The 56,764-nt window shown below is 34.5% G+C and carries 64 protein-coding genes, 6 pseudogenes and 1 riboswitch (2 of these 71 running past the window's edge); of the genes and pseudogenes, 57 read left to right on the forward strand and 13 right to left on the reverse strand.

Features of this window, described 5'->3' with window-relative positions; all coding sequences use genetic code 11:
- Window positions 1–309 carry the final stretch of a copper homeostasis protein CutC gene (locus tag AC1Q8N_RS00900; RefSeq protein WP_098048420.1) on the forward strand. 369 nt of this gene lie to the left of the window's left edge, so the window shows 309 of its 678 coding nt (coding positions 370–678); its start codon lies beyond the left edge, outside the window; it ends in the stop codon at window positions 307–309.
- Between the two features lie 23 nt (window positions 310–332).
- The gene (gene lepB, locus AC1Q8N_RS00905) at window positions 333–884 is read left to right on the forward strand and encodes a signal peptidase I (RefSeq protein WP_048547804.1); all 552 of its coding nucleotides are present in this window, start codon (window positions 333–335) and stop codon (window positions 882–884) included.
- A gap of 48 nt (window positions 885–932) precedes the next feature.
- Here lepB (AC1Q8N_RS00905) and AC1Q8N_RS00910 read toward each other — a convergent pair whose 3' ends face one another.
- Window positions 933–1,316, reverse strand: a complete 384-nt coding sequence (locus AC1Q8N_RS00910) for a hypothetical protein (protein WP_493521001.1) — start codon at window positions 1,314–1,316, stop codon at window positions 933–935.
- Between the two features lie 282 nt (window positions 1,317–1,598).
- Between AC1Q8N_RS00910 and AC1Q8N_RS00915 the strand changes: the two genes are divergently transcribed.
- The 11 genes from AC1Q8N_RS00915 (at window position 1,599) to lepB (AC1Q8N_RS00965) (ending at window position 11,364) form a co-directional block, all read left to right on the forward strand.
- Window positions 1,599–2,351: an IclR family transcriptional regulator gene (locus AC1Q8N_RS00915; RefSeq protein WP_048547800.1), complete on the forward strand. Its 753-nt coding sequence runs from the start codon at window positions 1,599–1,601 to the stop codon at window positions 2,349–2,351.
- A gap of 14 nt (window positions 2,352–2,365) precedes the next feature.
- Window positions 2,366–3,079, forward strand: coding sequence for a 5-oxoprolinase subunit PxpB (pxpB, locus tag AC1Q8N_RS00920; protein WP_098069184.1), 714 nt, complete (start codon window positions 2,366–2,368; stop codon window positions 3,077–3,079).
- Window positions 3,070–4,059 carry a 5-oxoprolinase subunit C family protein gene (locus AC1Q8N_RS00925; protein WP_098080620.1) on the forward strand — a complete coding sequence of 330 codons (990 nt, stop codon included), beginning with the start codon at window positions 3,070–3,072 and terminating at the stop codon, window positions 4,057–4,059. The genes pxpB and AC1Q8N_RS00925 overlap by 10 nt, the downstream gene beginning before the upstream one ends.
- 18 nt (window positions 4,060–4,077) lie before the next feature.
- A complete protein-coding gene (pxpA, locus tag AC1Q8N_RS00930; protein WP_098079358.1) occupies window positions 4,078–4,839 on the forward strand; it encodes a 5-oxoprolinase subunit PxpA in 762 nt (253 codons plus the stop codon).
- A 21-nt stretch (window positions 4,840–4,860) separates the two neighbouring features.
- The gene (locus AC1Q8N_RS00935; RefSeq protein WP_000593393.1) at window positions 4,861–5,556 is read left to right on the forward strand and encodes a DUF969 domain-containing protein; all 696 of its coding nucleotides are present in this window, start codon (window positions 4,861–4,863) and stop codon (window positions 5,554–5,556) included.
- Window position 5,557: 1 nt separating this feature from the next.
- Window positions 5,558–6,520, forward strand: coding sequence for a DUF979 domain-containing protein (locus AC1Q8N_RS00940; RefSeq protein WP_046959846.1), 963 nt, complete (start codon window positions 5,558–5,560; stop codon window positions 6,518–6,520).
- 15 nt (window positions 6,521–6,535) lie between these two features.
- A complete protein-coding gene (gene pcp, locus AC1Q8N_RS00945) occupies window positions 6,536–7,183 on the forward strand; it encodes a pyroglutamyl-peptidase I (protein WP_048547793.1) in 648 nt (215 codons plus the stop codon).
- Window positions 7,184–7,351: 168 nt separating this feature from the next.
- Window positions 7,352–7,546 (forward strand): hypothetical protein, encoded by a 195-nt coding sequence (locus AC1Q8N_RS00950; RefSeq protein WP_048547791.1) that lies wholly within the window; start codon window positions 7,352–7,354, stop codon window positions 7,544–7,546.
- A gap of 80 nt (window positions 7,547–7,626) precedes the next feature.
- The gene (locus AC1Q8N_RS00955) at window positions 7,627–8,364 is read left to right on the forward strand and encodes an NAD-dependent protein deacylase (RefSeq protein ID WP_088110319.1); all 738 of its coding nucleotides are present in this window, start codon (window positions 7,627–7,629) and stop codon (window positions 8,362–8,364) included.
- 242 nt (window positions 8,365–8,606) lie between these two features.
- Window positions 8,607–10,760 (forward strand): peptidoglycan D,D-transpeptidase FtsI family protein, encoded by a 2,154-nt coding sequence (locus AC1Q8N_RS00960; RefSeq protein WP_048547784.1) that lies wholly within the window; start codon window positions 8,607–8,609, stop codon window positions 10,758–10,760.
- 82 nt (window positions 10,761–10,842) lie between these two features.
- Window positions 10,843–11,364 (forward strand): signal peptidase I, encoded by a 522-nt coding sequence (gene lepB, locus AC1Q8N_RS00965; RefSeq protein WP_493521002.1) that lies wholly within the window; start codon window positions 10,843–10,845, stop codon window positions 11,362–11,364.
- 33 nt (window positions 11,365–11,397) lie between these two features.
- On the opposite strand, the gene AC1Q8N_RS00970 is transcribed toward lepB (AC1Q8N_RS00965), so the two are convergent.
- The gene (locus AC1Q8N_RS00970; RefSeq protein ID WP_053078552.1) at window positions 11,398–12,021 is read right to left on the reverse strand and encodes a CmcI family methyltransferase; all 624 of its coding nucleotides are present in this window, start codon (window positions 12,019–12,021) and stop codon (window positions 11,398–11,400) included.
- Between the two features lie 225 nt (window positions 12,022–12,246).
- Between AC1Q8N_RS00970 and AC1Q8N_RS00975 the strand changes: the two genes are divergently transcribed.
- Complete coding sequence (locus AC1Q8N_RS00975; protein ID WP_048547778.1) at window positions 12,247–12,432, forward strand: antitoxin VbhA family protein; 186 nt, start codon at window positions 12,247–12,249, stop codon at window positions 12,430–12,432.
- Between the two features lie 208 nt (window positions 12,433–12,640).
- A complete protein-coding gene (locus tag AC1Q8N_RS00980) occupies window positions 12,641–13,498 on the forward strand; it encodes a PhzF family phenazine biosynthesis protein (protein WP_098079355.1) in 858 nt (285 codons plus the stop codon).
- Between the two features lie 48 nt (window positions 13,499–13,546).
- Here AC1Q8N_RS00980 and AC1Q8N_RS00985 read toward each other — a convergent pair whose 3' ends face one another.
- Window positions 13,547–14,308, reverse strand: coding sequence for a class I SAM-dependent methyltransferase (locus tag AC1Q8N_RS00985; RefSeq protein WP_048547774.1), 762 nt, complete (start codon window positions 14,306–14,308; stop codon window positions 13,547–13,549).
- A 198-nt stretch (window positions 14,309–14,506) separates the two neighbouring features.
- On the opposite strand from AC1Q8N_RS00985, the gene AC1Q8N_RS00990 reads away from it, so the two are divergent.
- Window positions 14,507–14,998: a DUF2716 domain-containing protein gene (locus AC1Q8N_RS00990; protein WP_098643023.1), complete on the forward strand. Its 492-nt coding sequence runs from the start codon at window positions 14,507–14,509 to the stop codon at window positions 14,996–14,998.
- Window positions 14,999–15,061: 63 nt separating this feature from the next.
- Here AC1Q8N_RS00990 and AC1Q8N_RS00995 read toward each other — a convergent pair whose 3' ends face one another.
- From AC1Q8N_RS00995 to AC1Q8N_RS01005, 3 genes are all read right to left on the reverse strand, one after another.
- Window positions 15,062–15,832, reverse strand: coding sequence for a DNA alkylation repair protein (locus AC1Q8N_RS00995; protein WP_098643024.1), 771 nt, complete (start codon window positions 15,830–15,832; stop codon window positions 15,062–15,064).
- A 33-nt stretch (window positions 15,833–15,865) separates the two neighbouring features.
- The gene (locus tag AC1Q8N_RS01000; RefSeq protein ID WP_001026165.1) at window positions 15,866–16,171 is read right to left on the reverse strand and encodes an iron-sulfur cluster biosynthesis family protein; all 306 of its coding nucleotides are present in this window, start codon (window positions 16,169–16,171) and stop codon (window positions 15,866–15,868) included.
- 113 nt (window positions 16,172–16,284) lie between these two features.
- Entirely contained in the window at window positions 16,285–17,751 is a 1,467-nt protein-coding gene (locus tag AC1Q8N_RS01005) for an amino acid permease (RefSeq protein ID WP_001083398.1), read from the reverse strand.
- Window positions 17,752–17,863: 112 nt separating this feature from the next.
- A riboswitch (Lysine riboswitch) is annotated at window positions 17,864–18,056 on the reverse strand.
- A 323-nt stretch (window positions 18,057–18,379) separates the two neighbouring features.
- On the opposite strand from AC1Q8N_RS01005, the gene AC1Q8N_RS01010 reads away from it, so the two are divergent.
- The gene (locus AC1Q8N_RS01010; RefSeq protein WP_098643025.1) at window positions 18,380–18,829 is read left to right on the forward strand and encodes a GNAT family N-acetyltransferase; all 450 of its coding nucleotides are present in this window, start codon (window positions 18,380–18,382) and stop codon (window positions 18,827–18,829) included.
- 39 nt (window positions 18,830–18,868) lie between these two features.
- On the opposite strand, the gene AC1Q8N_RS01015 is transcribed toward AC1Q8N_RS01010, so the two are convergent.
- On the reverse strand, window positions 18,869–19,879 hold the full coding sequence (locus tag AC1Q8N_RS01015; RefSeq protein ID WP_002096492.1) for a sulfite exporter TauE/SafE family protein: 1,011 nt from the start codon (window positions 19,877–19,879) through the stop codon (window positions 18,869–18,871).
- 98 nt (window positions 19,880–19,977) lie between these two features.
- Between AC1Q8N_RS01015 and AC1Q8N_RS01020 the strand changes: the two genes are divergently transcribed.
- The 6 genes from AC1Q8N_RS01020 (at window position 19,978) to AC1Q8N_RS01045 (ending at window position 24,934) form a co-directional block, all read left to right on the forward strand.
- Window positions 19,978–20,775 (forward strand): VOC family protein, encoded by a 798-nt coding sequence (locus AC1Q8N_RS01020; RefSeq protein ID WP_493521003.1) that lies wholly within the window; start codon window positions 19,978–19,980, stop codon window positions 20,773–20,775.
- Between the two features lie 14 nt (window positions 20,776–20,789).
- Window positions 20,790–21,728, forward strand: a complete 939-nt coding sequence (locus tag AC1Q8N_RS01025; RefSeq protein WP_493521137.1) for an aminoglycoside phosphotransferase family protein — start codon at window positions 20,790–20,792, stop codon at window positions 21,726–21,728.
- A 13-nt stretch (window positions 21,729–21,741) separates the two neighbouring features.
- The gene (locus AC1Q8N_RS01030) at window positions 21,742–22,485 is read left to right on the forward strand and encodes a metallophosphoesterase family protein (protein WP_000357638.1); all 744 of its coding nucleotides are present in this window, start codon (window positions 21,742–21,744) and stop codon (window positions 22,483–22,485) included.
- Window positions 22,486–22,618: 133 nt separating this feature from the next.
- Complete coding sequence (locus AC1Q8N_RS01035) at window positions 22,619–23,287, forward strand: hypothetical protein (RefSeq protein ID WP_493521004.1); 669 nt, start codon at window positions 22,619–22,621, stop codon at window positions 23,285–23,287.
- Between the two features lie 43 nt (window positions 23,288–23,330).
- Complete coding sequence (locus AC1Q8N_RS01040; protein ID WP_493521005.1) at window positions 23,331–23,873, forward strand: GrpB family protein; 543 nt, start codon at window positions 23,331–23,333, stop codon at window positions 23,871–23,873.
- A gap of 236 nt (window positions 23,874–24,109) precedes the next feature.
- Entirely contained in the window at window positions 24,110–24,934 is an 825-nt protein-coding gene (locus tag AC1Q8N_RS01045; protein WP_098847287.1) for a DUF2785 domain-containing protein, read from the forward strand.
- A 157-nt stretch (window positions 24,935–25,091) separates the two neighbouring features.
- Here AC1Q8N_RS01045 and AC1Q8N_RS01050 read toward each other — a convergent pair whose 3' ends face one another.
- Complete coding sequence (locus AC1Q8N_RS01050; RefSeq protein ID WP_098847289.1) at window positions 25,092–25,964, reverse strand: hypothetical protein; 873 nt, start codon at window positions 25,962–25,964, stop codon at window positions 25,092–25,094.
- Between the two features lie 244 nt (window positions 25,965–26,208).
- Here AC1Q8N_RS01050 and AC1Q8N_RS01055 point away from each other — a divergent pair, with 244 nt between their 5' ends.
- Window positions 26,209–26,523, forward strand: a complete 315-nt coding sequence (locus AC1Q8N_RS01055; RefSeq protein ID WP_098643030.1) for a DUF3892 domain-containing protein — start codon at window positions 26,209–26,211, stop codon at window positions 26,521–26,523.
- An 86-nt stretch (window positions 26,524–26,609) separates the two neighbouring features.
- On the opposite strand, the gene AC1Q8N_RS01060 is transcribed toward AC1Q8N_RS01055, so the two are convergent.
- Both AC1Q8N_RS01060 and pdxR read right to left on the reverse strand, forming a co-directional pair.
- Window positions 26,610–27,050, reverse strand: a complete 441-nt coding sequence (locus tag AC1Q8N_RS01060) for a YaiI/YqxD family protein (protein WP_000708783.1) — start codon at window positions 27,048–27,050, stop codon at window positions 26,610–26,612.
- A gap of 81 nt (window positions 27,051–27,131) precedes the next feature.
- On the reverse strand, window positions 27,132–28,574 hold the full coding sequence (gene pdxR, locus AC1Q8N_RS01065; protein WP_493521006.1) for a MocR-like pyridoxine biosynthesis transcription factor PdxR: 1,443 nt from the start codon (window positions 28,572–28,574) through the stop codon (window positions 27,132–27,134).
- 124 nt (window positions 28,575–28,698) lie between these two features.
- Here pdxR and AC1Q8N_RS01070 point away from each other — a divergent pair, with 124 nt between their 5' ends.
- The gene (locus AC1Q8N_RS01070; protein WP_098643032.1) at window positions 28,699–29,610 is read left to right on the forward strand and encodes a DMT family transporter; all 912 of its coding nucleotides are present in this window, start codon (window positions 28,699–28,701) and stop codon (window positions 29,608–29,610) included.
- Window positions 29,611–29,628: 18 nt separating this feature from the next.
- Here the strand turns inward: AC1Q8N_RS01070 and AC1Q8N_RS01075 are convergent, their stop codons facing one another.
- Window positions 29,629–30,096: an NUDIX hydrolase gene (locus AC1Q8N_RS01075; RefSeq protein WP_098643033.1), complete on the reverse strand. Its 468-nt coding sequence runs from the start codon at window positions 30,094–30,096 to the stop codon at window positions 29,629–29,631.
- Between the two features lie 91 nt (window positions 30,097–30,187).
- Between AC1Q8N_RS01075 and AC1Q8N_RS01080 the strand changes: the two genes are divergently transcribed.
- The 10 genes from AC1Q8N_RS01080 to AC1Q8N_RS01125 all read left to right on the forward strand — a co-directional run bounded on the left by AC1Q8N_RS01080 (window position 30,188) and on the right by AC1Q8N_RS01125 (window position 38,352).
- On the forward strand, window positions 30,188–30,589 hold the full coding sequence (locus tag AC1Q8N_RS01080) for a DUF3980 domain-containing protein (protein ID WP_098643034.1): 402 nt from the start codon (window positions 30,188–30,190) through the stop codon (window positions 30,587–30,589).
- A 17-nt stretch (window positions 30,590–30,606) separates the two neighbouring features.
- Complete coding sequence (locus AC1Q8N_RS01085) at window positions 30,607–31,077, forward strand: GNAT family N-acetyltransferase (protein WP_493521007.1); 471 nt, start codon at window positions 30,607–30,609, stop codon at window positions 31,075–31,077.
- Between the two features lie 48 nt (window positions 31,078–31,125).
- Entirely contained in the window at window positions 31,126–32,016 is an 891-nt protein-coding gene (locus AC1Q8N_RS01090) for an AraC family transcriptional regulator (RefSeq protein ID WP_098079337.1), read from the forward strand.
- A gap of 24 nt (window positions 32,017–32,040) precedes the next feature.
- Window positions 32,041–32,988, forward strand: a complete 948-nt coding sequence (locus tag AC1Q8N_RS01095; protein ID WP_098847291.1) for a serine hydrolase domain-containing protein — start codon at window positions 32,041–32,043, stop codon at window positions 32,986–32,988.
- A gap of 208 nt (window positions 32,989–33,196) precedes the next feature.
- Entirely contained in the window at window positions 33,197–33,565 is a 369-nt protein-coding gene (locus tag AC1Q8N_RS01100; RefSeq protein WP_098048446.1) for a hypothetical protein, read from the forward strand.
- A gap of 65 nt (window positions 33,566–33,630) precedes the next feature.
- The gene (locus AC1Q8N_RS01105) at window positions 33,631–34,716 is read left to right on the forward strand and encodes an FtsX-like permease family protein (RefSeq protein WP_098079332.1); all 1,086 of its coding nucleotides are present in this window, start codon (window positions 33,631–33,633) and stop codon (window positions 34,714–34,716) included.
- 2 nt (window positions 34,717–34,718) lie between these two features.
- Complete coding sequence (locus tag AC1Q8N_RS01110) at window positions 34,719–35,984, forward strand: ABC transporter permease (RefSeq protein WP_170957017.1); 1,266 nt, start codon at window positions 34,719–34,721, stop codon at window positions 35,982–35,984.
- Entirely contained in the window at window positions 35,984–36,655 is a 672-nt protein-coding gene (locus AC1Q8N_RS01115; RefSeq protein WP_098079327.1) for an ABC transporter ATP-binding protein, read from the forward strand. Before AC1Q8N_RS01110 ends, AC1Q8N_RS01115 begins: the two co-directional genes overlap by 1 nt.
- A 185-nt stretch (window positions 36,656–36,840) precedes the next feature.
- Window positions 36,841–37,866 (forward strand): SDR family oxidoreductase, encoded by a 1,026-nt coding sequence (locus AC1Q8N_RS01120; RefSeq protein ID WP_098079324.1) that lies wholly within the window; start codon window positions 36,841–36,843, stop codon window positions 37,864–37,866.
- A 54-nt stretch (window positions 37,867–37,920) separates the two neighbouring features.
- A complete protein-coding gene (locus AC1Q8N_RS01125) occupies window positions 37,921–38,352 on the forward strand; it encodes an SMI1/KNR4 family protein (protein WP_048547725.1) in 432 nt (143 codons plus the stop codon).
- 63 nt (window positions 38,353–38,415) lie between these two features.
- Here the strand turns inward: AC1Q8N_RS01125 and AC1Q8N_RS01130 are convergent.
- Window positions 38,416–38,517 (reverse strand): annotated as a pseudogene (locus AC1Q8N_RS01130) (DUF4240 domain-containing protein); the annotation flags it as partial.
- A gap of 290 nt (window positions 38,518–38,807) precedes the next feature.
- On the opposite strand from AC1Q8N_RS01130, the gene AC1Q8N_RS01135 reads away from it, so the two are divergent.
- The 6 genes from AC1Q8N_RS01135 to AC1Q8N_RS01160 all read left to right on the forward strand — a co-directional run bounded on the left by AC1Q8N_RS01135 (window position 38,808) and on the right by AC1Q8N_RS01160 (window position 42,478).
- A complete protein-coding gene (locus tag AC1Q8N_RS01135; protein WP_001167593.1) occupies window positions 38,808–39,197 on the forward strand; it encodes a GntR family transcriptional regulator in 390 nt (129 codons plus the stop codon).
- Window positions 39,185–40,045, forward strand: coding sequence for an ABC transporter ATP-binding protein (locus AC1Q8N_RS01140; RefSeq protein WP_048547723.1), 861 nt, complete (start codon window positions 39,185–39,187; stop codon window positions 40,043–40,045). The genes AC1Q8N_RS01135 and AC1Q8N_RS01140 overlap by 13 nt, the downstream gene beginning before the upstream one ends.
- A complete protein-coding gene (locus AC1Q8N_RS01145) occupies window positions 40,045–40,662 on the forward strand; it encodes an ABC-2 transporter permease (protein ID WP_000933342.1) in 618 nt (205 codons plus the stop codon). The genes AC1Q8N_RS01140 and AC1Q8N_RS01145 overlap by 1 nt, the downstream gene beginning before the upstream one ends.
- Before the next feature lie 29 nt (window positions 40,663–40,691).
- On the forward strand, window positions 40,692–40,985 hold the full coding sequence (locus tag AC1Q8N_RS01150) for a YfzA family protein (protein ID WP_048547721.1): 294 nt from the start codon (window positions 40,692–40,694) through the stop codon (window positions 40,983–40,985).
- 359 nt (window positions 40,986–41,344) lie between these two features.
- Window positions 41,345–41,812 carry an NUDIX hydrolase gene (locus AC1Q8N_RS01155; RefSeq protein WP_493521008.1) on the forward strand — a complete coding sequence of 156 codons (468 nt, stop codon included), beginning with the start codon at window positions 41,345–41,347 and terminating at the stop codon, window positions 41,810–41,812.
- A 21-nt stretch (window positions 41,813–41,833) separates the two neighbouring features.
- Window positions 41,834–42,478: a hypothetical protein gene (locus AC1Q8N_RS01160; protein WP_000679153.1), complete on the forward strand. Its 645-nt coding sequence runs from the start codon at window positions 41,834–41,836 to the stop codon at window positions 42,476–42,478.
- A 45-nt stretch (window positions 42,479–42,523) separates the two neighbouring features.
- Here the strand turns inward: AC1Q8N_RS01160 and AC1Q8N_RS01165 are convergent, their stop codons facing one another.
- Window positions 42,524–44,467, reverse strand: a complete 1,944-nt coding sequence (locus AC1Q8N_RS01165) for a GTP-binding protein (RefSeq protein ID WP_493521009.1) — start codon at window positions 44,465–44,467, stop codon at window positions 42,524–42,526.
- 265 nt (window positions 44,468–44,732) lie between these two features.
- On the opposite strand from AC1Q8N_RS01165, the gene AC1Q8N_RS01170 reads away from it, so the two are divergent.
- The 16 genes and pseudogenes from AC1Q8N_RS01170 to AC1Q8N_RS01245 form a co-directional block, all read left to right on the forward strand.
- On the forward strand, window positions 44,733–45,161 hold the full coding sequence (locus AC1Q8N_RS01170; RefSeq protein ID WP_000204172.1) for a MarR family winged helix-turn-helix transcriptional regulator: 429 nt from the start codon (window positions 44,733–44,735) through the stop codon (window positions 45,159–45,161).
- Window positions 45,162–45,179: 18 nt separating this feature from the next.
- On the forward strand, window positions 45,180–45,818 hold the full coding sequence (locus tag AC1Q8N_RS01175; RefSeq protein WP_048547718.1) for a nitroreductase family protein: 639 nt from the start codon (window positions 45,180–45,182) through the stop codon (window positions 45,816–45,818).
- 46 nt (window positions 45,819–45,864) lie between these two features.
- Complete coding sequence (locus AC1Q8N_RS01180) at window positions 45,865–46,158, forward strand: putative quinol monooxygenase (protein ID WP_000583805.1); 294 nt, start codon at window positions 45,865–45,867, stop codon at window positions 46,156–46,158.
- A gap of 212 nt (window positions 46,159–46,370) precedes the next feature.
- Entirely contained in the window at window positions 46,371–46,646 is a 276-nt protein-coding gene (locus AC1Q8N_RS01185) for a TIGR04197 family type VII secretion effector (RefSeq protein WP_017763328.1), read from the forward strand.
- A 58-nt stretch (window positions 46,647–46,704) separates the two neighbouring features.
- Window positions 46,705–47,049, forward strand: a pseudogene (locus tag AC1Q8N_RS01190) (DUF3958 family protein).
- The gene (locus AC1Q8N_RS01195) at window positions 47,046–48,518 is read left to right on the forward strand and encodes a T7SS effector LXG polymorphic toxin (RefSeq protein ID WP_098079311.1); all 1,473 of its coding nucleotides are present in this window, start codon (window positions 47,046–47,048) and stop codon (window positions 48,516–48,518) included. Before AC1Q8N_RS01190 ends, AC1Q8N_RS01195 begins: the two are co-directional and overlap by 4 nt.
- A 5-nt stretch (window positions 48,519–48,523) precedes the next feature.
- Complete coding sequence (locus AC1Q8N_RS01200) at window positions 48,524–49,021, forward strand: SMI1/KNR4 family protein (protein ID WP_000427919.1); 498 nt, start codon at window positions 48,524–48,526, stop codon at window positions 49,019–49,021.
- 582 nt (window positions 49,022–49,603) lie between these two features.
- Window positions 49,604–50,386 carry a recombinase family protein gene (locus AC1Q8N_RS01205; protein WP_048547715.1) on the forward strand — a complete coding sequence of 261 codons (783 nt, stop codon included), beginning with the start codon at window positions 49,604–49,606 and terminating at the stop codon, window positions 50,384–50,386.
- Between the two features lie 158 nt (window positions 50,387–50,544).
- Window positions 50,545–51,790: pseudogene (locus AC1Q8N_RS01210) on the forward strand (IS110 family RNA-guided transposase).
- Between the two features lie 54 nt (window positions 51,791–51,844).
- Window positions 51,845–52,309: pseudogene (locus tag AC1Q8N_RS01215) on the forward strand (CdiA family toxin C-terminal domain-containing protein); the annotation flags it as partial.
- 34 nt (window positions 52,310–52,343) lie between these two features.
- Complete coding sequence (gene cdiI, locus AC1Q8N_RS01220; protein ID WP_001087574.1) at window positions 52,344–52,733, forward strand: ribonuclease toxin immunity protein CdiI; 390 nt, start codon at window positions 52,344–52,346, stop codon at window positions 52,731–52,733.
- A 319-nt stretch (window positions 52,734–53,052) separates the two neighbouring features.
- A pseudogene (locus AC1Q8N_RS01225) lies at window positions 53,053–53,814 on the forward strand (hypothetical protein); the annotation flags it as partial.
- A gap of 28 nt (window positions 53,815–53,842) precedes the next feature.
- Window positions 53,843–55,090 (forward strand): PoNi-like cognate immunity protein, encoded by a 1,248-nt coding sequence (locus AC1Q8N_RS01230; protein WP_098080293.1) that lies wholly within the window; start codon window positions 53,843–53,845, stop codon window positions 55,088–55,090.
- 132 nt (window positions 55,091–55,222) lie between these two features.
- Entirely contained in the window at window positions 55,223–56,065 is an 843-nt protein-coding gene (locus AC1Q8N_RS01235; protein WP_001234187.1) for a hypothetical protein, read from the forward strand.
- Window positions 56,062–56,376: pseudogene (locus tag AC1Q8N_RS01240) on the forward strand (immunity protein Imm33 domain-containing protein); the annotation flags it as partial. The gene AC1Q8N_RS01235 and the pseudogene AC1Q8N_RS01240, both read left to right, overlap by 4 nt.
- Window positions 56,377–56,515: 139 nt before the next feature.
- Window positions 56,516–56,764, forward strand: the 5' portion of a protein-coding gene (locus AC1Q8N_RS01245) for a hypothetical protein (RefSeq protein WP_098049178.1). 216 nt of this gene lie beyond the right edge of the window; the window shows 249 of its 465 coding nt (coding positions 1–249); it begins with the start codon at window positions 56,516–56,518; the stop codon falls past the right edge of the window.

The raw sequence follows: 56,764 nt of genomic DNA on the forward strand, positions 1-56,764 counted from the left end.
GATACAGAAAATCCAGTAGAAGCGATGAGAACTTTAAAGAAGTTTCATAAAGTGACTCACGTTTTAACTTCAGGTGGACAAGGAAATATAGTAGATAATATTCCGGTGCTTGCAGAAATGCAAAAGGTAAGCGATGGCCAAATTCAACTTGTTGCTGGAGCTGGCGTGACGAAAGAAAATATAAAGAAATTACTAGATGAAACTGGAATTTCGCAAGCACATGTCGGTACAGCGGTAAGAGAAGGGAAATCATGTTTTTCTGAAATTGATCTTAATTTAGTACAAGAATTAGTTCAAATTATACAATAAACAGTTAAGAAAGAGGAGAAACGATGAAGGAAAATACGAAGAAAGAATTATTCTCATGGGCTAAAACGATAGGATTTACTCTTTTATTAATTGCTATTATTCGCGGTGTTTTATTTACACCTTCATTAGTACAAGGTGAATCGATGATGCCTACTTTAGAAAATAACGAACGAGTTCTTGTGAATAAGATTGGTTATAGTATAAGTGGATTAGATCGCTTTGATATTATCGTCTTCCACGGAAAAGAAGGATACGATTTAGTAAAACGAGTGATTGGTTTACCAGGCGATACAGTGGAGTATAAAAACGATGTGTTATATGTAAACGGAACAGCGATGGAAGAACCATATTTAAAAGAGTTTAAAGAAAAAGCAGCAGGCCGTGTACTAACTCCAGACTTTACGTTAGAACAAATCACTGGAAAAACGAAAGTGCCAGAAGGCCAAGTGTTTGTTTTAGGAGATAATCGTGAAGTTTCGAAAGACGGTCGAATGTTCGGATTTATTTCAGAAGATGAAATTGTCGGAAAAGGCCAAGCTGTTTTCTGGCCGTTGAAACAAGTAAGAGCGTTATAAAACAAAAAGTATGGAAGAATATTCTTCCATACTTTTTTTGTGCTTTATTTAAATGTTTGGTTTTGCTATAACTTGAACTTTTGAAAGAGAACCATCATTATTCCTGAATTTAATCTTATATTCACCTTCAGGAAGCCAATCGCTCCAATTTATACTAAATTCGTTGATCGCTTGTTCCCCAGGTTTTAAAGTTCCGTCAATCATCCAAGAATCTTTAGCAGTATATAAAGTGTAACTAAAAGGAGAATCGCCTATATTTTTTACAAGAACGCTTAAGTCATCCCCGTGAGAATAGTAAAAGTCAGAAATACTTGATCCGAAAAAATGAATTTCTTCGTTCGCTATTTTATGATGTTGGGCAACTTTAGCGGTTGAATGAGTATCTTCATTTGTCGCAAATGTCACATTATAACCTATACAAAAAGATAACATAATAGCAGGAATTACTAGCAACTTTTTTAAAAGAAACACTCTTTATATGTTGTTTTACATATATCATGATAATTGGAATATGTTGGATATGTAATGGTTTAATGTGAAAATTTACAAAAGAATTGAATTATTGACGTTTTTTAAATTACTGACAAATATATCGAGTCATACGCTTGAAAAAAATATTGATAGAATTGAAAGAATATTTTATAATTTTAAATTATATATTCGTTTCAAAAAACGGAATTTAAGTTTCGAAATTCGGAACAAGAGGGAGATAGAATGAGTATAAATAAAACGGCAGTTAAGACAATGGATATTTTAGAGTTGTTTTATGAGCATGAAGAGCTAAGTTTAACAGAGATGGTTCAGCTTACGAGTATGCCGAAAACATCTGTTTATCGTTTAATTGGCTCGTTAGAAGAAATGGAGTTTTTACAAAAAAACGAGAAGGGGAAATATCGTTTAGGGGTCGTATTTTTACGGTTCGGTCAACTTGTTTCACAAAGATTATCAGTAAGGAATATTGCGATTCCATATATGAAAGAGCTTAGAGATAGTTTAGGACAGGCAGTTAATTTAATTATTCAAGATGGTAATGACGCGATTTATGTGGAAAAGATGGAAGGCGTTCAGCCTGTACGCGTGTATACGGCAGTTGGAAGAAGAGCGCCACTTTATGCGGGTGCATGTCCGAGAATTTTACTATCGTATTTCTCTGAGGAAGAGAAACGGAAATACATAGAGGAAACGGATTTAAAACAGTTTGCAGATGGAACAATTGTGGATAAGGAACAATTGCTAGAAGTGTTGCAAATGGCGAAAAAGGAAGGACATACAATTAGCTACTCGGAGTTAGAAAATCATACAGCGGCTATAGCAGCGCCCATTTTTGCAAGCGATGGAACGGTTGTAGCGGGTATTAGTATTTCGGGATTAGCAATTGAGTACAGCGAAAGTAACATTTCATATTTTATTGCGAAGGTGAAAGAAACAGCACATCGCATTTCGAAAGAACTCGGCTTTTTGGCATAGAAAGAGGGAGTGGGATGAAATTTTCTGCGTTAGGGGATCAAGCAATTATTGTTACATTTGGTGAAGAAATTGGGATGGAGACATACGAAAAAGTGCAGCGATTGTTTCAAGCGTTAAGGCAGCATCCGTTTGCAGGAATGGTTGAGTGTGTGCCATCTTTCACTTCATTAGCTGTCTACTACAATGTATACGAAGTATGGAAGCGAAATGGGAGAAGTGAAGGGCCGTATCATTACGTTTGTCAATATATAAAAGAGCTATGTAATTCATATAAAGAAGAAGTGAATCAAGATGTGAAACATATTTCTATACCTGTTTGCTACGGGGGAGAATATGGACCTGATTTAGAAGAGGTCGCACATTCTAGAGGGTTACAAGCGGAGGATGTTATTCGTATACATAGTGAAACAACATATTTTGTGTATATGTTAGGTTTTACACCAGGGTTCCCGTATTTAGGAGGACTATCAAAAGAACTAGAAACACCTAGAAAAGAAACGCCGCGGTTACAAATACCTCCCGGTTCAGTAGGGATTGGTGGGAATCAAACAGGTATATATCCGCTTGAAACACCAGGAGGATGGAATATTATCGGCCGAACTCCAATCTCCTTATTTAATCCAGAAGAAGAAACACCAACATATATTCAAAGCGGTATGTATTTACGATTTATCCCAATAACGAAGGAAGAGTACGTATCACTTGAGGGGGCTAAAGAATGGATGTAGAAGTTTTACATGCAGGAATGTTTACAACAGTCCAAGATTTAGGGCGAGCTCATTATCAACAATACGGTGTACCAGTTGGCGGGGCCATGGATCAAAGTGCACTTCGGATGATCAATATATTAGTCGGTAATGAAGAGAATGAAGCGGGACTCGAAATGACGATTATGGGACCGAAATTGTTAATAAAGAAAACGACGTTACTCGCAATTGGTGGAGCAAATATGGAGCCGTTACTGAATGGGAAGCGTATTCCGTTATGGCGTCCCATTTTAGCGGAAGAAGGTAGCATGCTTTGTTTTGGGAAAGTGAAAAACGGTTGCAGAGCGTATGTGACTTTTGCAGGTGGTATACATATTGATCATACGATGGGAAGCAAAAGTACTTATATACGTGCTGCGATTGGTGGTATTGAGGGAAGAATGCTGAAAAAAGGAGATTATTTTCAAATTGGTACCCACTCAGAAATAGCGAGTCGTTTCATTCAAGACTTACAAAAGGAGGAGCAAATCAAAACGAAATGGGCAATTAGCAAAAGCGTACTGCCAAAGTATAAGAAGTACCCTAAGCTTCGCGTTATAACTGATTTTGAATATGATCAATTTACAGAAGAAAGTATACAGGCATTTTTTACGAAAGAATATAAAGTATCTAATTACGCTGACCGTATGGGCTATAGAGTTGAAGGAGAAGTTTTAAATAGAGTGGAAGAAAAAGAGATTTTATCGAGTCCGGTTACATTTGGGACCATTCAAGTTCCTAATGGAGGACAGCCGATTATATTAATGGCAGATAGGCAAACGACAGGTGGCTATCCGAGAATGGGAAATATTATTTCAGTAGATTTACCACTTCTTGCTCAGTTAAAACCGGGGGACTATGTATCTTTTGAGAAAATTACACTTGAGGAAGCGGAACAATTGTACATAGAACAAGAAGTAAATATGAATCTATTAAAGAAATTCATCACTTTACGAAGTTGACATTAGGAGGGGAATATCGTGACGACAATCGATTTAAATTGTGATTTAGGAGAAAGTTTTGGAGCTTATAAAATGGGGAATGATGATGGAATTCTTCCGTTCGTTTCCTCTATAAATGTTGCTTGTGGTTTTCATGCGGGTGATCCGACTGTAATGAGGAAAACGGTCGAAAAGGCACTGCAGCATAACGTAGCAATTGGCGCGCATCCTGGTTTTCCTGATTTAATTGGATTTGGAAGAAGAAACATGAATGTTTCAGCAAGTGAAGTATACGATTACGTTTTATATCAAATCGGTGCATTAGACGCTTTTGTGAAAGCAGCTGGCGGGAAGATACATCATGTAAAACCGCACGGTGCTTTATATAATATGGCAGTAACTAATCTAGAAATTACAAATGCAATCGCAAAGGCAATTTCTCATGTGAATCCAACTCTATTACTTTACGGATTAGCAAATAGCGAGGCGTTTATACAGGCTGCGGAAAAATACAATATAACTCTCGTACAAGAAGCTTTTGCAGATCGTACGTATAAGCAAGATGGAACGTTGACAAGTCGTACAGAAGAAAATGCGCTCATAAAAAATGAAGACGAAGCGATAAAGCAAGTGCTTCAAATGGTGAAAGAAGGGTATGTAAACGCGGTGAGCGGAGAGAAAGTAGCAGTTCAAGCACAAACAATTTGTTTACATGGTGATGGAGAGAAAGCAGTCCAATTTGCGGAAAAAATATACAGAACATTCGAACTTAATGGTATTTCTATTTGTGCACCGAAATAAAGAATAGGGGGAAGTGCTGGAATGATTAAATTAATCGGGATATTACTTGTTGCAGTTGGTTTTTTATTTAGATTAAATACACTATTAGTAGTTATGGTTGCAGGTATTGTTACTGGTATGGTTTCAGGGTTAAGCTTTTATGATGTCATTAGCATGTTCGGTAAATTTTTCATAGAAAATAGATATATGTCTATGCCAATAATATTAACTTTACCGGTAATTGGAATTTTAGAGCGTTACGGTTTAAAAGAAAGAGCAGAAGCACTTATAACGAAATCTAAAGGTGCAACAACTGGAAGAGTATTAATGTCATATTTTACGATAAGAGAATCATCAGCAGCACTGGGGCTGAACATTGGTGGTCATGCGCAAACAGTAAGACCGCTCGTTGCACCGATGGCAGAAGGGGCTGCGCAAGGTAAATACGGTAAACTTCCTGAAAAATTAAGAGAGAAGATTAAAGCAAACGCAGCAGCTGCGGAAAATACAGCTTGGTTTTTCGGAGAAGACATTTTTATCGCAACTGGTGCCATTTTATTAATGAAAGGATTCTTCGATTCAGTAGGTATGCATGTCGGTGTATGGGATATGGCACTTTGGGGTATTCCAACTGCAATATCTGCACTTATCGTGAGCTGGATTAGGTTTAGAAGGTTTGATAAATATATAGAGAAAACAATGAAGACAGAAGGAAAAGAAGAGAAGGAGGCAATATAATATGAACATCATAACTATGGATACAATTTATTACGTATTAGGTATAATCGTTGCATTTATCGCTGTTCGTATTGCGTTTGATCGTGAGCATCCAAATCGATTTGGTTCTAGCTTATTTTGGGCATTGTTTGCAGTTACATTTTTATTTGGAAATGTAATTCCTTCGTTTTACGTTGGTTGTATTGTGCTTGCTATGGTCGTGTTAGCTTCATTAAATAAAGTAACAAAATCAGAGGAGAAAGAAGTTCCAGTACAAGAACGTGTGAAACATGCGGAGAAATTAAAAAATAAAATTTTTATGCCTGCACTATTAATTCCTATTTTTACAATTATCGGTACGTTAACGTTAGGGAAGATTAAATGGGGGAATGTATCCCTTGTTGATCCAGATAAAGTCACATTAGTTGCATTAGCACTTGGGGCACTACTTGCATTCATTGCGGCGATGCGTATTACAAAATCGAAAATAACAACGCCTGTGCAAGAAGGAAGCAGACTATTACAAGCTGTCGGTTGGGCTGTTATTTTACCACAAATGTTAGCGGCACTTGGTGGTATTTTTGCAAAATCTGGCGTTGGACAAGTCGTTTCTGATTTAGTCGGACAAGTATTACCGACAGAGTATCCGTTCGTTGCTGTTATGGCATATTGTTTAGGAATGATGCTCTTTACAGTCGTAATGGGAAATGCATTCGCAGCGTTTGCCGTTATTACTGGCGGAATTGGCTTACCTTTAATTGTTCAAATGCACGGTGGAAATCCGGCAATTATGGCAGCGCTTGGTATGTTTGCTGGATATTGCGGAACATTGCTTACTCCAATGGCAGCAAACTTTAATATCGTTCCGGCAATGCTTTTAGAGCTAAAAGATAAAAATGCAGTTATTAAAGCGCAAGTACCAATTGCTCTTTCAATCTTTATCATAAATATGTTTATTATGTACGGCCTTGTATATCGTTTCTAATTAGGAGGGAAAACTATGAAAACAGTATTACTAACAGGATTTGATCCATTCGGCGGAGAAAGCATCAACCCAGCTTGGGAAGTCGCAAAAAGTTTGCACGAAAAAACAATCGGAGAATACAAGATTATTAGTAAACAAGTACCAACTGTATTTCATAAATCAATACAAGTTTTAAAAGAGTATATAGAAGAACTAAACCCTGAAATGATTATATGTATCGGACAAGCTGGGGGCAGACCAGATATTACGATAGAGCGTGTTGCAATTAACGTTGATGATGCAAGAATTGCTGACAATGAAGGAAATCAGCCCGTAGATGTACCGGTTGTAGAAGAAGGATCAGCTGCCTACTGGTCTACACTTCCGATGAAAGCAATTGTAAAAAAGCTACAAGAAGAAGGGATACCAGCTTCCGTTTCACAAACAGCAGGTACATTCGTTTGTAATCATTTATTCTACGGTCTCATGCATGAACTAGAGAAGCGTGATAAGAAAATAAAAGGCGGATTTATTCATATTCCGTTCTTACCAGAACAAGCGAGCAATTATCCAGGCCAACCGAGTATGTCACTTTCTACTATTCGTAAAGGGATAGAACTGGCGGTTGAGGTAACGACGATAGTTGAGGTTGATATTGTAGAAATTGGGGGTACGACGCATTAAGTAAGATTCTGAGGTAGTACCGAAGTGCGTATGTAGTTGTTATTTTTGTTTGGAAGAAGGATATATCGTTCACTTGATAATGATAGGGTACATTGCATATTTTAAATTCGCCCATTCTCATGTATAATTATTGTAAAAATTGGGATTTTGGAAATTGAGGTGGATATCTTGAAAAGTTTTGGTATGTTAGTATTCTCTACTGTGCTTTCAGCGGGGCTATTATATTATAATGCTCAATCCTTTTATAATAGGTTTACTTCTGGAAATACATATTATTGGGTAAACGGTATCCTAGCAGTTATCTTCCTTGTATTTCTGTACAATAATGCAAAAGATATCATCAAGAAAAACTATATAAAATAAGGAAGTTTAAAGAGTTCTTTATACAAAGACAACACCTCTTGTAAACAACTGGTATAATAAGTATAGGAAAATACATAGAGGTGATTTTTGTGCAACAATTTGAAGAAGTACGTTCAATTTTAGAAAAAGCGAAGAAAATTACAGCGTTAACAGGTGCAGGAGCAAGTACGGAAAGTGGTATCCCAGATTTTCGTTCAGCAAATGGATTATATGCTGATGCGAATGTGGAGATGTATTTATCAAGGGGATATTATAATAGGAGTCCGAAAGAATTTTGGAAGCATTATAAAGAAATCTTTCAAATTAATACGTTTCATCAATATAAACCAAATCGCGGCCATCGCTTTTTAGCTGAATTAGAAGAACAAGGGAAAGACATTACGATTTTAACGCAAAATATTGACGGTTTACATCAACTAGGTGGTAGTAAGCATGTCATTGATTTACATGGAACACTTCAAACAGCACATTGTCCGAAGTGTAAAGCGGGATATGATTTGCAGTATATGATTGATCATGAAGTGCCTCGCTGCGAGAAGTGTAATTTCATTTTAAATCCAGACGTTGTTTTATACGGAGATACATTGCCGCAATATCAAAATGCGATAACACGTTTATATGAAACAGATGTACTTATCGTTATGGGAACGTCGTTAAAAGTACAACCTGTCGCTTCATTCCCACAAATCGCAAAGAAGGAAATAGGGGCAACAACAATTTTAGTAAATGAAGAGTTAACAGGGCAAGAATATAACTTTGATTATGTTTTTCAAAATAAGATTGGTGAATTTGTTGAAGGTGTATCGTCGGTTAAATAAGTTATTATTTTTATGAAAAACTGAGGTGTATAGAGAACACCTCAGTTTTTTGTTTGAATAAAATTCATGTTATGACGAATTAAGGGGAATGGTAATAAATAGGACATAAAATCAAAAAAACTGAAAATTAAATCTTTTATTTCTTTAGTAATTAATATAAAATTCTATATATATCATATAAATAAATTTGATACATAATGGTTCTATGTAGAAATGTTAATAGAATGAAGTGAGGGAGCGAAATGAGACAGAAAAAGGAGCAGAAGAAACAATCGAAAAAGAAAAAGACTCATATTCCTTTTCGATTAAATGTACTATTTTTTATCGTCTTTCTTTTATTTTCAGCTATTATAATTCAATTAGGTAAAGTACAAATCATTGATGGAGAAACGTATAGAAATGAAGTGAACAAAAAGGAAGATGTAACGGTAAGCACTCCTGTTCCTAGAGGGAAAATGTTTGATCGGCAAGGTCAAGTGATTGTAAATAATAAACCACTACGAACCGTTACATATACGAAAATGAAAGGAGTAGATTCGAAAGAAGTTTTACAAGTAGCAAGAAATTTAGCTCAGCTTATTGAAATGTCGCCAGAAGATATAAATAAGTTGACAGAAACAGATAAAAAAGATTTTTGGATGCAGTTAAATGAAAAGCGAGCAGCAGAAAAAGTAACGAAAGAAGATGAGAGTGCATTTAGGAAGCAAGAGATAGAGGGGAAAGAATTAGATAAAAAAGTTGAAGAGTTGCGTCGTGAAAGAATTACGCAAGAAGAATTAAACGAACTTTCAAAAGAAGATTTAGAAGTACTAGCAATTAAAAGTAGGATGAATGCGGGATATAAAATGACGCCGCAAATTGTTAAAAAAGATGTAAGTCAAAATGAATATGCAATTGTAAGTGAAAGATTGGCAAGTTTGCCAGGAGTGGATACGACAGTGGATTGGGAACGTGAATACCCAAATGATAAAATACTTCGTTCCATACTTGGTAGCGTTTCTACTGAAAATGAGGGCTTGCCGAGAGAACAGTTAGATTATTATTTAGTGCGTGATTATAACCGAAATGATCGCATTGGTAAGAGTTACATCGAGAAACAGTACGAAGATGCATTACATGGAACGAAAGAACAGTCTAAAAATATTACGGATAAAGCAGGAAATATTATTCGAACTGAAAAAGTGACCGAAGGAAAAAGCGGAAATAATTTAATGTTAACAGTAGATATGGAGTTACAGAAAAAAGTAGAGGAAAGTCTTGAAAAGAATTTACGAGCATTTCATTCTGCAGAGCCGATGATGGATCGCGCGTTCGTTGTAATGATGAACCCGAAAAACGGCCAAATTTTATCAATGGCAGGAAAGAAAATTGTAAATAAAGATGGCGGAATGCAAATAGAAGACTTCGCTTTAGGAACGATGACAAGTTCTTATGAGTTAGGGTCAACTGTGAAAGGGGCTACGTTATTAGCCGGATATCAAACTGAAGCAATTAAGCCGTATACGCATTTCTTTGATGCACCAATGTATTTTAAAGGAAGTACTAAGCCAAAGAAATCGTGGAAAGATTTTGGTGATATTGATGATTTAAGGGCTTTACAAGTTTCATCAAACGTTTATATGTTTAATACAGCATTAAAAATGGCAGGTATTAATTATGTGCCAAACAATCCGTTAGATATTAAAAAAGAGACATTTAATAAAATGCGCTACTACTTTAGACAGTTTGGCTTAGGTGTACCGACTGGAATTGACTTACCGAATGAATCGATTGGTCAAATGGGTAGAACAGATAACATACCTGGTTTTTTACTTGATTACGCGATTGGACAGTATGATACATATACGCCGCTTCAGCTTGCTCAATATATGTCAACAATTGCAAACGGCGGATACCGAATGAAACCACAAATTGTGCAAGAAGTGAGAGAGCAACCACATAGACCAGAGGATGTTGGAAAAGTTGTTCGGTCTATTGAACCAGTTATTTTAAATCGAGTGGATATGGACACTTCATACATTAATCATGTAAAAGAAGGATTTAGAAGAGTTTTTCAAGAAACTGACGGAACAGGTACGGCAACGTTTAAAGGATTACCGTATAAACCAGCTGGAAAAACAGGAACAGCTGAAACTGTATACGGTGGAGAAAGTGATATTGGAAGAGATGAAAACAATAACCGGAAAAAATGTTATAATTTAACTCTTGCCGGTTATGCACCATATGATGCTGATCCGGAAGTAGCTTTTTCAGTTGTTGTACCTTGGGTGAATGATGACAAATCAGGAATTAATTCCGCGATTGGTAAAGAGATTTTGGATGCGTATTTTGAATTGAAAACGAAAAGAGCGGGTGGAAATCCAGTCCCAGTAGAACAGCCGAACAAGGCCCAGTAAAAATAGTATCACTGCATGGAGACATATTGTGCAGTGATATATTTTTTGAGTTAAAAAGTGTTTAAATAAGGTGGGAATGGATATGAAGCAGGAGATTAAAAGAGGCTGGAGGAAATACATACTCTTCGTGTTTGTTTTGGTAGTATCCTATCATTCTTTTACTTTATGTAAAGTGGAAGGGAAATCGATGCAACCGACTTTAGATGAAGAAGACTACGTATTTGTAAATAAAGCAGCAGTACATTTTTCAAATTTAGAGCACGGAGAAATTGTCATTATAAAGGAAGAGGATGAGTCGAAATATTATGTAAAACGAGTAATAGGACTTCCTGGTGACGTAATTAACATAACGAATGGATCAGTATATGTGAATGATAAAAAGCAAGAAGAACCGTATACAAATAAAGATTTATTCAATAATACGCAAGTGTTTTATAACTTTCAAAAGACGAAAATCCCGCCAAATAAATTATTTGTAATGGGAGATAACCGTGAACTTAGTAGAGATAGTCGAAATGGCTTAGGATATATTGAAGAAGATAATATAATAGGCAAAGTGGAATTTGTATATTATCCTTTTTCAAAAATGAAGATTATAGAATAAGTGGGGTTATACACAACCCCACTTATTAAAGTTTCACTTTATCTTCTTTAAAAAACCTTTTGGATTAAATGAAATGAAAAACTTATGTTTAGATTCATCAATTATGAAGTTGTTGTTTTTAGCTAAAAACTCTTCTACAGCTTCCATTGGGCCGGGGCCCCAATCGGGAGAAACAGGATTTCCATTAATAGATGTATCCTCTACAATAATATAACTACCAGTAGTAACGATAGATTTATAAAGTAAAAGTTCTTTTGATACATGATCTTTACTATGATCAGAATCTAAAATAACTAAAATCACATCATCAGGTTTGCGCATATTTAATATAGTTTGAACGGCATGTACAGAAACAGAAGAAGCTGTTACATACGTAATTCGGTCATGGGATGGACGATTTGGTTGAGGGAATATATCAATAGTAACAACGTGACCCTTTCCAATTAAATCTAATATAGAAGCTAAATACAATGCGCTACCACCATAACAAGTGCCACATTCAATAATTAAATCGGGTTTTAATTCGTAAATAATTTCTTGATACAAAAAAAGATCAGAGGGAAGTTTGAAAATGGGGACCCCGAGCCAGTGTGTATCATGTAACCAAACGTTGCTGTCGTAATAAAGTTTTAGAAATTCATTGCTTATAGTATCGATGTTAATTCTCCTTTCTAAAAAGGATTCTTTCGCTTTACGTAAAGTGCTTACGTATGAAAGTTGTACTATATATTATGTGATAAGGAATTGTAAGGCGAGTGTTTTTACTTAAAAATAAGCTAAATAACTCATGTGTAAAGGGAAGGAAATGGACGTATGTATAAGTACACAATTTGCTTCATTAGAAAAAGAAATGAAAATGATGTGAAGGAGATAACTTAAATTATGGCATTCAAAAGCGAGGATGAACTGAATAAAGCTTTCGAGGCAGCTAAAGCGAGCCTAGAAATAGAAGGTATGACCATTACAAAAGAAATGGAAAAAGTTATAAAAGAAAAGTTAGCCGGAAAGATAACGCACGAGCAACTTATTACATTAGCTGATGCGATTGCGAGAAGCGAACTTACTTAATGATCTAGAAGCTGCCACAAATTTTTGTTAAATAAACGGGAAAAAGAGATGGTAGATCCATCTCTCAGGCTGTAGACAAACTATTTTTGGAGAGTTCAGATGCTAAAAAATAGTTTGTCTCTAGCTTTATGACGAATTTATCCAACAATATATATACGTAGTACGTTTTATGCTACAATTTACTATAAGTGAGGAAGGAAGGTGTCTTATGAAAATATCTGTTTATGTTGCAAGTGCATTTAGCAAGGATCATAAAGGCGGAAATAAAGCAGGAGTGGTATTTATGGAGAATACATTGACCACTACTCAAAAAATGGCAATAGCTAAACAACTGGGCTATGCGGAAACCGCATTTATATCAGAGTCTGAAATTGCTGATTATAAAATTGAGTATTTTACACCAAAAGAGGAAGTTGATTTATGTGGGCATGCCACAATTGGCTCTTTCGCGATACTGATGCATGTAAATAAACTTTTCAAGAATCGCTATACGATTGAAACGAACAGCGGTGTTCTTACTATTACCATAAAAGATGACATCATATTCATGGAGCAAAACGAACCGATATTCTATGATGTTATATCTCCAAATGAGTTTATCGACTGCTTTGACATTAAAGATATAGACAATACATACCCAATTCAAATTGTCTCCACGGGCTTAAAAGATATTTTAATTCCTATAAAAAGCGAAACACAATTACATACAATGCAACCTAATTTTGAAAAAATTAAAGAAATCAGCAAGTATTATAATGTTGTCGGGATGCATCTATATACTTTTAATGACAATCGAATTATATGCAGAAATTTTGCTCCGCTATACGACATTAATGAAGAAGCAGCGACTGGAACTTCAAACGGTGCATTAGCTTGCTACCTGTATGAACACCACTACTTACAAAAAGAAGTCTATGTATTTGAACAAGGTTATTCTTTACACTCGCCTTCCGAAATATTAGTTAAATTAGCAACCGATAGCAACAATAAAATAGAAAAGGTTTATGTTGGCGGCAAAGGCTATTACTGTGAAACGAAGTATTTAAATATAGAAAATATCGACTGAAAATAAAAAAGAGATGGTAGATCCATCTCTTTTTCATATACTCCATGATTAACTGCGAATTGCCTTAATCATAAATCGATGTTGCTTCACATCAAAATAACCTTTTTGTAAGATGATTTCATGTATACGATATAATTCCTCATTGTAACCTTCGACAGTAAAATCAGGAATTTGCCACGGAATCGCTTTTAAATAATAGACGATAGCGCCAATGTCGTAAAAGCGTTGAAAAGGGAACTCTTCTTTTTCTTCTAAAATAGTAAATCCATTTTCCTTTAACTCACAACATGCCGCTTCAAGCGACCAACTTGCAAATTCGCTATTTAGCGGTGTGTTAAACTGTTCATTCAGTTCCGCGCAATCGAGACCACCAACTTGTTGGGTAAAAAATATTCCATTAGGAGAAAGTATTCTTTTTACTTCAGAAGCAGCATATGATTCATGTTGATTTATGATTAAATTAAACTGACCATCTTGAAATGGTAAAGCAGTATCATCTGTTACCTCTATAACTGTAACCCCTAAAGGTTCTAATTTCTTCCGAGCAATCGGCACGTTTGGAGCATAGCCCTCAGTCGCAAAAATAGTTGATGAGAACGGTTGTAACATAGATAAAAACTCTCCGCCGCCAGTGCCCATATCTACCATTGATTCTGCATGCTGCATAAGCTGGAAAGCAGCGCTGCCATACGACCACGATAAAGGTGCGCTCTTCATCCGACCCGTTTCTGAAATGAAAGAAAAATCCCAACCGCTAAAATTTGTATTAGCACTTTCTAATAAAGTTAAAAATAATGGATCACGTTTCATAATTGTATCCTCCTATTTTGTAAGTAAATGATATGATGAAAAAAGAAAAAAAGGAGGACCTCTTATTAAAGGGGAACGTTTTTACGTTTCGTGTTCGAATAGATTCATATACATTCGCTCCTTGTCAGAATGGTTATTTATATATTCGGGATAATCGAGTGTAAATCCTTTGAAGTTAGTAGGGAAGGTAGTTGTTTAATGGAAAACTGGATAGAGTTTACGGACAAAGAGAATAATCAAATTTGGGACAAGATATATAGTGAACTTAAGTTTTCACCAAGTGTTTCTATATTCCCATCATTTAAGGTGCCAAGTCCTTTTGTAACATATGATATTTCTCATTGCTTTGGAGAATCGATAGATATAAATATATATAGCGATCTGGAAGATAAAGCGTTACAAGCTTTTCAAGAAATTACAGGATCAAATGAATATATTATGGCACTGGATTGGCAACATGAGTGTTATTGGGTGAATCCACATTTTGAGTTTGAAAGAAATGAATTTGATGAGTGGATGCTACCTGTATTTCCGAATGGAGATTACTACTTCTTTATTCAGAAAGACTTTAAGTGGGGCTATTTAGGCCATCCTTGGGAGGAGAGTATAACGATATTTGGAAAAGAACTTATAGAAAGCTTTGAACGAAATAAGCCAAAAATGTTTCAAAATATTTTAAGACAAGGGTAATGTTTGAAAGAGAAAACCGCTTATACTTCATTTTTGAAGCATAAGCGGTTTTGTTTAAAATACTTAAAAAGAAAAATCTTTTGGCAAAGTACCACTTTTTATTACCGTTCTTAACCCATGTTTTATAATCCAAGGGTTAACAGGATGCTGTTTATCACGTAACTGCTGCAACCATTGAAAAACGAGTTCTTTATCGTCTTTCGTAATATCGTTAATATGATTGGCTACTGATTTTTGGACATATTTAGAAGGATCATTCATTAATGGTTCAAGAAGCTGTAAATTGTTCTTAAATTCACCTTTCAGAGCTCCCATTTTTTTAGCCCAAGGAAGTCTTGGTCTTGTACCTTCGGAAACTAATCTCCTAATGTGGCTGTTTTCGTCATGAATCCACTGTTGTAATATGTGTAGTGTGTTTTCATGGTATGTTTCAAGAAAAGGCCGAATGGCATATTCAGCAGTATTCCTTTTTGTTATTGCATACATGGCGTTACATGAGGTTTCAAAATCGTTAAGCCCATATTTTTCAACGTATTTTGCAATAGGCATGTACATATATCCGTTTGTAAATGTGCCTACTTCTGTTGTGTTTTCTGGCCCCAATGTTTTCAGTAAAATATGTATTGCTTCATTAAAATCTTTTTGTAATGCAGTATGTAATTCATCTGCTATTACTTCTATACGTTGCTTTAACTCTAATTTTTCAACTTTACATGTTACGGAAGATACGAAGTTTCTTTTCGGAAAATTAGGATCGTGTTTACAAATAGAATCAGCCATTATTTCTGCTAATTCTTCATTAAATAAAAATTTTAACGGAACATATTTACCCATTTTTTCACCTCATTTGTCAGCTGAAAACAATTTTTATTTTTTAATCGACAATCCATAAACTAAAGTCTCACTCGGAGTCGTAATACTAAAACCTGTCGTCTTATAATCAAGTTTCACCGTATCACCAGTGTAGTCTTTCGTGAATGAATCCATTTGTACGATAAACTCGGCATCTTTATATACAACATCATCTGCATCATATGTATCCCAAATTAAATCAACATCAACGAAAATACTACAAGAGTTTGTCATTGTTCCTCTAATGCGAATGATCTTTTTATCTTCACGTTCTAATTTATGTATAGCTGCTTTTGCTTCATCAGTAATACGAATGTTCATGGTATCCCAACCTTTATATATATTTCCTTTATTATTGCAAAAACAGGAGAAATAGGGAAGGGAGAAGCATCGGAATAAAAAACGAGCAAACATATTTGTTTGCTCGTTTCACTTTATTTCAATTCACATTTATCGAGCGGAATCACTTTCGTTTTCTTCGTAAATTTATATCCTAACCATAGTACTAAGAAGAGTGGTAAACCGATGTAAGAAACGAGTACACCGTTCCAATCGATTGATTCACCCATAAATGCGCCGTAGTTTTGACCTAAAATTACGATGACACAAAGTGCAAATGCGAAAATTGGACCGAACGGGAACCATTTTGCTCTATATGGTAAGTCTTTCAAATCTTTTCCTTGTGCGATATATGCTTTACGGAAACGGTAATGACTAATTGCAATTCCGACCCATGCGATAAAGCCAGACATTCCAGATGCGTTTAATAACCAAATGTATACAACACCGTCACCGAATAAAGAGGCAATGAAAGCGATACTACCGACAATTGACGTTACGATTAATGCGTTAACAGGTACACCGCGGCTATCTAATTTACCAAGAAACTTTGGTGCTTTTCCTTGGCGAGCTAAGTCCCAAAGCATACGAGTTGATGCATACATACCAGAGTTACCAGCAGACAATACTGCCGTTAAAATAACAGCGTTCATAACAGAAGCAGCAAAGGCAACGCCCGCTTTTTCAAAAATAAGTGTAAATGGACTTACTGTTACATCGCTTGCAGCAAGGCTTTCAGTCGTATAAGGAATTAATAAACCGATAACGAGAATCGCAAGGATATAGAATAAAAGAATACGCCAAAAGATAGAACGAATTGCTTTTGGAATGTTACGCTCTGGATCAGCAGTTTCACCAGCAGCTACACCTAATAATTCAGTTCCTTGGAATGAGAACCCAGCAGCCATAAATACACCGATAATTGCCATAATGCCGCCATTAAATGGTGCATCTGCAACAGTGAAGTTTTTAAAGCCAACAGATTCGCCGCCCATAATTCCGAAAATCATCATAAAGCCGACAATTAAAAAGATAATAATAGTAACTACTTTAATAAGTGCGAACCAATATTCAGATTCACCAAACCCTTTAACAGATAAATAGTTTAAAAGGAAAATAATAGCTAAACATAATCCACTCCAAATAAGAGAAGGGGTATCTGGGAACCAAAATTTCATAATTAATGTTACAGCAGCGAGTTCAGCAGCAATTGTAATGGCCCAGTTATACCAATAGTTCCATCCAAGTGCAAAGCCAAGGGATGGATCAACAAATTTTGTTGCATACGTGCTAAAAGATCCGGTAACAGGCATGTAAGCCGCGAGTTCAGCTAAGCTTGTCATTAAAAAGTAAACCATAATTCCAATTGCGGCGTATGCGACTAGTGCACCGCCAGGACCAGCTGTATGGATGACACCACCGCTGGCAAGAAATAGTCCGGTACCGATTGTACCACCGAGAGAAATCATCGTAAGGTGACGAGATTTTAATCCGCGTTTTAATTCACCTTGTCCTTGTGTAGTTTGCGTTTTAGAGGTAGATTGATTTGTTGCGCTATTCATGTTCAACACTCCTTTTCTTGTAGGTTAGGAAGGAGCGGGGGAGAAAAATACAAAAAACCGCCAAAGGAATTAGGCGGAACGTTTCACAAATAACCACCCCATCATACCCTTCCGTTAAGATAGCACCCCACGTTTACACGGTAATTTTGTAAACGTGACAGTTCTGTTCCTTTCGGAGACAGCCCCAGCTCATATTTCCAGAGAAGAAATATAAACTTCGGCAACTTTTCCTTTCAAACGGAGTTGGTGACATTCTCTGTGTCTCGTCCGTTTTACTCATAAAAGTCGCAACCTCTACCTCATCGGATTGATGAGGATTTGATATATTGCTAAGATTTTTAATATATGGCAATTGTAATGACTTTCTGAATATATTGCAAGATATTTTGTTAGGAAAAGTCAAAAAATATCGGTTATTGTATAGGAAACGCTTGCAAAACTCCACCCGAACCTACTGTTATGTAACAAAAAACAAATAAAGAAATTGTTATACAAATGTTTCGCAAAAAATATTGAAAAACCCTTTAAAAATAAAAGAAAATTCTGAAAATATAATTCGACATTCATAATAAGGTCATATTTTTTGTTATAATTAAAAAAACGTTTAAGCAAAAAAGGGGAAATTAACATGAAATTAGAAACAGAAAGACTCTATATAGTACCGTGTACAGAAGAGAGTATGCAAGTTGCTAACGAGCAAGGATATAACAGTGGTCCGCATATTGTAGGGCATGTAGAAAATGTAAAACAAAATAAGGTTTTATTACCTTGGGGCGCGTGGTATGTCATTCGCAAAGAAGATGACATCGTTCTAGGTGATATAGGATTTAAAGGGAAACCAAATGAGGAACATACAGTAGAAATTGGTTACGGATTTATTGAGAAATATTGGAATAAAGGGTATGCGACAGAAGCTGTAAGAGAATTAATAAATTGGGCTTTTCAAACAGGAGAAGTAGAAACGATTATTGCGGAGACACTTCTTGAAAATGATAGCTCGATTCGTGTATTAGAGAAATTACATATGAAGAGAATTGACACTACAGAAACGATGATTAATTGGAAAATAGAAATATAAAAAATACCGCTCGAAGTATATCGGGCGGTATTTTTATCGTTATGGTAGCATTTGTTTTTGATCATTCGGATATCCGGCTGTCGATGCGTTAGAACGCTTGGAATGATTGCGAACAGCAATGAAAATAGAAATAATAACGACAAGACCAACTGCCACGTAAGAAAGTGAAATAATAGTTGGATCAACTTTAAATGTAGTAAGCAATGTACGAATGTTTGTAAAGATAATAAGGCCACCAACTAATACGCCAAGTAAATGAGAAGGAACGATGCGTACTAGCCATGCAGCGATTGGTGCCGCAACGATACCACCGAGCATGAGAGAAAATACCCAAACCCAGCTTACTTGTTCCCATCCAAGTGAAATGAAAAATCCAATTGTTGCAGCGAGTGAAACAGGAAATTCGCTCGTATCTACAGATCCGATAACTTTTCTAGCTTCATTTCCTCTTGCCAAAAGTACAGGTGTCGTAATCGGACCCCAGCCACCACCACCAGTTGAATCAACGAATCCAGCGAATAAGCCAAGCGGAACAAGCTGTTTTGCAGACATACGTTTATTTGAAGTAACAATTTGTTTTTGAATGATGAATCGTAATAAAATATAAACCCCTAAAGTAAATAAAAATACGGAAATGTACGGTTTAATTACATCGCCAGGTAAATTGCTTAAAAAACATGCCCCAATAAATGCGCCAATTGCTCCTGGTAATGTAAGCCTGGAAACGGTATATTTATCAACGTTTCCAAATTTGATGTGAGATGCACCAGAAGCGGCGGTTGTAACGACTTCAGCTAAATGAACAGATGCGGAAGCTACAGCTGGTGCGATACCAAACATTAATAATAGTGAGGTAGATGTTACCCCGTACGCCATTCCAAGTGCCCCATCAATCAATTGAGCGAAAAATCCAATAATAGCAAAGACAATTAATTTCTGCATAAATAATCCCCCTGTAATAATAAATGAAAAAGGCACTTTTCCCGTATGAGAAAAGTGCCTTTGGTTTTTCCAATCAGCAATAATTAAATTTGTTTCATTATAATACATATTAATCGTATAAATCAACTGGGTTTTAAAGTTTTTTGAATTGAATGAAAGAAAAATAAAATATACAATAAAAGGATGGAGAGAAAGGGGAGAAAGACATGTTACGATTTGATCATCTCGTACACTCAGTATATGGTACACCGGAGGAAGCGGCAAAACAAATACAGGAGCGTGGATTTCATACTGCAATAGGCGGAGAGCATATTACTTGGGGTACTTGGAATAGTTTATGTTATTTTGATTTATCCTATATAGAATTTTTAGCAGTTCAGCATGAAGAAAAAGCGAAGAAAGCAGACAATCCATTAGTACAAGAAACAGTAGTAAAATTACAAGACGGAGAAGGAATGCTACAAATCGCAATTCGAACAGATGCCATTGAAGACCTAGCAAATAATTTTAGTAAGCACGGTTTACATACGATAGGACCATTTGAAGGAAAACGTATAAGAAAAGATGGCCGTCTTTTAGAGTGGAAAATGTTATTTGTAAAGCAAGAGGAAAACGGACCGAAATTACCTTTCTTCATACAGTGGAATGAAACGGATGAAGAAAGAAGAAACGATTTACGTAACATAGGAACAATCACTGAACATAAAAATAAAGTACAACAAATTGAAACGATTCATTACGCAGTGAAAAATGTTCGAGAAACAGTACGGAAATGGAAAGAAGTAATGGGGCTAACTGCAAGCTCAATCACAAAGAATGAAGAATGGAATGCGGAGTGTCAAAGCGTATCATTTGGTGATGTTCATGTGCAGTTTTGTGAACCAATAGGAGAAGGGTTAGTACTAGAACGTTTGAAGCATCATGGCGAATATCCATTTGCAGCGGAGTTTAAAGGTGAAAATAAACGAGAGCATGAAGTGTTAGGTAGGTTGTACATATATTGATAGAGGTGAATGTTGTGAAGGAAATGCTTAGAGAGATAGAGAGACAACTAGAATGGCCTCGTATTGTAAAGTGTACAGCTATTTCAAAAGGTTTTTCACATGAAGAAAAATATAAAGTTGAATTAAAGAACGAAGAAACTTATTTTGTGAAAGTATGTGATGCTGTTCATTTTGAACGTAAACAAGAAGAATATACGTATATGAAACAATTAGAGTTATTACATATTCCAACGCCCAAGTTAATTCATTTCATAAAACTTGAGGAATTAAATAAATGTGTACAAGTATTTGAATGGGCCCAAGGTGTAAATGGTGAAGAAGGTTTAGGGAAGCTATCGGTGGAAGAACAGTATAATGCAGGAAGAAAAGCAGGGGAAGTATTAAAGAGGATCCACTCAATTAGAAGAGAAAGTGCAAGTAATAAATGGGGAACGGTTCGATGGAATAAATACGAAAGATACGTAGAAGCGTTAGCAAACTATGAAATAGACTTCATTGATTTGAAGCCAGTATTAAGTTTTGTAGGGGAGCATAAACAATTATTGGAAAATCGCCCTATTACCTTTTTACACGATGACTTCCATCCAGCAAATAGTATGATTCATAATAAGGAATTTATCGTTATCGATTTTGGAGGATATGATTTTGGCGACCCAATACACGATTTTTATAACGTAGCGATTTTTACTACAAGAATAAGTAAACCATTTGCGGTTGGACAAGTTCACGGTTATTGCGTGGGAGAACCGTCACTTCATTTTTGGCAACTGTATTCATTATATGCAGCAATGACATTCCCAGCTGATATCGTATGGACAAACCGAAGCACGCCACATTTAGTAGATGATATGAAGGAAAGATTGAACGTAATTTTAGAAGATCATAACAATTTTTCATCCTATATTCCAAAATGGTATCAATCACAACATGAGGATAGAATAAACAATAAGTAATGGAGGGATTCATATGGATAAAATAGCGGTAATTTCAGATATTCACGGTAATATTCCAGCTCTAGAATCTGTGCTGCAAGATATTAAATTAAGAGGAATCGAGCGCATCATTTGTCTTGGAGATTTAGTCGGGAAAGGTCCTCATTCTAGCGAAGTGATTGAAATCATTCGTAAAGAATGTGATGGAGTTGTAATGGGGAACTGGGATGATTTCATTACAAAACCGACTGAATTTGAAGCGTTAAAATGGCATCAAAAACAATTATCGGAAGAACAAAATGACTATTTAAGAAGCTTACCATTTTCAATCGAATTTTTTATGAGTGGCAAATTGATTCGTATGTTCCACGCATCGCCGAGAAGTTTATATGAAAGAATTCAGCCACATGCCTCAAGAGAAGAGCGTATTAGTATGTTCGAAAACAGTGAGTTCACAGAGAATATAGAAGGGGAAAAAAAACCAGATGTCGTTTGCTACGGTGACGTTCACCAAGCATTCGTTCAAAATTTCAGAGGGAAAACGTTATGCAATGCAGGTAGTGTAGGCAATCCACTTGAAATTACACAAGCTTCCTATTTAATATTTGAAGGAACTTACAATGAACAAGAAGCCGCAAGCTTTTCCATTCAACTCGTACGTGTACCATATGATATTGAACTAGCCATCAGACTAGCAGAAGAACTCGATATGCCAGAAATTGAAGAATACAAACAAGAATTACGGACTGCTTTATATCGAGGGTTTAAGGGAAAGTAAGCCAATTATAATATATCTATCGTAACTTCAAATATATTAACGATTCGAAATAGGATATCGCCTTACCGACAAATAATGACATGAATTGTTACCTGTAATTATGTTATGTAAACTAATTGTAGGAGGGAATATCATGAACCGAATACAACGCATGAAAGAAATTGTAGATCATATTTTAAAATTAAACTTAACCCATCCAACAAGAGTTGGAGTAAGTGGTATTACAGCTTCAGGAAAAACAACATTTGCAAACGAAATAGCTGAAGAAATAAAAAAACGAGGATTACCAGTAACACGCGCCAGCATTGATGATTTTCATAACCCGAGAGCGGTTCGCTATGCAAAAGGAAAAGAATCTGCAAGAGGGTATTACGAAGATGCACACGATTATACAGCTTTTAAAGAAAGATTATTAAAGCCTTTAGAGCTTAACGGGAATTTACAGTATGAAACGATTTCTCATAACTTAATAACGGATATGCCTGTACATAATAAGCCACAAGTGGCCAAGCAAAATATGATATTAATAGTAGATGGAACGTTTCTATTGAAAAAAGATGTTGAGCATTTATTTGATTACAAAATCTTTGTAGATACAAATTTTGAGATGGCGAGAAAACGTGGTGCAAAGCGAGAGACTGAGACTTTTGGATGTTATGAAGAAGCAGAGAAAATGTTTTTAAACAGATATCATGCGGCCTGTAAGATGTATATAGATGAGCATAATCCGAAAAGTTGTGCGGATGTTATATTTCGGAATAATAACTTTGATGATCCAGTAGTTGTGTTTAAAGAAATTTAATATTGTTTATACAGCAAACAATTCGTGAAAGGAGATGTTTTGGATGGATAAAAAAGAGAATCCGAACGATTGGCCTGTATGGGCGAATGAGTCAGTAGAGATAGTGAATGCAAATCCTGATTGGCAAGATAAAGGCAGATGTGAAGAGCAGCAACTATATGAACTGCTTGCTCCTCTCGGTATAAGCAAAGTAATACATATAGGAAGTACATCCATACCTGGTTTACCTGCAAAACCTATCATTGATCTAATGGCTGAAATAGACTCATTTGAAAGAGTACTACATATTTCAGCTACATTGGCCATATATAATTGGCATTATGTAAGCCCAGAATTGGATGAAAGACCTTGGAGAAGGTTCTTTGTGAAAGTTAAGAATAATAGGCGTGTAGCTCACCTTCATTTAATGGTTAAAGGAACTGAGCAATGGGAGCATCAACTTTTATTTCGTAACCGCTTACGAGAAAATCCACAATTAGTTTATGAGTATTCAAATCTTAAACAAGATTTAGCTAAAAGATTTAACCAAGATAGAGAAGCCTACACAAAAGCTAAAACAGAATTTATTAAGCAAGTTCTAAAATGATGCAACCTTTGATTGTAACTACGTTTGAATACAAAAGAAAAAACATCCTTTATTTTATAAATTAAACTGACATGAAATGCATGTAAATAAGGTGAGAGACTGCGATGTTCTAAAGTATTTCCTTTTATTTATTAGGATAAATTATATATAATTGAATCAAGTTCATATAAGGATAGGCAATTACAGGGGATAAGGCGAAAATATGTTAATAAAGTAAAAAGGGGACAGAAAATATAATGAATGAAGTACTAGAATTAAAAGAAGAACTACTACAAATTAAAAATAATAATTATGCTGTACCAGAAGACGTAGATGCATATCCATATGCGCAGTGGATGTTAGATTATATCGGTTCACCTGATGCTGAATTACGTGATGATTTAATTTATAGTACGCTTCACACATGGATTACAAATGATGTGTTTAGACAAAAAGAGTTGCGAGGATTAATGTTACAAGCAATTAGTCCTGATTATTTATTTTATAAAATTGGTGAAAAGGGCACAGACTCTGTATTTAAACGTGCATTCTCCGTATTAATTCCGCCACTTATTTTATCTGTTCATGAAAGAGAACCACTGTTATCTGAAGAACAACTATACAGTGTGGCAGAACAAGTGTTGGAATATGTATATTTAGAAGAAGATGTAAGAGGTTACGTAGAAGGAAAAGGTTGGGCACATTCTACAGCACACGCTGCTGATGCACTTGATGCTTTAGCACGTACTATACAAAATCGTGAGTTTTCATATGCGATTCTTGCAGCTGTTCGTCAGAGGGTTCGATTAAGTGATTACGTGTATGTGCACTTTGAAGATGAGAGATTAGTAGCGCCAATTATGTCGTTACGTAACCAAAATATTTTAACTGGAGAAGAGTGGAGCAATTGGCTACATAGCATAGCAACTGTTGAAGATATCCGACATCCGCAGCATGCTATTTTAGTACAAAATATTAGAACTTTCCTAAGAAGTTTTTATTTCAGAGTTTTAGAGGCAGAAGGTAGTACAGCCTTTACAGATGATATATTTGAGACTTTGAAGGGTTTGCGTAGGTATTAAAAAATCACTAGATGCCATTATAAATGAGTACGTAAGAAAAGAATAAGATTAAAAAACCGATTATACATGTAGGCTCTCTACAAAAATAATCGGTTTTTTAGTTGAATTGAAATTTTAGACTTAACTATACATGTGCTTGTATGTAATAAGAAATGTATTAAATATGTAATTGTGGATGTTCTTCATATAAACTATTCACATACTGTTTTAAATTCTTCATGAACAATAAAACATCTTGACTAGCCATTTTAGCATGTTGAAGATGAAATATATTTCTTTTCCCAATTTCAAATTCATCTGATGTTAAAGTAATAGGTATATTTTTAAAGATATGCCATGGGAAATATAAGTGTACAAAAGTTTCTCTAAAATATATACCTGATTCACAAATTAATACTCCATCAGATCCTTTCCCCATATTCCCAAGGATAGATGTATCTAAAAAAGCGATGATTTGTTCTTCTTTTGGAACGATAAATCGTGCCTCAATTGCTTTTAACTTTTTGTCTGAAATATGAGTGTCTACAAATAATCCGTTATCAGGTTCTAATAATTCATTGTATGTTTCAAATAATGAGCAAATTGATTTTATCTCATCCATTTTTATAATTGGATGTATATCATGTTGTTTTGAATTTTGGAATGAATTCGTAAGAGCTATAAGTAATTCTTTAAATAACAGTGGTGGATAATCACTCCCGTTAATATTGAAGCTTTTTTGTGCATCAAAAGATAAGAAACCATCTTTATCAATTTCAATTTGTTGCACTTCATTTAATTGATCAAATTTCAAACTTCCTTTACCTAATAACCAATTTTTCCAGTATAAACCCGAACTCGTAAAGTAAACACCATACTTGCCTGATCCAAATAAATTACAACTTAAAAAAGCAATAACTTGATCATCCTTTGGTATAGAAAAACGTTTATGGGCAATTGATAAGAAATCTTTAGGGATTCTAGTAACATAAAATCTAGATTGCTGATACTCTAAACAAATATCAGTTAAGCGATTAATATCTATATTCACCTGAATCATTCTCCATTTCAAATTTCGTTTCGATATAATTAATTATAAAGTTGTCAGGAAAATATTAACACTTAAATTTAGCTTAAATTAAGAAGGTAAGAAACTATAAATAGATTTGTATTAGAATACAAAAAATGACCTGTATTCTTTATTTGGAGTAGTAAAGACTTGTTAAGGTAATAAAAAGGTACATAAAACCACCACCTCCCAACCATACTAATAAAATGTGTTGGAGGTGAATGTTATGGACAAGAAAGACTTTGAAAAAGTTTATAATGATTACTTACATCAAGGAGAAGAGCAAGCTCAATTTGAAGTAGACCATGAAGTCAATTCAGGAGCAGAACAAATTATTGCCGTTCGTAAAAATGATGATGGGGATTTAATTGCTTTTAAGACAAGTAGCGGGAGAGAGTTAGATTATATGACTGCTCTTAATGAAGCGAAATCAGGGAAGTTAGCACATGTGGACGTATTTCATAAGTATGGTAGGGATATTATACGTAGTGAACCGGATGGAATAAAAGAAAATAACTTAGATAATCTACCTTCATTTTAAACGGGTAAACCCCAAGAAGAGAATGTTCATTTCAATATTCTCTTCTTTATTTTGCGAAGTTTTCCTTGCAAATAGACAGTTCATTTTTAAAGAGCGATCATACTTTTAAAGAGTGCTCGAAATTTCTCTTTATCTTCTGCTGTAAATGGTTTCGGTCCCTTTGTACGTTTACCGCTCTTTCGAACCATTGCACTTAAATACCGTGTTTGTAATAGTTGTTCAATGTTTTCATTCGTATACTTGTACCCTTTATGGTGTAGCACGATACAGCCTTTTGCTAAAGCCAGTGAAGCAAGACCGTAATCTTGCGTTACGATTAAATCTTCTTTTTTTGCTAACTGCATAATCCGGTAATCTGCAGCATCTGCTCCAGAATCAACATAAATTGTTTCTACGCCTGTTGGCTGTTCTGCATTAGAATAATGAGAAAAGCTAGTAACGAGGGTAACAGGGATTTCTACATTCGTAGCTTCGGAAATAATCACATCTTTTACAGGACAAGCATCTGCATCAACGTAAATTTTCATTGGTATCACTCCTATAAATAGATTCGAGTTGATGATAATGGTAGAATTTTCTTTTGTCAAACGAGAAAGCTTTATTTAAAGTTATTTTTCACATACCAAAATAGCCTCACGTAAACGAGAAATACCTTCCTCAATTTGATCAATATTCACTTTTCCATAAGATAAACGAATATAACCATCTTTCGCGCCGAAAATACTCCCAGGCATAAATGCAATTTCTTGTTTTAAACTTTGCATAATAAGTTGTTTTTCGTTTATCGGTTCTCTTAATTTTCCCCATATGTATATACCGCCGGTCGGGTTTGAAAAAGAGATTTTATCGTGAAGTTGCTCGTTTAGGGCCCGAACGATAACATCTCTTTTTTCTGCTAGTTGTTTTCGTAACGGTACGATATGAGACTGAAATGGTACAGTTTCGAAAAATTGTTGCATAAGCCACTGCGGGAAAATACTCATACCTAATTCCATTTGGTGTCTTGCGTCAGATAACCTTTCTACTACAGACTGCGGGGCGACAAGCCAGCCGACTCGTAAGCCTGGCGCAACCATTTTTGATAAAGAATGTACATAAATGACTGTTCCATTTTCATCAATCGATTTCAAAGTAGGGCAAGGTTGTTTCTTTTCTAGCGTAAGTAAGCTGGACGGATCATCTTCCACAATCGCAATTCGTAAGTCTGCGCAAAGTGATAATAGTTTTTTTCTACGGTTTGGATGAAGCATTGTGCCCGTAGGATTTTGGAAGTTTGGATTTAAAAATATCATTTTAATACGGTGCTTTCTATATAACTCTTGCACATCGTCTGGGTTAATACCGTGTTCATCGACAGGTAATGGGAAAATACGAATACCTGCTGATTGGAATAACGGTAAGGAATAACAGTGTGAAGGGCTTTCGAAAGCAACTGCATCACCGGGATTTAATAAACATTGAACGATAAGGTGAAGTGCTTGCTGTGCGCCAGATGTAATCATTATGGATTGTTCAGTCGCTTCAACTTTTAAATATTCTTTCATATATTTTACGACCGCTTGTCTTAGCGAGAGATAGCCTTGCGGATGATCATAACTTAATGAATGCGTTAACGGTTGTTCTCGTAAAATTGTCTGTAGTTGATCGTGAGGATAAAGGTTACAACCGAGCTCGCCGTTTGCGAAATCAATGATATTTTCATTTTGTTGTACTTCTGCCCGAATATGGCGAAGTAACGGTAAGTTTGGTAAAAAAGTACCACCTTCTACGAAATTTCTCCAATTCGGAGTTAATGTTGGAGAAACGCCCCACATATGTGTACTTACACGTGTCCCTTTACCAGTCGTACTTTCCACAATCCCCATAGCACGTAGTTCATTATAAGCAGTCGTTACCGTACTTCGGTTTACATTTAACTGCGTAGCTAATTTCCGTTCGGAAGGGAGGAAGCTTCCAGGAGGAAGTTCTCCGTATGTAATACGTTTCTCAATAAAGTCAACTACTTGTTGATAAATTGGGATTTTACTGTCGTTATCTAGCTTCCATTCCATACAAACGCCTCCGCATCTCTTATATACATTAAGTATAACAAATTGGCTGGGGAAAAAAACAGCCAATTGGACGGTGCTATATCCAGCCAATTTTACTATGCTAAATATGGAAGGGGAGATTCGGATGAAACGATGGCAAATGGAGTGGCTCCTAGTATCAGTAGCATTAGTATGGGGAGCGAATTATACAATTGGAAAGTATGGCGTGGCATATATGTCATCCATTCAATTTAATAGTTTACGATTTTTAGTAGCATCTCCGGTATTATTACTTATTACATTTTTAATGGAACGCTCATTACGTATTGAAAGAAAAGATTGGTTACGACTAGTAGCAGTCGGTATCGTTGGTACGGCAATGTATCAAACGATGTTTATGCTATCTGTGAAATATACTTCAGCAACGAACGCCTCATTATTAATTGCGATGTCACCTATTTTTACAGGGATATTAGCAGTATTGCACAAACAAGAACGTTTTTCGATGAAAGTACAAATAGGTTCAATAATAGCGTTTATTGGTGCAGCATTCGTTTTATTAACAGGACATACAGGAGGAGCTACTTACGAATATGCGTGGCTCGGAAATGTAATTGGATTAGTCGCAGCAATTGCGTGGGGATGGTATCCAATATTAGCGCAACCTCTTATTACAAAATACTCCGCAATGAGGGTCACATCATGGTCTACTTTAATTGGAATTGTACCTCTCGTTATATACTGTTTATTCAACGTAAATACATTAACGTGGCCAGTAGATACGCCAAGCTGGGGATCACTAGCATATTCAATCGTCTTTGCGACCATATTTGGGCTAGCAATGTGGTATGTTGGCATTAGTCAAATAGGTTCAACGAAAGTAATGGTTTATATGTATCTCGTACCATTGTTTGCAGTGATCTTTGCGGCAGTAACCATTGGAGAGCAAATTAATTTGATGCAACTAGTTGGCGGGCTTATTATCTTCATCGGTTTATATGTTGTAAAAAAAGGTGGAATCAAAAAGCCAGCTCTCAATTTGAAAAAAGTAAGTTAACAATAAAAAGGATCTCTTTCATATAGAAGGAGATCCTTTTTGTTTTTGTAATAAAAGCGCTTGTTCAATGGCCCATTTTTGATGATCGTGTATGAGAAGCTCTATAGCATGCAATGGAGACATCCACCTTAGAACATGATCCTCCTCACAGTTTTCAGTTTGTTTCTGCACCATATTCGCAATATAAAAAAATCCATCGTTTAAATAATATATATCTTCCTTTTCTGCATAAAAATATCGAGCCGCATTACCGATATACTGATCAATTTTAATTGCCCATCCTAATTCCTCTAGTAGCTCATGGTGCAAACATTCTTCTTTTGTTTCAGTACCTTCTATACCGCCGCCGGGTAAAAAGTAGCGTTCTCCTTTTTGGATAACAGCAATCTTTGAAGAAGTTGAGTTGAAAATAATTGCATAACAACTAGGTCGTAATACATATTGCTCAGTAGGCTTTTTATAACCAAAAGTAAGTTTAGATATCATAAAACACGTCACCTCTCTATAAAATACATAAAAGTAATAATAAGGTAAAAAATGTATAAGTATAATCTTACGAGATTGGAGTGATAACAAAATGATAAATCGAAAGTGTACGCGCTGTAAAGAAATTACAGGTACATTGCACGGTGGTAAAAAAATTAAGGAAGAATTTCTATGTGAGGACTGTTTGCAAAAAGGAATTGCAAGCGGGGAAATCGAATTATCACAAGTGGAGCAAGAACAAACTTCGTATCTTTCTATAAAAATATTAAAAATAATGAGTGTGATTTATTTAATAGTATCTATTATAACCGCTATTTCTGCTGGAGCATTTATACAGGATCCAGGGCTTGGTGGAATATCCTTTTCAATAACAGGTGCAGTTGGTGTTATGATAATTGGATCGATATTCCAGTCTGTTCTTGTATTTTGCGGGATATGGGTATTCATCCTTTTAGTAGAAACAGTCATTAAAATTTATGAAAAAATGAAGTGAGTGAGAGGGAGAAACATATGCGAGTTAGAAACATCCAAGGGGAAGATTATGAAAAGATTCATTCCGTATTAAATGAATGGTGGGGCGGGAGAGATATGGCTAGTATGTTGCCAAAATTGTTCTTCGTTCACTTTCAAGAAACGAGTTTTATCATTGAAGAAGAGGGAGAAACGTTAGGTTTTTTATGCGGATTCTTTTCCAAAACGCATAAAGATGAAGCATACGTTCATTTTATCGGAGTAAATCCGAGGTATAGAAGAAGAGGAATCGCATCGACATTGTATTCTTATTTCTTCGATGTAGCTCGTGCAAATAACCGTAAAGTTATAAAAGCAATCACGTCACCAATTAACAAAAAGTCGATACAGTTTCATCAAGAAATCGGTTTTCGAATTGAGGCCGGGGATGATGAGATAGAGGGTGTATCGGTACATACAAATTATGATGGGAATGGCGGTAGTAAAGTTTTGTTTTTGAAAAATGTATAAAAGTAGGCTAGCTTAACGTTAGCCTTTTTGTTGTGAGGAGATAAAAGTATGGAGAGTAAACAAAGTAGAAATGAGTACTTAAGACGCATTTACAAAGTGCAAGATTATATAGAATCAAACATAGATGATCCACTTTCAATTGAAAAGCTAGCGGATGTAGCAGGATTTTCAAAGTTTCATTTTCATCGGATTTTTAAAGGGATCGTAGACGAGCCATTATCTCGGTATGTAAACCGATTGAAGTTAGAAAGGGCAACGAATCTACTTACATATCGCGCAGACATGACGATTACAGATATTGCGTATCACTTCGGATTCACAGATTCAGCAGTTTTCTCCCGAACATTTAAAAATTATTACGGAGTAAGTCCGTCTCAATATCGAAACGACAATAGCAAGAATTGCAAAGACGTAAGCAGAGCTTCTCAATACAATGAATGTAAGAAGGTTCGAGGTAATGTTGAAATTGTAATAGCGAACGATATAAACGTCGCATACATAAGACATATCGGTACATATGAGGAGTTAACTATAGCTTTTCCTGAAATGATAGAGAAATTATTTTATTACGCATCGAAGCAAAACTATCATGTATTTGAGGATACGAAAGTATTAACCATTTACCACGATCATCATGAATTTACTGAGGACTATCATTTAAGAACAAGTTTATGTATAACAATTTCGGATGCGTCTGCAGTAAAAACGAGTGATATTGGAATAATGGTAATACCTTCTGGAAAGTATGCAGTAGGGCATTTTGAAATATTCCAGGATGAATATAAAGGAGCATGGGATTTCTTATACGGTGAGTGGCTTCCAAATAGCGGATATAAACCGAGAGATTCGTATCCTTTTGAAGTATATAGAAATAATCCCAATCAGCATCCCGAAGATAAACATATAGTTGATATATATGTACCTATCGAACCTTTTTAATCATAGGTTAAAGGGGAAAGAATAATGAAAACTGCTGAAAAGTTAGATCAGATTATACAAGAAGAATATGAAAATATGAATGGTATGTTAGTAGTGCGGAAAGGTAATGTTATTTTTGAAAAATATTATAACGGCCACGGATTAGATGATGCACTTCATGTAGCATCAGTTACAAAAACGATAATCTCTGCGCTAATTGGGATATGTATAGATAAAGGCTATATAAAAAGTGCTGATCAAAAAGTAATAGAATTTTTCCCGGAATATAACGTTCATTCATCTGAAATAACAGTACGACATCTTCTTACGATGACTGCTCCACATCCATTCGTAGACTGGCAGGAACCGTTAGAAGAACTATGTACACAACAAGATTGGATACAATATACGTTAAATAGGATAGGGAACGGCGGAGAAATTGGAAACTTTAAATATTCATCTGCAGGAGCTCATATACTATCAGCGATCATAACGAACGCAACAGGAAAAAATGCGCGTGAATTTGCGAATAAATACTTATTTCAGCCACTCGGCATGAGAGAAATTTCAAACTATAATATGAAAGCATTTGGATTCGATGACTTATTCGGAAAAGATGTAAAAGGATGGGTTCACGATCCGAATGGTATTTCGACGGGCGGATGGGGACTAACGTTAACGGTTAGGGATATGGCTAAGTTTGGACAGATGTATTTGAATGAAGGTATTCATAATGGAAAACAAATACTATCAAAATCATGGATAAAAGAATCGACAGAAATGAACCAAAATCAATATGGTTACTCATGGTGGTTACGAGAAGAGGGTGGAATCTTTTCATACTGTGCAATGGGCGATGGTGGGAATGTGATTTGTTGTATTCCGGAGAGGGAATTGGTGGTGGTGATTGCCTCTGAAATTATACCGAATGCAGGGGATAGGTGGGAATTGATTGTGAAATATATTCTTCCTTGTATACGGTCAATTAAATAATTTTAGTAAAAAGATGGTGTGAATTGGAGTTTCATACCATCTTTTTGTTTTATGACGGAAAGTTCAGGGGAATGTAAGGGTTGTGTTAATAAATTTAAAAATTAGGAATTAATGATATAAGATTATTTTTTTTATGTATAATGAGGACAAGGCCTGAAAATACTTAAATATTTAAGTGAATATATTAAACAAGGGAGATTGAGTTTATATGAAAAACTTACTTCAAAAAACTTTAGCTACAACAGGGCTAACTGCTTGTTTATTAGGTATGGTTTCTTCTGTTTCATTTGCTTCGATTAGTTGGGATTCTTATGGAAAATGGGATGGAAGCGGAGGAAAAGCTACAGGATACGCCTACACTGCGCAAAAAAATGAACCTCATTTTTACAAGATGACTGTAAGAGCTAGCTTTGATGATGGGTCTTCTAAAGAGGCATCACGGGATAATGCTAAAATTACAGATCGTGTGGACGTTAAAGTTTCATCCAGAGGGCCAATTACCACAGGTTATTCGGGTCATGAATGGATAATGAAAGGTGATAATGCATACACCTCAAAGGAAATGAAAATTAAATAAAAATCAACAAAAACCGTGAAAAAGGATAAATACCTTTTTCGCGGTTTTTAAAATGAGGAGGATATATGAATCTAGTATTAAAAGAAATAGCGGTGAACAAAGCAATATTCATTATGTTATTTATTGGATTTGTATTGACAATATGGCCAATCCTGATCGCAATGTCGACGCGAGATTATTATGATGAGAAATTTTATGATAGTAAAAATGGTTATTTTAATTATTACTATTCTGTTCAACTTACTAATATGGGGGAAATCAATTTCGAACAATTTCAGACGCTAGTAGAATCTGATTTTAAAAACGCTAGTGTTATTACAAATGATATTCGTATTACTATTCCGGATATCGGCCACGTAATAATGAATGGTCTCCTTAATAAAAATTGGTCTCCACCTTTGCTAAAAGGTTCACAGATGGAACAAGATGAAGAAAATAGTGTAATAGTGGGGAAGAAAATTTATAAGGATATGGAAACAATAAAATTATTTAATAAGGAATATACAGTTAAAGGCGTAGCTGGAGCAAGTACTGGATATGAGTATAATATTAAAATTTACATCTCTCTAAATGACATGCCAGATGAAGTGAAACAAATGATACAAAATGAAAATACATTTCAAATGATCGTTCGTTCTAACGAAAACCCTAAAAAGGAGATAGATACCTTCATAGAGCATATGAAGCAGAACAATAAAGATATAAATGCCAAAGTGATAAGTGAAAAAGAGAATTTTGAGAAAGACAAAAACTCAAGTAAAGCCGTGAAAGAGTTACTTAGTTTTCCATATAGGCTTTTTTGTATAGCTTTCATTACCAGTATAATAGTAAGTTATTATTGGATTTATACGAAGAAAAAAAGTCTGTCGCTAAGGAAAGCTTTGGGAGCAAGTAATGTAAATCTTTTTATTTTTATATTTAGTCAATTATTCTTATGTGCAATTACTGCATCAGCCTGTGCAATATGCATACAATGGATTTTTAGCACTTTGAGTAAAACTATTATAGAGTCTACAAGCTATAGCATTGGTTTACAGTCTTCTCATATTACAATGTGTGTATTTCTTTCACTTTCTATAGCTTTTTTCCTCTCTGTTATACCATTTGTATATGTGCTTAAAAGTGAACCTGCTAAAGCCTTAAAGGAGTAAAAATGATGAGAATAAAAAGTGCGTTCCTAGCATTAAAAAAGAGATTTCTATTTTCAGTACTTCTGCTAATACAAATTACATTTGGATTAGCAACTATAACGAGTTCAATTAATGTATTTTATAATTTATACCATCTAAACGATAAATCCAGCTCAGTATTAAATGTGGATAAAACATATTTAGTTACTTTTGAAAGGGCGACAGATAGGTTACAAAGCAATCAATTTAATAAAGAGCAAATTCAAGCGGTTTATAATACAATTCATCAAAATAAAGATGTGATTTCGTATGGTACATACGAGGAGAGTTTAATTGAAATAGAATCAAGTAATAGGCCACTTCAAAACAGTATGATTGCTGATTTGAAACATAAAACGTTTCACGATGAAAGACCTACTGTTCAAACAATTGTTGTAGATGAAAATTACTATAAATTGTTACATTTACCTTTAAAACCTGAAGAAGTCTTCTTGCATGAAGACTTTCAAAAAAATAGTGAAGACAAAACAAAGGTATTAATGGGTTCCTACTTTAAGAAATATTTTCAGGTTGGGGATACAATTAATAATCAATATACAATTATAGGCTTTTTGCCAGAGAATAAATTTATCGTAGATAATAATTCAACGAACGTATATTTGAAGTTGGATTACGCAATGATAATGCCTATGTCATTTGATAGATATGAAAACTATGAAGGAATGTTTTTAAGACTGCATCAAAGTACAGTTTTACATTTACAAAAAGATGCCGATATAAAGAAACTAGAAGAATCAATTCAACTTAAAGGAAACGGTGGTACGTTTCATTTGAAAAATTTAGGTGATGAAATAAATATAGATTTTACTCTTAACAGCTATTCTGAAATACCTCAACTTATAATAGGAATATTATTCATTCTATTCTCGATCGTCGGAATTGTAGTAACAACCATTGTTTCTATTTTGATGAGAAAGAGGGAATTTGGTATAAAAATAGTTTTTGGCGAAAGTAAATTTGGAATGTTTATTCAAATTGTTTTAGAAAACATTATTGTAGCAATAGTTGGCTTAGGGATGTCACTAGTTTACTTTTCATGGAGATATGGGAGGCTGTTGCAAATGTCAAAGGATTTTAAAGTAGCATCGGTATTAGACTTTAAATTGGATATGCCTATATTATTTTTAGTATTTCTATTCTTATTATTGATCATCGTTGTCTCAAATGTAATTGTCTTCTTATTTATTAGAAAGCTTGAACCGAAAACATTAATAGGTGGGATGGAATAATGAGTTTAGTTGTATTGAAAGACATTAAGAAGGTGTATAGCAACAAGAACCACAATACGTTCGCGTTAAACGGTATAAACTTAACGATAAATAAGGGGGAAATTATAGCGATAATGGGGCGATCAGGCTCAGGAAAAAGTACCCTATTAAATGTTATAGGATTAATTGATATGCCAGATGAGGGTGAATATACGTTAAATGAAAAAACATTAACTGAAATTAGAGCAAATCAAGTTCATAAAACAAGAAATGAAATGATCGGATTTGTTTTTCAATATTTTGCACTGTTAAAAGAACATACTGTACTGGATAATGTGGCACTACCGCTAACGTATAGAAAACTAAAGCAACGTGAAAGAGAGAATAAGGCGAAGTTCTATTTAGAAAAAGTAGGGTTAAAAGAACAAATGTATAAAACACCGGATGAGTTATCAGGTGGGCAGCAGCAGCGAGTCGCAATTGCAAGAGCGTTAGTAGGTGAACCAGAATTAATATTGGCAGATGAACCGACAGGGAATTTAGATAGAAAAACCGGAGAAGAAATTATGAATCTACTATTACAACTGAATGAAGAAGGACGAACGATTATTATTGTAACTCATGATATTGAGGTAGCGAATAAGTGTAATAGAATTATTGAGTTAGTTGATGGGGAAGTTGTGCGGAGTTAAAAATTCAACTAAGATACATCAAAACAATTGTTTTTTATTTAAGAATCAATGTTGATTTATTTTTCAAAATGGATTCTATTTTTGTTTGTAGAATTAAAATAAAACAACAAATCCACCGTAACTTTTCACACTAATAAATCGTTAAACATATAGAAAAGGTTTTTAATCATGAATGGGGGAGAACTATGAAGATTCTAATTCTAGGTGGTACACGTTTTTTAGGAAGAGCTTATGTAGAGGAGGCGTTGAAAAGGGGACATGACGTTACATTATTCAATCGCGGAACAAACAATGAAATTTTCCCTGAAGTGGAGCAGCTTATCGGTGACAGAAATGGTGATGTATCAAGTTTAGAAAATCGAAAATGGGATGTTGTCGTGGACACATGTGGGTTTTCTCCGCATCACATTCGGAATATTGGAGATGTCTTAAAAGATAATATAAAACATTATATATTCATCTCAAGCCTTTCCGTATATAAGGATTGGATCCCGCATGACATAAAAGAAGACTATATATTACAACCTGAACCAACGGAAGAGCAAATAAAGGCTGTAGAGAATGGTGAAATATCTTATTATGAGCATTATGGTGCACTAAAAGTATTATGTGAAAAAGAAGCAGAGAAATATTGGCCGGGGCGTGTTTTACACGTAAGAGCAGGACTTCTTTCAGGAATGTTCGATTATACAGATCGACTTCCATACTGGATCGGGCGTGTAGCAAAAGGAGGTAAAGTGTTAGTTCCAGGAAGAAAAGACCGTCCAGTACAGATAGTTGATATAAAAGACGTCGCAAACTGGGGACTAAACATGGCAGAAAACAATAAAGCAGGTACATTCAATGTAACAGGTCCGAACTATGAATTGACGATGGAAGAGCTATTAAATACGTGTAAAAAGGTTACGAATAGTGATGCTGCATTCGTTTGGATAGATGAATCGTTTATGAATGAACATAAAGTGCAGCCTTGGACAGATATGCCTTTATGGCTTCCTGAAACTTTTTCATTAGAAGGTGAGACGAAGCCGTGGAAAGGTGGTTTTTCTATTAGTATTGAAAGTGCTGTTAAAGAAGGACTTACTTTTAGGAGGTTAAAACATACAGTTACAGATGTGTATGAGTGGATAAAGAGTGTGGATGAATTGGAATTAAAAGCAGGTATTTCAGGTGAGAGGGAGAAAGATTTGTTAGAAAATTGGTATCAATAAATTTAGATGAGCCCTTTGAATATACTTGATTGCACATAAGGAGGAGTAAAGGTGATGTGGAAAAATACCATTCACAGTATCTCACCAAACTTAAGTTTGAAAAAACCAGCTACGAAGGATGAACTCGCTGAAGTTCACAAAAATTTGCAGGTGGAGTTACCAAATGATTTAAATCAATTATTACAGGAAACAAACGGTGTAGAAGGTGAATACGGGGATTTTATATGGTCTACTTCAAAAATTAAAACTGAAAATATGAATATGAGAAATATAGTTGATTTCAAGGATTTATATATGCCTTTTGACTGTTTATTATTTTTTGCTGATGGCGGAAATGGTGATTTGTTTGGTTATTCCATTTTGAACGGAATCGTGCAAAGAGACGATATATATGTATGGAATCATGAAAATGATAGTAGAACTTGGGTTGCTCCTTCGTTAGAAACGTTTATGAAGTGGTGGGAAAGTGGGAAGATAAAAATTTAAAAATAGTATCATGAAAAACGCCTTGTTACGAAAGAAACAAGGCGTTTTTGACAATCAACTAATCTACCAGTTTATGGGTTCTTCCCCGTACATGTCCCATAACTTAGGAAACATCTTTTTTAATTCTTCTTCGTCATCTTCATCCCAGTCTAACTTGATATCAACTTCCTCAGATTGTTCTTCTATTTCAAACTCTTTTGCTTTCACACTACCAGCTGTGCCAATTTCTCCGTAAACACAACGTAGTCTTTATACCGCATTAGATAGCAGTAAGACCTCCACCTCAAAATCGAGCAAATACGAGGAAGACTGGGATAAATAAGTTGTATGAATTACATGTATTATTAGATTGTGTTCGTGACTATATTTTGGAAATTTTCTGTTGATTTACAATGTACGATAGTATATATTGTATATAAAGTATATATACAATATTTTTAAAAAGAGGTATTTGCATGCAAATCGTTATTACGAACACTTCAAAGGAACCTATTTATGAACAAATTGGTGTCCAAATAAAAAAACTTATTTTACTAGGTGATTTAAAGCAAGGAGATGCTCTTCCTTCAATGCGTCAGTTAGCAAAAGATTTAAGAGTAAGTATTATTACAACGAAAAGAGCATATGAAGAACTGGAAAAAGACGGTTTTATTTATTCAATTGTCGGAAGGGGGTCCTTTGTAGCGGAACAAAACATTGAAACTATGAAAGAAAAAAAATTAAAGACAGTTGAAGAAAAGTTGTGTGAAGCGATTCAAAATGCTAAACAAATGGATGTTTCTTTAAATGATCTAAAAGAAATGCTTACAATTTTATACGAGGAGGAAAACTCTTGGAAAACGTAATAGAACTTCAAAATGTCAGTAAATCTTTTAAAGGATTTCAAATTAAAAATTTTTCGATGGAAGTAAAAAAAGGATTTGTTACGGGTTTTATTGGGGGAAATGGATCAGGTAAATCTACAACGATTAAAATGATTATGAATCTAATGAACCCGGATAGTGGAAATGTCTCCTTATTTGGCATGAACTATTCGACTGATGCGAAGCGAATTAAAGAAAGAATTGGTTTCGTTTATGACGATAATGTGTTTTATGAAGAACTCACATTAAAGGAAATTACTAAAATTATTGCGCCTGCTTATAAAAAATGGGATTTTAACCAATTTACATATTATAAAGATCTGTTCGAATTACCATTAAATAAAAAAATGAAAACATTCTCCAAAGGAATGAAAATGAAAGCCTCTCTTGCAATTGCTCTTTCACATCATGCTGAACTAATTATTATGGATGAGCCTACTTCCGGACTCGATCCGGTATTTAGAAGAGAATTATTGGATGTTTTACAAAATATTATGCAGGATGGTGAGAAAACTATCTTTTTCTCATCTCATATTACAACGGATTTAGACCGCATTGCCGATTATATTACATTTATTCAAAATGGGAAGCATATTTTTACAAAAGATATTTATGCCATTGCAGAAGATTATATTTTGGTCAAAGGACCACTAGATATGTTAGATTTTGATACTGAGCGTGAATTTATATCTGTATGTAAGGCAAATACAGGTTTCGAGGGATTGATTGAAAATGTAAATTCTATCGAAACTTTATTTAATAAAGAAGTGGTGATTGAAAAACCAAGTTTAGAGGATATTATGTATTTCATGAAAAAGGGGGAGTCATGATGCTTAATTTAATTAAAAAGGATTTGATTTTACAAAAAACTTTTTTACCTGCTTATCTCTTATTTCTAGTTACCTATTTGTGGGCCGGCATGGATGTAGCATATGTCATAATCATTTGTAGTGCCGTTTTTGTAATTAACACATATCAATCTGATGATAAAGATAATGCTAATATTTTAGTAAACTCATTACCGTATACTAGGAAGGAAATTATAAGTTCAAAATACGTTGGAACCTTATTTTTTACAATAGTAATCATCCCATTTTGTTTAGTTGGAAAATATTTCATTTTAGACAGCATGGAATTTCAACTTTCCTTAGAAAGTTACATCCTAGGCTTCTTGGCAGTCATGCTGATTACTGCATTTTACATCCCATTTTTTGTTGCATTTAAAGTGAAAACACTTGTACCAGTTTTTATATTTTTATCTATTGGAGTTATATATTTAATGCGAAATACTCCATATTTATTAAATAAATATGCTAATGGCGTACTGACCTTTTTAAAAGAGATTTCAGATTTGAAATTATTTCTTATATTTGCTGTCATAGCAGTGGGGTGCTATGGGGTTTCATGGATATTATCTATTCGTATCTATCAGAACAAGGCTCTTTAATAGCAAGTTCTAAAAGGAGGATCATTTAAATGACATCAAAAAAAGGGCGTCCTATTCGAATACGAAATTGGCTGAAAACTCTTGGAGCATTTTTCGTTATGCAACTAATTTTTATCGTCCTTGATATGAATTCGTGGATACCGAACTTCAAGGAAGGAGGAGTTGGGGAGCGTCTCGTTAATGCAGAGTTCTTTACGGAATGGTTCGCTCCTTATAAAACAAAGCAATTTAACGTATTAACGGTAGTTATGGCTATTTTACTATTCCTAAATGTATTAACAAGTGTAATAAAAGACGCTTTTTCTAGAAAAAAAATTAATTAGCACATAAGTTGACCTTGCATCTTTTTTAATAATGTCTTAACAATATTTAAAAACAACAGGGGAAAGATAAAAACTCCACTTATTGAAGTTTTACTCTATCTTTCACAACGATTTTCTAAAACTTATTTGATTTCTCAGTTTGCTGGATTAATAACGTTTCCATTCGTACCCCCATAATGTTTTTCTAGTGTGCCCTATGATTGTATCATATGTATATACCTGTAATGACAAAGGATAAGTCTAATTATCAGAAAGTTCGAAACTTATTGAATGGAATGAAAAAAATAGTAATCTTATTTGTACAGCATATACATAATAGTTTTATAGCGATTTTGAAATAAAGTATAGGGGGCAATGGTATGGATCTAACATTTAAAGTTGAAGAAACATGTTTTAATTATCGCGTCGGCGCAATTTGTAAACACGATAATAACATACTCATTCTGCAAGGTGACGGTGAAGATTTTTGGTACGTACCAGGCGGTAGAGTAAAAATACTAGAGAAGAGTGAAGATGCATTAAAACGAGAGCTTGCGGAAGAGATAGGTGTTCCTATTAAAAGGAAAAGGTTAATATGGTCAGTAGAAAATTTCTTTACACTTTCTGAGCGAAAGTTTCATGAAATTAGTTTTTACTATGAAGTAGAGCTACATGAGTTACCTGCGAATGGAGCGGATCAATATATTTTGGAAGAAGAGGGTAGAACGTATTTGTTTAGATGGGTGCCAGTAGAAGAACTGCATACATTTAACTTACAGCCTGCATTTATAAAAGAGAAAGTAAAGGATATAGCAGTTCATACAGAACATATCGTTTTACAAAAATAAACGTATTCGGAGGAGAAGACGGTGAAGGGGACTAAAAAAGAGGTACATATAAATGACAAAGTAATTCGTTACACACATATCGAAAAAGGTTCTAGTACGGTTTGCTTTATGTTTTCAGGTTCAGGATACAATTATGATAAGCCGTTATTTTATTACGCAACGATGTTAATGCTTGAACATAAAATTGATGTTGTACATATTCATTATTCCTATGATGGACAATTAATGAATAAACCAATGGAAGAAGTAACGAAAGTAATGATGGATGATATTAATCCTGTAATAAATGAAGTATTAAAAGATGAGCAATACAACGAGACTATGTTTTTAGGGAAGTCACTCGGAACAATTCCGATTGCAAATGATTTAATGAAGAGAGAAGAATTCGCGCAGTCAAAAATGATACTACTTACACCTTTACTGACGTTTGATACAATTTTTGATTCTATCTTACATAGTCGACACGAAGGGTTTTTAGTTATTGGGGATAAAGATCACCAATACAATGCAGATCAAATTGATCAGTTATATAAAACGAATTTACAGATTGAAGTTGTCAAAAATGCAAATCATTCTGTAAATGTTGGGGGATATGAAACGGAAAATTCAATTGAGGCTATAGCGAAAATAATAGGAAAACTTAAAGAAGTTGTTAGGACAAACTAACCTATTAATACATGCAAAAGAGGTGCGAATTGCACCTCTTTTACTTTAATAAGCCTTCAAAACATGAAGCAAATAATCCTTACGATTCAGCGGATTATAATCAACACGTTTTCGAGTAGGGAAGGGAGCCTTTAGTTTTTTGTAACCAGATGGTTTCGTTGTAAATATGCCTTCTCCTTCTGTAAATGAATGAAGCATGCGTTTAAAATTCTCTGTTTTCGCAACAGGTAATGATCCTGTTAATTGGTAAGAATTATTATATAATATAGGCTCTGCAAAAGTTGCTGGAACGGCAGCGAGCTTATACATTGCGGTACTAATTGCCTGCTCCGGTACAGTTAATTCAAACTCATTTACTGGTTCATATACATATGTTTCAGCTTGCTTTAAAGCATCCATTAATACGATCGGTGTCAAATTTCTAAAGTCACTCGCTGTTGTAACAGGACTAGCATAACCAGTATGTGTTAACGTGACCATAACATCTGTAACTTCCCAACCATATAAACCTTGTTTTAACGTTTGAAATACTGTATCTTCAATTGCTTTATGAAATGCTAAAGGCAATGAACCAAGCTCAACACCTAATTTATACGTTATGCCAGAGTTAAGTTCACCACGTTCAATTTTAAAACCAATTGTTGCGTAAAATGGATTCGCTTTTTCACCCATGACTTCAACGGAATTCCCAATGCCAATTGGCTTTTCAATACATACAACTCGCGTATTTGAGAAAGTAACCTGTAAGTTATATTTATCATAAAGTGTTGTTTCGATAACCTCTTTTTGTACTTCACCGAAAAGGCGAATATAAAGTTCATTATGAACATCATCTTTCCACACTTTAATGAGTGGATCTTCTTCACAGAGTTCCATAAGTGCAGCGTATAAATCATGAATTCGCTCTTTAGGTACCGCATCAATGGCAGCTTCCATTTGTGGTTCGGCAAAGTGAATATCTTTTATATAATCCGTACGTTCACCGATAATATCACCAATTTTAATATCATTCAGCCCCCACACTTTACAAAACTCACCGCTAGGAACGGTAGAAGTTTGAACGGTATCTCCATTATGAAATAGGCACATTTTTTTTATCTTTTCTTTATGGAATAGAGACTTACTGCGCTGTATATCAACATATTTTCTAACATGTAAGCTACCTGAAAAAACTCTTATATAAGCAACCTTTTCTCCAGAAGGTTCACGTTCAATTTTAAACACAACACCGGATAATGTTTCGTTTTCTGCCGACTTATTAGCTGGAAATAAGGTTGAAGTATTTTCGAGCAGTTCAGTTACACCTATACCTGTCATGGCTGAACCGAAAAAGATTGGGTACACATTTGCTTGCTGTATTTGTTTTTCGAGTTCTTCTCTTAATAATACGTCCGGTACGATTTCATCATTTACATATGACGCAAGTAACGATTCATTATATGGTGCTAACAGTTCCATACAATCGTCATATGATTTGTATGGAATAATCCGGGCTTCTTTCGTTCCTTCGTTTTGGGCAGAGTAGAAAGGGAATGCTTCATTTGAAAGAATCTCTTTTATTTGTTTCATAACTTTTTCAGTATTTGCGCCATTACGATCAATTTTATTTACGAATAATATTGTTGGTATGTTTAGTTTCTGCAATGTCCGCATTAAAATTTTTGTTTGTGCTTGCACACCTTCAACGGCAGAAATAACTAAAATTGCACCGTCTAAAACGCGGAATGATCGCTCTACTTCAGCGATAAAATCAGCGTGTCCAGGTGTATCAATGACATTTACTTTTACATCATCAATAAAGAAAGAAACGACAGATGCTTTAATCGTAATTCCGCGTTGTCTTTCTAATTCCATTGAGTCAGTTTGTGTATTACCACTATCAACTCGGCCAATTTCTTTAATCACATTCGTTTCATAAAGAATACGCTCAGTCAAACTCGTCTTGCCAGCGTCTACGTGCGCAACAATCCCTATATTTATTGTTGTCATATATCAATATCCTCATTTCATTTTCCATTTTCATTTCCTCATTTCTATTTGTGTATTGCCGCATTATCAATCACTCTCCAGTTCTTTAAATTAGTATTATTATAGTGCAATTAACATTATTTGTAACGCTACAAAGCGCCTTAATTTGGAAAAAATAAAATGAAAACAAAATGCTTGCATTCTAAATCGATATAGATTATATTAATTGATATATCAACTATTGATACATCAAATGTTTTTATTTTGATTGTAAAGGAGGGTTAATTTGACAAGTTCATGCTCAAAAGAAGCGATTATTTTATATAAATTACACTTTCTAAATAAAGAAGTAAGTTCGAAATTTGAAGGGTGTACGGGTATGAGCCAGTCTCGATTAGAGCTTATACTTCAGTTATATGAAGTAGGTGAAATTAGTCAAAAAGCACTTCAACAAGAAGTGAATATTGATAATGCTGCGATAACAAGGCATTTAAAGCAGCTTGAGGCCAATGAAATGATTGTAAGACGTAAAAATCCAGATGATAACAGAATTACGTTAGTTTCTCTTACTGAAGAGGGACGAAATAAAATTCAAGCGTTTCAAGAGGAAAAAGAACGTTTTGCAGCATCTGCATTTAAAGGATTAAGTGAGGAAGAACGCGATAATCTTTTAAATATGTTAAATCACATTCAAGAAAATATAAAAGAATTATAAAAAAGGGAGAATACAACTATGACTAACTCAGTAAAAACAAATGATTTTAACGAAATTTTAACAGGACGTCGTTCAATTCGTAAGTACGACCCAACAGTAAAAATTAGCAAAGAAGAAATGACAGAAATTCTTACAGAAGCAACACTTGCACCATCTTCAGTAAACATGCAACCATGGAGATTCGTAGTAATTGAAAGTGACGAAGCAAAAGCAACACTTGCGCCACTTGCGAAATTCAATCAATCTCAAGTAGAAACATCTTCAGCAATGATCGCTGTGTTTGGTGACTTAAACAATTTTGATAACGCAGAAGAAATTTACGGTACAGCAGTAGAACGTGGTTTAATGCCAGCTGAAGTAAAAGAAGATCAAATGAAAAAACTTTCAGGTTACTTCTCAATGGTTACACCAGAAGTAATGAAAGATACGGTATTAATTGACGGTGGTCTTGTAGCGATGCAATTTATGCTAGCAGCTCGTGCTCACGGCTATGACACTTGCCCAATTGGTGGATTTGAAAAAGACCAAATCGCAGAAGCATTTGGACTAGATAAAGAACGCTACGTACCAGTAATGCTAATTTCAATCGGAAAAGCTGCTGACAGTGGTTACCAATCAGTACGTCTTCCAATTGAAAAAGTTGCTGAGTGGAAGTAATCTAATTAGGTCATAGAAATATATGGAATATGAAAGGGGAAACACCATGATTATTATTCACGCAATATTTCAAGTAGACCCAGCAAAACAACAAGCATTTTTAGAAGAAATTCAGCCACTCATTCATGGTTCAAGAGAAGAAAGTGGAAATGTATCTTATGACTTATATAAAGATACAGAAAAAGAAAGTGTTTATACGATGGTAGAAGTATGGAAAGATGAAGCAGCAGTTGCGAGCCATAATACGAGTGAACACTTCACATCTTTCGTTAGTAAAGCAGCACAATTTTTAACTGCTCCGCTTAATATAAAAGCTTATAATGGAGAATTAGTAAAATAATAAGGTAGAAAAAGATGACTTTAGCATATGGCTGAAGTCATCTTTTTTGTATAAGTAGAATCCATTTTGGACTCAGTTATGTTGATAGATAAGTGTTGCTCTTATCCTCAGTAACTGTGGTGAATTGTATGTTAAATTCGAACATTCGGTTTATTGGGATATTTTTCCGTGGTATAATTTTCTTGTAAATAAAAGGTAGAGGGGAGTAAGTAATGGGAGAATTTCAAAGTAATTTGCATACGGCAACACAACTTGCAACGAAAATGAGAACTGCTTCAGATAGAATGCAAAGTGCTACTAGTCGCTCTATAAATAAGGCAACGCGTACGACACTATCTGTGAACTTTAAAGCACAAGAAGCAAATCAACAAAATTTACAGATCACGAAACAATTTTGTACTGCTTTTCAACAAACAATTGATAATATCCATTCCGTAGCAAATGAATTTGAGAAAATGGATACCGGACTTCAAAAGACTTTTCAATAATGTAACAGCCTACGTAAAGGGGAAAAGGTAGGGAGAAAAGATGACTTAAGAAATTGAAATGAGAATCAGTCAATGTAATCAAAAATTACGAATTATATTTGAAGAACAAAATAAAAACCGAATGGCGCTGCAAAATTAAGAACGAGCTGAGGTTAGTTTTCATGAATGGAAAAATAGAAGCAATCGTTTATTTAACCGAATACTAGAAACTTGGCACGGCGACAAAGAAGTGTTTCACCTTTTTACGAATATGCGGCAAGAAATCGGACAGTATGAAAGAAAACTTACATTCGAATTAGAAAATGAAAAAGAGACGTTGCTTAAAGAAAAACGGCATCTCAGTGAGAAAGAAAACGACCTTTCCTATGAACAGCAGCAACTACAAAGGGAGGCCAATACATGAGTTTAAACATGTATTTGGGAGAAGTACAAAGTCAAACTCAAAGTATGAACGCTATATGTAATGCTACGATTCAAAGTATGGAACAAGCGATTCAATCTATTGATGCCTTTGCGATAGATACAGTATTACAAGGACAAACATACAGTAGTGCAAAATCCTACCTTGTCCAAACATTTCGGCCATTAGCGCAAGGAATCATATGCTTATGTGAAGAATTAATTCGCCAAAATGAAGCATTTCCAAATGAGTTCCAAGCGAAAGTTGCTTCGACAGATGTGATTGAACAAGAAATAAGAGAACAAATAAGGGGAATTAATCAATCGATTACAAGTATAGAAGCAATAGAAGTACTTACACCAATGCCCGGAGTAGGTGCAATTGTAACGGTATTAGGTGCAATGAGAAAAAAACTGGAAGAAAAACTAGAGCATTTATATGAATTCAATCATTCATCCAGCAACAACTACAGCACCGCTCTCCAATTAGCAGCTAGCATCACAGCCGGACTCGCTGAAGTGCAAAGTGGGAAAGGATTTAGTCCTGTGAGTGGTACGTTTCATAGTGAAAAGTTAAATATGGAATGGGCAAAGCAAATTCAAATAATTATAGAAGAGAAAATACGGAAATCTGATAATGGTATTGGAAAAAGTGTAGACTTAGAGCACAATGTGTATAACGACATTGAAGGAATAAGCAGCGAAAATCAATCTATCAATAATAGATTTACAAAAGAAGAGATACAAGCGACACAAAAATACCTTGAAGGAATTAAAAATGGTACAATAAAAGGGAATATAGGTGAGGATTTCCAAGTTGAAACCGATGATTATGAAATGGAGCATAACATTTTTGGCCAGCCAGTCGGTGGTAGAAGGCCAGTACTCAATCCTTTTTTAATCGGTGTGGCGAAGTTTGGATTCGATTTTCTCTTTGGTGATCTTTTCACACTCTTTGACCCAGAAGCTACCTATGGTGAAAAACTCCTAGCAGTTGGGATGATGACTCCATATGGGAAAGGTGTAAAAATAGTTGATAAACTTCATGATTTAAAAAAGGTTGGAGATGTGAAGAAAGCAACGTCTGGGAGTGCGGGTGTTGCTAAGGGTACGGGTAAGACTACAGAACCATACGATGTAGTACCGTATAGGCCAAGCAATTCACCACTAGAAAATCATCATGGCGTTATGGATGTATGGGCTAAACATAATGTCCCCGATTATGTTAGTAGAGGGGCGAATACTCCAACTATAGCTTTAACTAAAGAGCAACACAATGCTACTAAAGCTGTTTATAGACAATGGCTCTTTGAAAAAACAGGGAAAAAGGTTGGAGGTAAAGTAGATTGGAAATCTGTTTCACCAAAAGAAATACAAGAATTGACGGAAAAAATGTTTGATGCTGCGAATGTACCACGTTTAGCTAGACAAGAGTATTATAGGGCCTTTAATCAATATAATTTTAGGGAGTAATTTAGATGGAAAATATTAATCAGTTGATTAAAAAAGTAAAATCATTACCTAATTGTCGAGTTCAGGAGCCTACAGAATTACCGATAATTGATAAGAATAAGCATATGCTACCAGGTGATTTAAAAGAATTTTATAGTCTTTGTGGTGGTCTAACTTTATTTGAAAATGAGGAATATCCTATTCATATTGTTACCCCAGAGGAGTTTATTTTGGCTAATCCCGTAATTGTAGGAGAGTTATGTGAAGAAGATATTTCATCAAATTGGTATATTATATGCAATGATGGTAAGGATGAATATTTAACAATAGATCTTAGTGAAGAAAGACTAGGTAGATGTTATGATAGTTTCTTTGATCGACATGGAATAGTTGGGGAGTCGCAAATTATCGCAACTTCATTCACTGACTTACTTGAAAAACTTATTAAGAATAATGGACAATATTGGTATTGGCTAAAGAGTGAATTTGAATCACTTGGAGATGCTTATGATGATCAAGAGTGAAAAAGAGAGCCTTTAAGTGGGATAAGAAAGTGAAAGAGTTTTTGAAAGTATGTACTCTATGATGGTTGTACCATCATGGAGTACTATGTGCAATGATAGAATAAGAAAACGAGGTACGAGCTTTGGCGAGATGACATTTTACTGGGTGCTGAATATAAACACATGGAATATATATTAAACTAACGAACTCGTACAAACTCGTAAGTTTTAACGTAGTAGTTGTTACCACATATAAAAGGTGTCATACTGTTACTACAAAACTTACAAATTTATGCTACTTAAAAACATATGAACTTAAAGCACTTGATTGTCAATTAAAGGCAACAAGTGCTTTTTGGCGTTTTAGGATAGAAATGATTAGACACATTATAATTTTATAAGTGTGCTAAGTATTAAATTTTTATAGATTGTAATGGCTATGAACAGGGTATGACGATAGTAGAGGAAAAAATAAAGGATTGTGTTATGTTTTGAAGTCATCGTAAAGTACGTTTTAACGGATGGACGTTATGCACACGTTATCCGCAAAAAACAGGCAAACGTTACAGAGATTGTAATTACTGTAACGGGAGAGGACTCAATATGGAAGAGAAAGTAGTGGGTTATGTACGAGTTTCAACAGAAGGACAAGTACGTGACGGATACAGCTTAGCGTATCAAGTAGAAGAAATCGAACGTTACTGTATGGAAAACAACTTACAATTGCTTCATGTATATGAAGATAGAGGACTAAGTGGCGCAACTGTTGATGAAAATGGATTAACAGTTGAACGTGAAGGCTTACAAGAACTATTGTCAGATATGGCATATCAACAAGTGAAGCACGTGATTGTACTCAATACATCTCGGTTATGGCGCTCTGATATGGCAAAAGTGTTAATACAACGAGAGCTAAAGAAATACAAGGTAGATGTGAAAGCAATTGAACAACCCAATTACAGTATATACACACATGACCCAAATGATTTTTTAGTAAATGGCATGTTAGAGCTATTAGACCAATATCAACGTCTCGAGATTGCATTGAAGCTAAGTAGAGGCAGAAAGAAAAAAGCGGAACAAGGTGGATATGCAGGTGGTGGTGTGATGTTTGGTTATAGAGTAAAGAAAGGACAAAAAGTGTTAGAAGTAGATACGGAGAAAGCAGTGGTTGTGCGTAGACTATTTGAATTAAGACACTTTTTTAAACATTGGTCGCTGACTCAATTGGCAGAACGACTGAATAGGGAAGGTTATCATACAGAGAAAGGAAAACAATTTACGAAAGTACAAGTAAAACGCATGTTAGACCGAGAGAGTTTTTATCGAGGGGTATATACATACGGGCAAATACAAACAAACGGTAAACATTCAGCAATTATATAACAGTCGTACTTAAAAAAATCGCTCATTTTACTATATGTACTTATGAAGTTATGAAAATGGATAGGCTTGCGTACCTATGCGCATCGGGAGATGAACGCTCGAACTAAGGTTGCCGACGTTTTTATATATGACTAAATCATTGAATAGAGGGATGAGTTATGCATAATAGGCAGAATTATTTGTATGTAGGAGTAGATTTACATAAAGAGCAGCATACGGCTGTTATTATTAATTGTTGGCAAGAAAAATTAGGAGAAATACAATTTGATAATAAACCATCTGCATTTTCGAAGTTTTTATTAGAAGTAGAGACATATGTGAGTGATGGTTTATCAGTTGTATTTGGTTTAGAGGATGTTGGTGGTTATGGAAGAGCGTTAGCGAAATATTTAGTAGATCATAAACAAGTAGTGAAAGAAGTAAATCCAGCTTTATCATTTTTAGAGCGAAAAAGCCATGTGACGACACAAAAAAGTGATAGTTGGGATGCGGAATGTGTAGCACGCATATTGGTAAACAAATTTAATCAATTGCCAGATGCAAAGCCAAACGATTTATTTTGGTCGATACAACAACTAGTATCAAGAAGGAATGCATTAGTAAAAGCACAAAGTGCATTAAAGAACCAACTACATATTCAATTAAACCATCATTATCCAAGTTATAAAAAGTTTTTCTCAGAATTAGATGGGAAAACAGCATTAGCGTTTTGGCAGCAATATCCATTATCCTCTTGTTTAGAGGAGGCGAATATAAAGCAATTAACAGCTTTTTTATTAGATGTTAGCAACAATACATGTTCAGTAAAGAAAGCAAGCGAAATATTAAAACTTGTAAAAGAAGATGGACAAACAATGAAAGAGTATCAAGAAACACGAGACTTTTTAGTAAGAAGTATTGTACGGGATATTGAGTTTAAAAAGAAGGAAATGAAATACATTAAAAGAGAATTAAAACGGTTAGTAAATCTACTAGATTATCAATTAGAGACGATGCCGGGAATAGAACTTGTGACGGCATCAGCATTAATTGCAGAAATTGGGGATGTAAGGCAATTTCCAAATGCCAACAAATTAGCACGATTCGCGGGGATTGCGCCTGTTTACTTTGGTTCTGGCGGAAAAGGTAAGACACATAAAAGCAAACAAGGAAACAGGGCGTTACACGCTTTATTTTATAATTTAGCAGTACAGCAAGTGCAAGTGGCGAAAGGAAGTAAGTTAGCTAGAAGTCCAGTGTTTTATGCATACTATCAAAAGAAATTAAAAGAAATTAAAAGAGGGAAAAACAAAAGGACAGGCATTAGTATGTATTATGAGAAGACTGGTGAACATTATATATGGCATGATGAAACATAAAACGGCATATGAGTTGCCGGTAGTACAAGAGAAGGAAGTAGTTTAATAAGGTTTTATATGGTTTGTTTTTTTATTGTGAGAGTTTAAGATTACAACATAGGGTACGGGTAAAGCTAATAACTTTAAATTTGGAGATAATGCTAAAAATCATTTAAAAAATGTTGAGAATATAAGCACTAAGAAAGGGGTTAGTGGTGGACATAACATGGATGAATTTTACAATGCTTTAAAAAATCAGGGTGTTGATGTAGAAGAATTAATTATATCTAAAAAATCACATTCTTCAATTGAAGGGATTTATGAGATAGAATACAAAATACCTAGAAAAGATATGGCTGGAAATATTGCAGAACCCGTTTCGTATAAAAATATTAAGGAGCCTAAAACAATATACGATCCAGCAATGATTAGTGATGATAAGATATATCAGTGGGGAAAAGAAGCGATGCAAAAGGGAACAATAAATGGTAGGCTTGTTGAAGGTACTGCTTCAAATGGATTGAAGTTCAGAGGTTATTTAAATGATGCTGGGGAGATAACTAACTTTTTCCCAATTCTAGACTGATATTATCAAGATACAATATTTATAGGAGGATAAAATGAATAGTAATTTTGAATTTATTGAAGATAAAGAGAAAAATGATGAATTGATGTCAATATATTTTAACTTTATAAACGGTAAGTACTTGGAAAGAGCTTTGAGTTTTTTTGTAAAAAAAGAGGGGTTTGGACAAGAAATAGTATTCGTTCATTTTCAGTCTGATTTAGATGAATTTGATATGTCACAGCTACCTACACCTTTAGATGATAAGCATGTGTTAGTTGAATTAGATTCTCCAGCTGTTGAGTCTGAACAACAAGTGTATTTGGACTTTGAAACTTTTTATAATTATTTGGAAGAACATGTGAAAAAAGAAGTGGAAAAAAATCCAGAAAGAAATGGATTAATGGATTTATTAGTGCAAGTTAAGCGTAGCTTAAATTTGTAATATCTTATAGCCATTTTACTAGATTCGTAGGGCAGAAAAAGAACTTTTTGAAGAACGCGTTTTTATTAGGATTTTATTATATTTCAATAAGGAAGATTGTCTGATATTGAATAAGTAAAGAGGAAGTTATAAATGAAAAAGACTCAACAAAAGAGACTTCACATTTGAGGTCTCTTTTGTTGATTTCAATTGAAAATTATTATTTGAGCGAATGCACTTTCGTACCTCACATTTCACAGGCACATAGGCTTCAATTGATGCTATATAGTATGTTTTTCAATGTCAAAAAACATTAAAAAAAACAGGGCAAAATTATTAAATAGCCGGGTCCATTGTAGAAATGTTTGAAGGTATCTCGCTCATAGGCGGATCTAATTTCTTAACTATCGTGGCAGAAGTAGGAACTGGTGGGTTAGCATCACCAATTGTTATTCCATTAGATATAGCAGCAACAGCTACTGGGGCAAGTCTTTTTGTACATGGTGGATTTATTTGGAATAAATCGATTCAAAATACTAAGGATACTATTCAAAAAATCCAGTCTTCTGGTGGAGGTGCGGCTAACGGTAAACCTAGCAGTAACAAAAACACAAATGTAGATAATTTTGATGCAAAAACAGCTACCAATAAGCAAAAAGGTAATTATGGTGAAATAAAATCTAGTGACAATTTATTGAATAATCAAAGTTTAAAAGAAGCTGGATTTGATTTAAAGCCAGTCGGAAAAAGTACACCATCAGGCATAAATGATAAAATAGTAAAAGGGATTGATGGATTATACGAAAATGCAAATCCAAATTCAAATATTAAATATGTTATTGATGAAGCTAAGTTTGGTAGTTCACAATTGGGGAAAACTAAAGATGGACGGCAAATGTCAAATGATTGGTTGAATGGTGCGAAGACCCGAAAAAGTAGAATATTGAAGGCAGTTGATGGAGATGCAAAATTAGCATCAAAGATTACGAAAGCATTACAAGATCAGGAAGTTGAGAGAGTGTTATCAAAGGTTGATAGTAGTGGAAAGGTGAAAACATTTAGAATAGATGCAAAGGGAGACATAATTGGAGAATGGCCATAATTTAAGGCACTAGGAGGAATTGAATAGTATGAGAGATCCTTTATGTATAGAAGAAAAATGTAGAGAAGGAATAGAATATAATAAAGAGTTTATTGAGGAAAATAGAGAGGAGATTAAAAGTTTTGAAGAAGATGAAAGGAATGGTATTCAAAGAAAGGCTAAAGATAATAAAAGTCTTATAGAAGGAAGGTATCTATTAAATTTTAATTATGAGTTAGAGGATATTAACGCAAAATATTCCCTAGGAGAAGCTATCTATACAATAGAAGGAGATTTTGACAACGCTCTTATTGATTTGAGGCATATAGGGGAAAATGAAGTTGGATATTTAAATCTAATTTGGATGATATCTCTAGGGATTTTATTAGAGACGGAGAAAAAGAATCTTGTAAGTTTAGCTAAGCTAGTTGAGAAGGAAAATATGAACGATGCAGTAATCGATTTCCTCTTATGCGCTAGTGATATCGGATACACAAAAATGACGAATGTTTATTTTAAAGAAAATCCATATGCAAAAACGAGAGAGATTATAGAACTTGCACAAACAGATAAAAAAGAAGCGTCTAAAAGATTGCAAACGTATATGGAGAAAGAATGGTTTAAAGGCCATTATGATTATGAATGGAAAAATGCCCATAAAGAACCTGGATATGTGGGGTATTGGAGCTTTGAAACGGCAGCGCTTGCGAAAATTTTGGAACTTGATGATACAAGTTTAAAAGATAATAATCATTATCCATATGATTTGGCACATTATAAAAATGAAATGAAATTTAAGCATATAGACCTAAGTGAATATCACTATGAAGATGAGACAGAAGAAATAGAGGATATAGTAGAAGGAATTGAACATAATCCTGCATTGGTAAATATTATTCCTCCAAGATGGCATTCATTGGTCAATGAATTAATTCATGACTATGAGAATATGGAGGATAGTAGTTTTTATGAAAAATACAAAAAAACGATAGGAATAGGTCAAGTGTGGTTCTTATCACAAGAGTATGAAGAAGAAAATGAGCAAAAAAATCTATTAGGAAGTTTAATTGTGTTTGCCCTGACGGTAAGAGATTATATATTACAACTGGACTATAAAGAAGATTTAGAAGACTACATTGATAATCTTAAAAATTTCTGGAATGGATCAGAAACAAAGTTAATTCAATTTATGTTAGAGAATGATCAAAATTATTATGCATGGGTACCAAAAGAAGCAAACATCCCAAATATGTATGAAGTGAAGATTGAGAGTGTCGATGTAGAGGAAGTTCTATAACGAACAAATTGAAATGGTTGTCATCATATGTAATGTTAGAATACATTTTACTAGTTAATTGAAAAAAATGCATGCGTTGGAGAAAAAAGAGCGTATAGTTACTAAAAAGTAAAGGGAAAGAAGGCTGTTGAATTGAGATTGGCAGATTTTATTAAACTAGATAAAAATGAAGTAATTCACTTTGATATTAAAAACCTTTCACCATCATTTGAAGTGCAAAAAGAATTACATCCTGTAAAAAAATTTATTTTGTACAAAAAAGATTATCAAGAAAGAATTTTAAACAGAGTAAAAGAAAAATTTGACTGTGATAGATGTGATCTTGTTTTAGAGATATATTCTAAAATATATGTAAATAAAAACTTGAACAATGTAGATTTAGATACTATGAATTCTTTTTATCAAACGTACCGGCTTTTATTGCTATCAAGTGATAAGTCATTTTGGGAAAATGATTTTAATACATTCTGTAATAATCGTGGTGTAAAGCCTAAATCAATTAAAAAAAATGCCTTAAAGCTGTTAAGGTATGAATGGTTATTGTCTGAAAAAGTGTTTAATCATTATGAAAATATTAATAATCATCCCGATGTTATGCGTTTTGCTACAGTGACACATACAATAGGAAATATGACATTATTGCCTAAAGGATTTAACGTTGGGCGTGCTATTGCAACTAGAGATTATTGGGATTTAACATTAATGTCACTACAAAGTTTTTTAGGCCGTTCTTTCGATACTTTCGTAACAGATTATTATATGCAAGACTTTATTGATGATAAATTAGAGTTATGGAAGGGACATTGTTTTGAATACCCATTGCCAAATTCATTTAATAAAGTAAAGGCTCGCAAACTATCGGAAATTCAAAAAAATCAAATTGTTCAAAGCAGAATTTTTGAATTTATGGTAAATGCAAATAATAAAATCGAGAAACGTTCTGAACGATTATATAAAGCGTTACTAGTTAAATAGAGAGACAATTAATAAAATTTAACGATAAGATTGTGATAGCGAAAAATGTGTTGCAACAAGAAGAGGTGTTTTTACAAAGATCTATTGGTTGTGATGAAGGTGATTCAGGTTGGTATATAGCTCCTAACAATGAAGAAGTATCAGGAGAATTGGAAATCATATATGCCCATGAATTATTAAAAATGAAACCTGAAATTATTTAAGTGCTAGCCTTACCGTATAATTATTTAGTAGTATTTGAGAAGGACGAAATGAAAGTGATTTTAAATGAATGTGATGTTGATATTTGGGGTGACATAGATAAGAAATGAAGTGAATATCAATTGAGACTATTAACGATCATGGTAAGTCTATAAGTGTTGACTTACAGTATTTGTTTTATAGAATATGATGAAAAAAATAGAAAAGAGGTATATTTTTAAGAGGTTTATAAGGTAGGGACTATTAACTATGAAAATTTATTATTGTGACGAGTGGTCAGATATTAGAAAGAAACCTTGGAATATGATTGATGAGTGTAAAGCATATTTGTGTCATCAAAATAACGAACCATATACGGCCTTGTTAATTGAAGGTGAAAGGATTAAGTATGTTATTAATATTACAAAAGATTGGATTTCAGTTGGGTTTTATGATGAATTAGTTCGTAAGTATTTAAATTATGATTTTGAAGTTATAAATGATAATAGAATTTTCTTA

It is taken from the genome of Bacillus sp. GW823-FHT06B01 (assembly GCF_058952315.1).

Coding starts and splice junctions, on each gene's coding strand:
- AC1Q8N_RS00935 (WP_000593393.1), top strand. CDS start 4,861: ATGATTAAATTAATCGGGATATTACTTGTTGCAGTTGGTTTTTTATTT.
- AC1Q8N_RS01055 (WP_098643030.1), top strand. CDS start 26,209: ATGGACAAGAAAGACTTTGAAAAAGTTTATAATGATTACTTACATCAA.
- AC1Q8N_RS01150 (WP_048547721.1), top strand. CDS start 40,692: ATGACATCAAAAAAAGGGCGTCCTATTCGAATACGAAATTGGCTGAAA.
- AC1Q8N_RS00985 (WP_048547774.1), bottom strand. CDS start 14,308: ATGAAACGTGATCCATTATTTTTAACTTTATTAGAAAGTGCTAATACA.
- AC1Q8N_RS01060 (WP_000708783.1), bottom strand. CDS start 27,050: ATGAAAATTTACGTTGATGCAGATGCTTGTCCTGTAAAAGATGTGATT.
- AC1Q8N_RS01010 (WP_098643025.1), top strand. CDS start 18,380: ATGAAATTAGAAACAGAAAGACTCTATATAGTACCGTGTACAGAAGAG.
- AC1Q8N_RS01015 (WP_002096492.1), bottom strand. CDS start 19,879: ATGTATTATAATGAAACAAATTTAATTATTGCTGATTGGAAAAACCAA.
- AC1Q8N_RS01125 (WP_048547725.1), top strand. CDS start 37,921: ATGTGGAAAAATACCATTCACAGTATCTCACCAAACTTAAGTTTGAAA.
- AC1Q8N_RS00975 (WP_048547778.1), top strand. CDS start 12,247: ATGGCATTCAAAAGCGAGGATGAACTGAATAAAGCTTTCGAGGCAGCT.
- AC1Q8N_RS00910 (WP_493521001.1), bottom strand. CDS start 1,316: ATGTTATCTTTTTGTATAGGTTATAATGTGACATTTGCGACAAATGAA.
- lepB (WP_048547804.1), top strand. CDS start 333: ATGAAGGAAAATACGAAGAAAGAATTATTCTCATGGGCTAAAACGATA.
- AC1Q8N_RS01200 (WP_000427919.1), top strand. CDS start 48,524: ATGGAAAATATTAATCAGTTGATTAAAAAAGTAAAATCATTACCTAAT.
- AC1Q8N_RS01175 (WP_048547718.1), top strand. CDS start 45,180: ATGACTAACTCAGTAAAAACAAATGATTTTAACGAAATTTTAACAGGA.
- AC1Q8N_RS01005 (WP_001083398.1), bottom strand. CDS start 17,751: ATGAATAGCGCAACAAATCAATCTACCTCTAAAACGCAAACTACACAA.
- AC1Q8N_RS00925 (WP_098080620.1), top strand. CDS start 3,070: ATGGATGTAGAAGTTTTACATGCAGGAATGTTTACAACAGTCCAAGAT.
- AC1Q8N_RS00980 (WP_098079355.1), top strand. CDS start 12,641: ATGAAAATATCTGTTTATGTTGCAAGTGCATTTAGCAAGGATCATAAA.
- lepB (WP_493521002.1), top strand. CDS start 10,843: ATGAAGCAGGAGATTAAAAGAGGCTGGAGGAAATACATACTCTTCGTG.
- AC1Q8N_RS01020 (WP_493521003.1), top strand. CDS start 19,978: ATGTTACGATTTGATCATCTCGTACACTCAGTATATGGTACACCGGAG.
- AC1Q8N_RS01070 (WP_098643032.1), top strand. CDS start 28,699: ATGAAACGATGGCAAATGGAGTGGCTCCTAGTATCAGTAGCATTAGTA.
- AC1Q8N_RS01030 (WP_000357638.1), top strand. CDS start 21,742: ATGGATAAAATAGCGGTAATTTCAGATATTCACGGTAATATTCCAGCT.
- AC1Q8N_RS00995 (WP_098643024.1), bottom strand. CDS start 15,832: ATGGGTAAATATGTTCCGTTAAAATTTTTATTTAATGAAGAATTAGCA.
- pxpB (WP_098069184.1), top strand. CDS start 2,366: ATGAAATTTTCTGCGTTAGGGGATCAAGCAATTATTGTTACATTTGGT.
- AC1Q8N_RS01195 (WP_098079311.1), top strand. CDS start 47,046: ATGAGTTTAAACATGTATTTGGGAGAAGTACAAAGTCAAACTCAAAGT.
- AC1Q8N_RS01105 (WP_098079332.1), top strand. CDS start 33,631: ATGAATCTAGTATTAAAAGAAATAGCGGTGAACAAAGCAATATTCATT.
- AC1Q8N_RS01180 (WP_000583805.1), top strand. CDS start 45,865: ATGATTATTATTCACGCAATATTTCAAGTAGACCCAGCAAAACAACAA.
- AC1Q8N_RS01075 (WP_098643033.1), bottom strand. CDS start 30,096: ATGATATCTAAACTTACTTTTGGTTATAAAAAGCCTACTGAGCAATAT.
- AC1Q8N_RS01045 (WP_098847287.1), top strand. CDS start 24,110: ATGAATGAAGTACTAGAATTAAAAGAAGAACTACTACAAATTAAAAAT.
- AC1Q8N_RS01085 (WP_493521007.1), top strand. CDS start 30,607: ATGCGAGTTAGAAACATCCAAGGGGAAGATTATGAAAAGATTCATTCC.
- AC1Q8N_RS01165 (WP_493521009.1), bottom strand. CDS start 44,467: ATGACAACAATAAATATAGGGATTGTTGCGCACGTAGACGCTGGCAAG.
- AC1Q8N_RS01155 (WP_493521008.1), top strand. CDS start 41,345: ATGGATCTAACATTTAAAGTTGAAGAAACATGTTTTAATTATCGCGTC.
- AC1Q8N_RS01205 (WP_048547715.1), top strand. CDS start 49,604: ATGGAAGAGAAAGTAGTGGGTTATGTACGAGTTTCAACAGAAGGACAA.
- cdiI (WP_001087574.1), top strand. CDS start 52,344: ATGAATAGTAATTTTGAATTTATTGAAGATAAAGAGAAAAATGATGAA.
- AC1Q8N_RS00940 (WP_046959846.1), top strand. CDS start 5,558: ATGAACATCATAACTATGGATACAATTTATTACGTATTAGGTATAATC.
- pcp (WP_048547793.1), top strand. CDS start 6,536: ATGAAAACAGTATTACTAACAGGATTTGATCCATTCGGCGGAGAAAGC.
- AC1Q8N_RS01040 (WP_493521005.1), top strand. CDS start 23,331: ATGGATAAAAAAGAGAATCCGAACGATTGGCCTGTATGGGCGAATGAG.
- AC1Q8N_RS00990 (WP_098643023.1), top strand. CDS start 14,507: ATGGAAAACTGGATAGAGTTTACGGACAAAGAGAATAATCAAATTTGG.
- AC1Q8N_RS01135 (WP_001167593.1), top strand. CDS start 38,808: ATGCAAATCGTTATTACGAACACTTCAAAGGAACCTATTTATGAACAA.
- AC1Q8N_RS01110 (WP_170957017.1), top strand. CDS start 34,719: ATGATGAGAATAAAAAGTGCGTTCCTAGCATTAAAAAAGAGATTTCTA.
- AC1Q8N_RS01185 (WP_017763328.1), top strand. CDS start 46,371: ATGGGAGAATTTCAAAGTAATTTGCATACGGCAACACAACTTGCAACG.
- AC1Q8N_RS00960 (WP_048547784.1), top strand. CDS start 8,607: ATGAGACAGAAAAAGGAGCAGAAGAAACAATCGAAAAAGAAAAAGACT.
- AC1Q8N_RS00915 (WP_048547800.1), top strand. CDS start 1,599: ATGAGTATAAATAAAACGGCAGTTAAGACAATGGATATTTTAGAGTTG.
- AC1Q8N_RS01145 (WP_000933342.1), top strand. CDS start 40,045: ATGCTTAATTTAATTAAAAAGGATTTGATTTTACAAAAAACTTTTTTA.
- AC1Q8N_RS01120 (WP_098079324.1), top strand. CDS start 36,841: ATGAAGATTCTAATTCTAGGTGGTACACGTTTTTTAGGAAGAGCTTAT.
- pdxR (WP_493521006.1), bottom strand. CDS start 28,574: ATGGAATGGAAGCTAGATAACGACAGTAAAATCCCAATTTATCAACAA.
- AC1Q8N_RS01095 (WP_098847291.1), top strand. CDS start 32,041: ATGAAAACTGCTGAAAAGTTAGATCAGATTATACAAGAAGAATATGAA.
- AC1Q8N_RS01230 (WP_098080293.1), top strand. CDS start 53,843: ATGAGAGATCCTTTATGTATAGAAGAAAAATGTAGAGAAGGAATAGAA.
- AC1Q8N_RS01000 (WP_001026165.1), bottom strand. CDS start 16,171: ATGAACATTCGTATTACTGATGAAGCAAAAGCAGCTATACATAAATTA.
- AC1Q8N_RS01090 (WP_098079337.1), top strand. CDS start 31,126: ATGGAGAGTAAACAAAGTAGAAATGAGTACTTAAGACGCATTTACAAA.
- AC1Q8N_RS01115 (WP_098079327.1), top strand. CDS start 35,984: ATGAGTTTAGTTGTATTGAAAGACATTAAGAAGGTGTATAGCAACAAG.
- AC1Q8N_RS01080 (WP_098643034.1), top strand. CDS start 30,188: ATGATAAATCGAAAGTGTACGCGCTGTAAAGAAATTACAGGTACATTG.
- AC1Q8N_RS01035 (WP_493521004.1), top strand. CDS start 22,619: ATGAACCGAATACAACGCATGAAAGAAATTGTAGATCATATTTTAAAA.
- AC1Q8N_RS01100 (WP_098048446.1), top strand. CDS start 33,197: ATGAAAAACTTACTTCAAAAAACTTTAGCTACAACAGGGCTAACTGCT.